The 55351-nt window shown below is 61.5% G+C and carries 54 protein-coding genes and 2 tRNA genes (2 of these 56 only partly in view); 37 read left to right on the top strand and 19 right to left on the bottom strand.

Annotated features, from left to right (window positions below):
• The 3 genes in view from J3P76_RS19355 to J3P76_RS19365 are tightly spaced (each overlapping or abutting the next) and all read left to right on the top strand, a layout consistent with a single transcriptional unit that may run on beyond the window.
• Positions 1-735 carry the 3' portion of a high-affinity branched-chain amino acid ABC transporter permease LivM gene (locus tag J3P76_RS19355; RefSeq protein WP_420764331.1) on the top strand. 522 nt of this gene lie to the left of the window's left edge, so 735 of the gene's 1257 nt are visible here — the last part of the coding sequence; the start codon falls outside the window, past its left edge; its stop codon occupies positions 733-735.
• Entirely contained in the window at positions 732-1499 is a 768-nt protein-coding gene (gene livG, locus J3P76_RS19360; protein ID WP_420764330.1) for a high-affinity branched-chain amino acid ABC transporter ATP-binding protein LivG, read from the top strand. The genes J3P76_RS19355 and livG overlap by 4 nt, the downstream gene beginning before the upstream one ends.
• Positions 1500-2201 carry an ABC transporter ATP-binding protein gene (locus J3P76_RS19365; protein ID WP_072409624.1) on the top strand — a complete coding sequence of 234 codons (702 nt, stop codon included), beginning with the start codon at positions 1500-1502 and terminating at the stop codon, positions 2199-2201.
• A 188-nt stretch (positions 2202-2389) separates the two neighbouring features.
• Here the strand turns inward: J3P76_RS19365 and J3P76_RS19370 are convergent, their stop codons facing one another.
• On the bottom strand, positions 2390-3298 hold the full coding sequence (locus tag J3P76_RS19370) for a LysR family transcriptional regulator (RefSeq protein ID WP_434562640.1): 909 nt from the start codon (positions 3296-3298) through the stop codon (positions 2390-2392).
• 104 nt (positions 3299-3402) lie between these two features.
• Between J3P76_RS19370 and J3P76_RS19375 the strand changes: the two genes are divergently transcribed.
• From J3P76_RS19375 to J3P76_RS19385, 3 genes are all read left to right on the top strand, one after another.
• Positions 3403-4002: a short chain dehydrogenase gene (locus J3P76_RS19375; RefSeq protein ID WP_420764328.1), complete on the top strand. Its 600-nt coding sequence runs from the start codon at positions 3403-3405 to the stop codon at positions 4000-4002.
• Between the two features lie 59 nt (positions 4003-4061).
• The gene (locus J3P76_RS19380) at positions 4062-4736 is read left to right on the top strand and encodes a COG3650 family protein (protein ID WP_434564084.1); all 675 of its coding nucleotides are present in this window, start codon (positions 4062-4064) and stop codon (positions 4734-4736) included.
• 109 nt (positions 4737-4845) lie between these two features.
• Positions 4846-6459, top strand: a complete 1614-nt coding sequence (locus J3P76_RS19385; RefSeq protein WP_434562636.1) for an NAD(P)/FAD-dependent oxidoreductase — start codon at positions 4846-4848, stop codon at positions 6457-6459.
• A gap of 126 nt (positions 6460-6585) precedes the next feature.
• Here the strand turns inward: J3P76_RS19385 and J3P76_RS19390 are convergent, their stop codons facing one another.
• Entirely contained in the window at positions 6586-7680 is a 1095-nt protein-coding gene (locus J3P76_RS19390) for a PLP-dependent cysteine synthase family protein (RefSeq protein ID WP_434701139.1), read from the bottom strand.
• Positions 7681-7943: 263 nt separating this feature from the next.
• Between J3P76_RS19390 and nhaA the strand changes: the two genes are divergently transcribed.
• Positions 7944-9131, top strand: a complete 1188-nt coding sequence (gene nhaA / locus J3P76_RS19395) for a Na+/H+ antiporter NhaA (protein WP_434609931.1) — start codon at positions 7944-7946, stop codon at positions 9129-9131.
• A 201-nt stretch (positions 9132-9332) separates the two neighbouring features.
• Here the strand turns inward: nhaA and J3P76_RS19400 are convergent, their stop codons facing one another.
• Complete coding sequence (locus J3P76_RS19400; RefSeq protein ID WP_024776354.1) at positions 9333-9797, bottom strand: glycine zipper 2TM domain-containing protein; 465 nt, start codon at positions 9795-9797, stop codon at positions 9333-9335.
• A 172-nt stretch (positions 9798-9969) separates the two neighbouring features.
• On the opposite strand from J3P76_RS19400, the gene J3P76_RS19405 reads away from it, so the two are divergent.
• On the top strand, positions 9970-10251 hold the full coding sequence (locus J3P76_RS19405) for a hypothetical protein (protein WP_434701140.1): 282 nt from the start codon (positions 9970-9972) through the stop codon (positions 10249-10251).
• Here the strand turns inward: J3P76_RS19405 and pdxH are convergent.
• The 4 genes from pdxH to dinG form a co-directional block, all read right to left on the bottom strand.
• Entirely contained in the window at positions 10199-10846 is a 648-nt protein-coding gene (pdxH, locus tag J3P76_RS19410) for a pyridoxamine 5'-phosphate oxidase (protein ID WP_434609929.1), read from the bottom strand. The genes J3P76_RS19405 and pdxH overlap by 53 nt on opposite strands.
• Positions 10847-10870: 24 nt before the next feature.
• Entirely contained in the window at positions 10871-11989 is a 1119-nt protein-coding gene (locus J3P76_RS19415) for an OmpA family protein (RefSeq protein ID WP_434701141.1), read from the bottom strand.
• Positions 11990-12107: 118 nt separating this feature from the next.
• Positions 12108-13253, bottom strand: a complete 1146-nt coding sequence (locus J3P76_RS19420; RefSeq protein ID WP_434701143.1) for a serine hydrolase domain-containing protein — start codon at positions 13251-13253, stop codon at positions 12108-12110.
• Positions 13254-13396: 143 nt separating this feature from the next.
• Complete coding sequence (gene dinG / locus J3P76_RS19425; protein ID WP_434701144.1) at positions 13397-15541, bottom strand: ATP-dependent DNA helicase DinG; 2145 nt, start codon at positions 15539-15541, stop codon at positions 13397-13399.
• Positions 15542-15639: 98 nt separating this feature from the next.
• Between dinG and J3P76_RS19430 the strand changes: the two genes are divergently transcribed.
• Entirely contained in the window at positions 15640-16104 is a 465-nt protein-coding gene (locus J3P76_RS19430; protein WP_434675278.1) for a CopD family protein, read from the top strand.
• 51 nt (positions 16105-16155) lie between these two features.
• Here J3P76_RS19430 and J3P76_RS19435 read toward each other — a convergent pair whose 3' ends face one another.
• The 4 genes from J3P76_RS19435 to J3P76_RS19450 form a co-directional block, all read right to left on the bottom strand.
• Entirely contained in the window at positions 16156-16914 is a 759-nt protein-coding gene (locus J3P76_RS19435) for a collagen-like protein (RefSeq protein WP_434701145.1), read from the bottom strand.
• On the bottom strand, positions 16907-17179 hold the full coding sequence (locus J3P76_RS19440; protein ID WP_420764317.1) for a DUF1145 domain-containing protein: 273 nt from the start codon (positions 17177-17179) through the stop codon (positions 16907-16909). Before J3P76_RS19440 ends, J3P76_RS19435 begins: the two co-directional genes overlap by 8 nt.
• Before the next feature lie 122 nt (positions 17180-17301).
• Positions 17302-18027 (bottom strand): OmpA family protein, encoded by a 726-nt coding sequence (locus tag J3P76_RS19445; protein ID WP_434701146.1) that lies wholly within the window; start codon positions 18025-18027, stop codon positions 17302-17304.
• Positions 18028-18117: 90 nt separating this feature from the next.
• Positions 18118-18813 (bottom strand): OmpA family protein, encoded by a 696-nt coding sequence (locus J3P76_RS19450; RefSeq protein ID WP_420764315.1) that lies wholly within the window; start codon positions 18811-18813, stop codon positions 18118-18120.
• Positions 18814-19006: 193 nt separating this feature from the next.
• On the opposite strand from J3P76_RS19450, the gene J3P76_RS19455 reads away from it, so the two are divergent.
• The 4 genes from J3P76_RS19455 (at position 19007) to J3P76_RS19470 (ending at position 20754) form a co-directional block, all read left to right on the top strand.
• Positions 19007-19504 carry a DUF6231 family protein gene (locus J3P76_RS19455; RefSeq protein WP_434701147.1) on the top strand — a complete coding sequence of 166 codons (498 nt, stop codon included), beginning with the start codon at positions 19007-19009 and terminating at the stop codon, positions 19502-19504.
• A gap of 14 nt (positions 19505-19518) precedes the next feature.
• Positions 19519-19995, top strand: a complete 477-nt coding sequence (locus J3P76_RS19460; RefSeq protein WP_420764454.1) for a YchJ family protein — start codon at positions 19519-19521, stop codon at positions 19993-19995.
• 67 nt (positions 19996-20062) lie between these two features.
• Positions 20063-20548 carry an LEA type 2 family protein gene (locus tag J3P76_RS19465; protein WP_434701148.1) on the top strand — a complete coding sequence of 162 codons (486 nt, stop codon included), beginning with the start codon at positions 20063-20065 and terminating at the stop codon, positions 20546-20548.
• 5 nt (positions 20549-20553) lie between these two features.
• On the top strand, positions 20554-20754 hold the full coding sequence (locus tag J3P76_RS19470) for an SEC-C metal-binding domain-containing protein (protein ID WP_434701149.1): 201 nt from the start codon (positions 20554-20556) through the stop codon (positions 20752-20754).
• Positions 20755-20882: 128 nt separating this feature from the next.
• Here the strand turns inward: J3P76_RS19470 and J3P76_RS19475 are convergent, their stop codons facing one another.
• Complete coding sequence (locus J3P76_RS19475) at positions 20883-21440, bottom strand: cysteine hydrolase family protein (RefSeq protein WP_434701150.1); 558 nt, start codon at positions 21438-21440, stop codon at positions 20883-20885.
• Between the two features lie 258 nt (positions 21441-21698).
• On the opposite strand from J3P76_RS19475, the gene J3P76_RS19480 reads away from it, so the two are divergent.
• The 10 genes from J3P76_RS19480 to pdeM all read left to right on the top strand — a co-directional run bounded on the left by J3P76_RS19480 (position 21699) and on the right by pdeM (position 34879).
• Positions 21699-24149 (top strand): penicillin acylase family protein, encoded by a 2451-nt coding sequence (locus J3P76_RS19480; protein ID WP_434650136.1) that lies wholly within the window; start codon positions 21699-21701, stop codon positions 24147-24149.
• 220 nt (positions 24150-24369) lie between these two features.
• Positions 24370-25401, top strand: coding sequence for a ligase-associated DNA damage response exonuclease (locus tag J3P76_RS19485; protein WP_434701152.1), 1032 nt, complete (start codon positions 24370-24372; stop codon positions 25399-25401).
• Entirely contained in the window at positions 25398-27086 is a 1689-nt protein-coding gene (locus tag J3P76_RS19490; RefSeq protein WP_434562622.1) for an ATP-dependent DNA ligase, read from the top strand. Before J3P76_RS19485 ends, J3P76_RS19490 begins: the two co-directional genes overlap by 4 nt.
• A 259-nt stretch (positions 27087-27345) precedes the next feature.
• Positions 27346-28128 carry a transporter substrate-binding domain-containing protein gene (locus J3P76_RS19495; RefSeq protein ID WP_434562620.1) on the top strand — a complete coding sequence of 261 codons (783 nt, stop codon included), beginning with the start codon at positions 27346-27348 and terminating at the stop codon, positions 28126-28128.
• 58 nt (positions 28129-28186) lie between these two features.
• Entirely contained in the window at positions 28187-28915 is a 729-nt protein-coding gene (locus tag J3P76_RS19500; protein ID WP_420764307.1) for an ABC transporter permease, read from the top strand.
• Positions 28912-29622 (top strand): ABC transporter permease, encoded by a 711-nt coding sequence (locus tag J3P76_RS19505; protein ID WP_434701153.1) that lies wholly within the window; start codon positions 28912-28914, stop codon positions 29620-29622. Before J3P76_RS19500 ends, J3P76_RS19505 begins: the two co-directional genes overlap by 4 nt.
• 27 nt (positions 29623-29649) lie before the next feature.
• Entirely contained in the window at positions 29650-30768 is a 1119-nt protein-coding gene (locus J3P76_RS19510; RefSeq protein WP_434701154.1) for a succinylglutamate desuccinylase/aspartoacylase family protein, read from the top strand.
• A gap of 13 nt (positions 30769-30781) precedes the next feature.
• The gene (locus J3P76_RS19515; protein ID WP_420764304.1) at positions 30782-31546 is read left to right on the top strand and encodes an ABC transporter ATP-binding protein; all 765 of its coding nucleotides are present in this window, start codon (positions 30782-30784) and stop codon (positions 31544-31546) included.
• Positions 31547-31736: 190 nt separating this feature from the next.
• A complete protein-coding gene (locus J3P76_RS19520) occupies positions 31737-34223 on the top strand; it encodes a ligase-associated DNA damage response DEXH box helicase (RefSeq protein ID WP_434650129.1) in 2487 nt (828 codons plus the stop codon).
• A complete protein-coding gene (pdeM, locus tag J3P76_RS19525; RefSeq protein WP_434701155.1) occupies positions 34223-34879 on the top strand; it encodes a ligase-associated DNA damage response endonuclease PdeM in 657 nt (218 codons plus the stop codon). The genes J3P76_RS19520 and pdeM overlap by 1 nt, the downstream gene beginning before the upstream one ends.
• Before the next feature lie 34 nt (positions 34880-34913).
• Here the strand turns inward: pdeM and J3P76_RS19530 are convergent, their stop codons facing one another.
• Positions 34914-35120, bottom strand: a complete 207-nt coding sequence (locus J3P76_RS19530; RefSeq protein ID WP_420764301.1) for a hypothetical protein — start codon at positions 35118-35120, stop codon at positions 34914-34916.
• A gap of 102 nt (positions 35121-35222) precedes the next feature.
• Entirely contained in the window at positions 35223-35789 is a 567-nt protein-coding gene (gene dcd / locus J3P76_RS19535) for a dCTP deaminase (protein WP_017126297.1), read from the bottom strand.
• A gap of 353 nt (positions 35790-36142) precedes the next feature.
• Here dcd and J3P76_RS19540 point away from each other — a divergent pair, with 353 nt between their 5' ends.
• Positions 36143-36352, top strand: a complete 210-nt coding sequence (locus J3P76_RS19540; RefSeq protein ID WP_002554837.1) for a cold-shock protein — start codon at positions 36143-36145, stop codon at positions 36350-36352.
• Between the two features lie 176 nt (positions 36353-36528).
• On the opposite strand, the gene J3P76_RS19545 is transcribed toward J3P76_RS19540, so the two are convergent.
• Positions 36529-37536 carry a DUF481 domain-containing protein gene (locus J3P76_RS19545; protein ID WP_420764300.1) on the bottom strand — a complete coding sequence of 336 codons (1008 nt, stop codon included), beginning with the start codon at positions 37534-37536 and terminating at the stop codon, positions 36529-36531.
• Between the two features lie 155 nt (positions 37537-37691).
• Here J3P76_RS19545 and J3P76_RS19550 point away from each other — a divergent pair, with 155 nt between their 5' ends.
• From J3P76_RS19550 to J3P76_RS19565, 4 genes are all read left to right on the top strand, one after another.
• Positions 37692-38045 (top strand): MGMT family protein, encoded by a 354-nt coding sequence (locus tag J3P76_RS19550; protein ID WP_434562610.1) that lies wholly within the window; start codon positions 37692-37694, stop codon positions 38043-38045.
• Between the two features lie 44 nt (positions 38046-38089).
• A complete protein-coding gene (locus J3P76_RS19555; RefSeq protein ID WP_434609902.1) occupies positions 38090-39673 on the top strand; it encodes an AmpG family muropeptide MFS transporter in 1584 nt (527 codons plus the stop codon).
• Positions 39674-39817: 144 nt separating this feature from the next.
• Positions 39818-41533, top strand: coding sequence for a proline--tRNA ligase (locus J3P76_RS19560; protein ID WP_420764297.1), 1716 nt, complete (start codon positions 39818-39820; stop codon positions 41531-41533).
• A 17-nt stretch (positions 41534-41550) separates the two neighbouring features.
• Positions 41551-42504, top strand: coding sequence for a hypothetical protein (locus tag J3P76_RS19565; RefSeq protein ID WP_434562606.1), 954 nt, complete (start codon positions 41551-41553; stop codon positions 42502-42504).
• Between the two features lie 63 nt (positions 42505-42567).
• Here the strand turns inward: J3P76_RS19565 and dinB are convergent, their stop codons facing one another.
• Entirely contained in the window at positions 42568-43629 is a 1062-nt protein-coding gene (gene dinB / locus J3P76_RS19570) for a DNA polymerase IV (RefSeq protein WP_420764295.1), read from the bottom strand.
• A 278-nt stretch (positions 43630-43907) separates the two neighbouring features.
• Here dinB and J3P76_RS19575 point away from each other — a divergent pair.
• From J3P76_RS19575 to J3P76_RS19590, 4 genes are all read left to right on the top strand, one after another.
• Positions 43908-43984 (top strand) — tRNA-Met (locus tag J3P76_RS19575).
• 220 nt (positions 43985-44204) lie between these two features.
• Positions 44205-44281, top strand: a tRNA-Met gene (locus J3P76_RS19580).
• A 224-nt stretch (positions 44282-44505) separates the two neighbouring features.
• Positions 44506-47073: a bifunctional lysylphosphatidylglycerol flippase/synthetase MprF gene (mprF, locus tag J3P76_RS19585; RefSeq protein ID WP_434611528.1), complete on the top strand. Its 2568-nt coding sequence runs from the start codon at positions 44506-44508 to the stop codon at positions 47071-47073.
• The gene (locus J3P76_RS19590; protein WP_434609897.1) at positions 47073-48362 is read left to right on the top strand and encodes a virulence factor family protein; all 1290 of its coding nucleotides are present in this window, start codon (positions 47073-47075) and stop codon (positions 48360-48362) included. Before mprF ends, J3P76_RS19590 begins: the two co-directional genes overlap by 1 nt.
• A 55-nt stretch (positions 48363-48417) precedes the next feature.
• Here the strand turns inward: J3P76_RS19590 and J3P76_RS19595 are convergent, their stop codons facing one another.
• The 3 genes from J3P76_RS19595 to J3P76_RS19605 form a co-directional block, all read right to left on the bottom strand.
• The gene (locus J3P76_RS19595) at positions 48418-48705 is read right to left on the bottom strand and encodes a type II toxin-antitoxin system RelE family toxin (protein WP_434562600.1); all 288 of its coding nucleotides are present in this window, start codon (positions 48703-48705) and stop codon (positions 48418-48420) included.
• Between the two features lie 11 nt (positions 48706-48716).
• Positions 48717-49007, bottom strand: a complete 291-nt coding sequence (locus J3P76_RS19600; protein WP_434562598.1) for a type II toxin-antitoxin system Phd/YefM family antitoxin — start codon at positions 49005-49007, stop codon at positions 48717-48719.
• Between the two features lie 177 nt (positions 49008-49184).
• Positions 49185-51026: a potassium transporter Kup gene (locus tag J3P76_RS19605; RefSeq protein WP_420764452.1), complete on the bottom strand. Its 1842-nt coding sequence runs from the start codon at positions 51024-51026 to the stop codon at positions 49185-49187.
• A gap of 334 nt (positions 51027-51360) precedes the next feature.
• Here J3P76_RS19605 and rimO point away from each other — a divergent pair, with 334 nt between their 5' ends.
• The 5 genes from rimO to tsaA form a co-directional block, all read left to right on the top strand.
• The gene (gene rimO / locus J3P76_RS19610; RefSeq protein ID WP_434701156.1) at positions 51361-52701 is read left to right on the top strand and encodes a 30S ribosomal protein S12 methylthiotransferase RimO; all 1341 of its coding nucleotides are present in this window, start codon (positions 51361-51363) and stop codon (positions 52699-52701) included.
• 251 nt (positions 52702-52952) lie between these two features.
• On the top strand, positions 52953-53426 hold the full coding sequence (locus J3P76_RS19615) for a GNAT family N-acetyltransferase (protein ID WP_420764451.1): 474 nt from the start codon (positions 52953-52955) through the stop codon (positions 53424-53426).
• Positions 53427-53507: 81 nt separating this feature from the next.
• On the top strand, positions 53508-54218 hold the full coding sequence (locus J3P76_RS19620) for an rRNA pseudouridine synthase (RefSeq protein ID WP_434701157.1): 711 nt from the start codon (positions 53508-53510) through the stop codon (positions 54216-54218).
• A 55-nt stretch (positions 54219-54273) separates the two neighbouring features.
• Positions 54274-54735, top strand: a complete 462-nt coding sequence (locus J3P76_RS19625; RefSeq protein WP_420764291.1) for a DUF1456 family protein — start codon at positions 54274-54276, stop codon at positions 54733-54735.
• A gap of 155 nt (positions 54736-54890) precedes the next feature.
• A protein-coding gene (gene tsaA / locus J3P76_RS19630) for a tRNA (N6-threonylcarbamoyladenosine(37)-N6)-methyltransferase TrmO (RefSeq protein ID WP_434562596.1) crosses the window boundary here: on the top strand, positions 54891-55351 show its 5' portion. 238 nt of this gene lie beyond the right edge of the window; only the first 461 of its 699 coding nucleotides appear in the window; the start codon lies at positions 54891-54893; its stop codon lies beyond the right edge, outside the window.

Below are 55351 nucleotides of genomic sequence, written 5' to 3' on the forward strand. Positions count from 1 at the left end.
CTGATGGCTGCCACCTTCGGTTTCCTGCTGGGTTTCCCGGTCCTGCGCTTGCGTGGTGACTATCTGGCGATCGTGACCCTGGGTTTCGGTGAGATCATCCGGCTGTTCCTGCGTAACATGACCGACATCACCGGTGGTCCGAACGGCATCAGCAATATCGAGAAGCCGACGTTCTTCGGCCTGACCTTCGAGCGCAAGGCCGCCGAAGGCTTGCAGACCTTCCACGAGTACTTCGGCCTGCAATACAACTCGATCAACAAGGTGATCTTCCTGTACCTGGTTGCCCTGTTGCTGGCACTGGCGGCACTGTTTGTCATCAATCGCCTGCTGCGCATGCCGATCGGCCGTGCGTGGGAAGCGCTGCGTGAAGACGAAATCGCCTGCCGCGCGCTGGGTCTCAACCCAACCGTGATCAAACTGTCGGCCTTTACCCTCGGTGCTGCGTTCGCCGGTTTCGCCGGTAGCTTCTTCGCGGCTCGCCAGGGCCTGGTGACGCCCGAATCGTTCACCTTCATCGAGTCGGCGATCATCCTCGCCATCGTCGTGCTGGGCGGGATGGGCTCGCAGCTGGGCGTGATCCTGGCTGCGATCGTGATGATCCTGCTGCCTGAAATGATGCGTGAATTCAGTGAATACCGCATGTTGATGTTCGGCGCCTTGATGGTGCTGATGATGATCTGGCGTCCTCAAGGTCTGCTGCCTATGCAACGCCCACACATGGAGCTGCGCAAATGAGCCGCGAGATCCTCAAAGTTGAAAACTTGAGCATGCGCTTCGGCGGCTTGCTTGCGGTCAACGGCGTGGCCCTGACCGTGAAAGAGAAACAGGTGGTTGCCCTGATCGGGCCGAACGGCGCGGGCAAGACCACAGTGTTCAACTGCCTGACCGGCTTCTACCAGCCCACCGGCGGCACCATCCTGCTGGACGGCGAGCCGATCCAGGGCCTGGCCGGCCATCACATCGCTCGCAAGGGCGTGGTGCGGACCTTCCAGAACGTGCGGCTGTTCAAGGACATGACGGCGGTCGAGAACCTGTTGATCGCCCAGCACCGTCACCTGAACACCAACTTCTTCGCGGGCCTGTTCAAGACCCCGGCGTTCCGCAAGAGCGAACGCGAGGCGATGGAGTACGCCGCGTACTGGCTGGACAAGGTCAACCTCACCGAGTTCGCCAACCGTACCGCCGGCACCCTGGCCTACGGTCAGCAACGGCGCCTGGAAATCGCCCGCTGCATGATGACCCGCCCGCGGATCCTCATGCTCGACGAACCGGCCGCCGGCCTGAACCCGAAGGAAACCGAAGACCTGAAGGCGCTCATCAGCGTGTTGCGCGAGGAGCACAACGTCACCGTCCTGCTGATCGAGCACGATATGAAGCTGGTCATGAGCATTTCCGACCACATCGTCGTGATCAACCAGGGCACGCCGCTGGCCGACGGTACGCCGGAACAGATCCGCGATAATCCCGAAGTGATCAAAGCCTACCTGGGGGAAGCGTAAATGCTGCAATTCGAAAACGTTTCCACCTTCTACGGCAAGATCCAGGCGCTTCACAGCGTCAACGTCGAGGTCCGCCAGGGCGAAATCGTCACGCTGATCGGCGCCAACGGTGCTGGCAAATCGACGCTGCTGATGACCCTCTGCGGTTCGCCCCAGGCCCACAGCGGCAGCATCCGCTACATGGGCGAGGAACTGGTGGGCCAGGAGTCGGCGCAGATCATGCGCAAGAGCATCGCTGTGGTGCCTGAAGGCCGTCGGGTATTTGCCCGGCTGACCGTGGAAGAAAACCTCGCCATGGGCGGGTTCTTCACCGACAAGGGCGACTATCAGGAACAGATGGACAAGGTGCTGCACCTTTTCCCACGCCTGAAAGAGCGTTTTACCCAGCGCGGCGGCACCATGTCCGGTGGCGAACAGCAAATGCTCGCCATCGGCCGTGCGCTGATGAGCAAGCCCAAGCTGCTGCTGCTCGACGAGCCTTCCCTGGGCCTGGCACCGATCATCATCCAGCAGATCTTCGACATCATCGAACAGCTGCGCAAGGATGGCGTGACGGTGTTCCTGGTGGAGCAGAACGCCAACCAGGCGCTGAAAATCGCCGACCGGGCGTACGTGTTGGAGAACGGTCGCGTGGTGATGCAAGGCACCGGTGAAGCGCTGCTGACCGACCCGAAAGTGCGCGAGGCGTACCTGGGCGGCTGAGGCTGTCACCAAGAAAAAAACGGCCTTCGGGCCGTTTTTTTTTATCTGGATGCGCACGCCCCCGTGGCGAGGGAGCTTGCTCCCGCTGGGCCGGTCCGACGCCTCGGGCGTAGCGGCCCCCAGTTCTTGCGGTCGCTACGCAACCGAGCGGGAGCAAGCTCCCTCGCCACGGGTATAGCGTCTTCACTCTACAACCGATCCAACGCCTCCCCACTGCGCTTGAACCATTCAATCAAATAATCAGCCAGCACCTGGGTACGCTTGGGCAACCCACCCTGATAAGGATGCACCAGGTACATCGGCATGCGCCGGGTCTGGAAATCGCGCAACAGCCAACGCAGGCGTCCGTCCGCCAGCTCTTCATGGAGCAAATACGATGGCAAACGGGCGATACCCGCGTCGGCCAAGGCGGCTTTTTTCAACAGGCTGTAATGGTTACTGGCGAACGGCCCGGACACTCGCACCCGCAACAATTCGTGCTGCTGGTGATACAGCCACTCTTCCCGACCACTGTAGTGGCTGTTGAGCAGGCACTTGTGCTCCACCAAGGCGTGGGGGGACTCGGGTTCGCCGTAGCGTTCCAGGTAGGCCGGGCTGGCGCAGGTCATTTCATGCCAGGCCAGCAACGGTCGAGCCACCAACCGCTCATCGACCGCCGCATCCGAACGAATCGCCAAATCGAAGCCATCGCGGGTTAAATCGCGGTAACCATTGTTGAGCTCCAGCTCAATCTGCACGTCGGGATAGGCACAGGCAAATTCCGTAAGCAATCCCTCGAAGAACGTTTCGCCCAACGAAACCGGAACCGTCATGCGCACCGGCCCGGAAATTTCGCCCTTCAAGCGCGCCAACGCCTGACGCGCCCTTTCCACCTGGACCAACAATGCCTGGGCCTGGGGCAACAGCGCAGCGCCCGCCGCCGTCAGGCTAAGGCGTCGTGTCGTGCGCTGGAGCAGCAGCACCGAAAACCGCTCTTCCAACAGACTGATGCGCTTGGACAGTTGCCCCTTGCTGCACCCCAACTGCTGCGCCGCCAAGGTGAAACTCCCAGCCTCCACCAGCACGGCGAACGCTGCGAGGTCATCTATCTCGCTCACTGGATTGTTTCCAATTGAAAACCAAAGGTTTCCTATTAGCACGATTATCCCGAAGAAAATCCAGCCTAGACTGCAACCTCGTTCAAACCAATGAGGAACAGCCCATGAAAATCCTGTTGATCGGCGCCAACGGCACCATCGGTTCGGCCATCGATAATGAATTATCGCCCCGCCACGAAATCGTACGCATCGGCCGCCATAGCGGTGACGTACAAGTCGATATCAGCGACAGCGCCTCGATCCGCGCCTTGTTTGAAAAGACCGGCCGCTTCGACGCGCTGGTCTGTGCCGCGGGCAATGTCACCTTCGCACCTCTGGGCGACATGACCGAAGACAGCTTTGCCCTAGGCCTGAAGGACAAACTGATGGGCCAGGTCAATCTGCTGCTGATCGGCCGCGAGTTCGCCAACGACGGTGCATCCTTTACCTTCACCACTGGCGTACTTAGCCACGACCCCATCAAGAGCGGCGCTTCGGCGGCACTGGTGAACGGCGCCCTCGACAGTTTCGTGCGCGCGGCGGCAATCGAATTGCCGCGCGGGCTACGGGTCAATTCGGTAAGCCCGAACGTGCTTCTGGAAGCCATGGACAAATATGCGCCGTACTTCCGTGGCTATAAGCCCGTTCCTGCGGCGGAAGTGGCGCTGGCCTACGCGAAGAGTGTCGAAGGCCTGCAAACCGGCCAGACCTTTCACGTGGGCTGACCCCTTGTGATAGAGGGACAGTCTGAGTAACGTGGCGGCACTTGTCTGGAGACCCAATGATGCGTGCCGCTCGTTCCCTGCTGTTTGTCGCCCTCCTCCCGCTTTTCGCCGGCTGCCAGCTGCTCGAAGCCCCGCGCCAGAGTGCGCCCCATGCGGGGCAAACACGTATGCAAGGCGAACTGACAGCCGCGGACGGCAAGTTGATGTTCCAGCCGTGCCAGGAACAGCGCCGCTACATGGTCAATGACGCCGGCGGCACCAGCGTCCTGCAACAAGCCGCCACCCTGGCGGATGATAGCGGCAAGTTGTTCGCCGACCTGCGCGGCCGCATCGTTTCCAGCGCATCGGCCGGTGCCGACAGCCAGCTGGACGTTGGCCAGCTCTATCGCCTGGAACCTTCGGGGACCGCGTGCGGCGACGCAGACTTCAAGCGCGTGATTCTGCGTGCAACGGGCCACAGCCCTGAATGGACCCTCACGGCCAGCGGCAAGGGCCTGGTGCTGGATCGGGTAGGTCAGCCGCCACTGGCGGTGCCCTATGTCGAGGAGCAATTGGGTGATGGCAGGTTCAACCTCGGTACCGAAGCCAATGGCCAGAAAGTCGAGCTATGGGTCACCCCGGCTCGCTGTGTCGACAGCGCCAGCGGCAGCGTGCAACACATGAGCGCCGAATTGCGGGTCAACGGCCAGGTCCAGCGCGGATGTGCCTATTTCGGTGGCGCACGGGACGACTGACTTGTCGCCAGTCTGTTTTAACCTCACGGGTAGCAGGGAATGCAGCTTATAATCGCCGGTTTGAAGCACGCCCTGGCGCAGTTGTGCGCCCCGCGAACCGGATCCTGTCATGTTACGAATCACCGAACTCAAGCTGCCGATCGACCATCCCGAAGAAGACCTGCGTCCCGCCATCGTGCAACGCCTGGGCATCGCCAGCGATGACCTGCTCGACTTCACCTTGTTCAAGCGCAGCTATGACGCACGCAAGAAATCTTCCGAGCTGTGCTTCATTTACACCATCGACCTGACGGTGCGCGATGAAGCCAGCGTGCTGCGCAAGTTCGCTGATGACCGTAACGTCAACGAAGCGCCGGACGTCAGCTACAAAGTGGTTGGCCAGGCGCCGGCCGACCTGGGCGAACGGCCGATCGTGGTCGGCTTCGGCCCGTGCGGCATTTTCGCCGCCATGTTGCTCGCGCAGATGGGCTTCAAGCCGATCATCCTCGAGCGCGGCCCGGAGGTGCGCCAGCGCACCAAGGACACTTGGGGCCTGTGGCGCAAAAGCGTGCTCAACCCTGAATCCAACGTGCAATTCGGCGAGGGCGGTGCGGGGACATTCTCCGACGGCAAGCTCTACAGCCAGATCAAGGACCCTAAATTCCTTGGGCGCAAGGTCCTGCACGAGTTCGTCAAGGCCGGGGCGCCCGAAGAAATCCTCTACGTCAGCAAGCCACACATCGGTACGTTCCGCCTGACAGGCGTCGTGGAAAACATGCGTGAGCAGATTCGCGCGCTGGGCGGCGAAGTGCGCTTCGGGCAGCGAGTCACCGATGTGCTGATCGAAGACGGCCAATTGGTCGGTGTCGAGTTGGCCAGCGGTGAACAGATCCATTCCAAACACGTGATCCTTGCCCTGGGCCACAGCGCCCGGGACACGTTCCGCATGCTCCACAGCCGTGGCGTGTACATGGAAGCGAAGCCGTTTTCGGTGGGTTTCCGCATCGAACACCCGCAATCACTGATCGACAGTGCACGCCTGGGCAAGTACGCCGGCCATCCGAAGCTCGGCGCGGCCGACTACAAACTGGTGCACCACGCCAAGAACGGCCGTTCGGTGTACAGCTTCTGCATGTGCCCGGGCGGTACAGTGGTGGCGGCGACTTCCGAGCCGAACCGGGTCGTGACCAACGGCATGAGCCAGTATTCACGTAACGAGCGCAACGCCAACTCCGGCATCGTTGTCGGCATTACCCCGGAAGTGGATTACCCGGGGGGCCCGCTGGCGGGAATCGAGTTGCAGGAGCGTCTGGAGTCCCACGCCTTCGTACTTGGCGGCAGCAACTATGAGGCCCCCGCGCAACTGGTGGGCGATTTCATCGCCGGCAAGCCTTCGACGGCGCTGGGCAGCGTTGAACCGTCCTACAAACCGGGGGTTGCCTTGGGCGACCTGGCCCTGGCCCTGCCGGATTTCGCCATCGAAGCCATTCGTGAAGCGTTACCGGCGTTCGAGAAACAGATCCGTGGCTATTCGCTGCACGATGCAGTGCTCACCGGCATCGAGACGCGCACCTCGTCACCGCTGCGCATCACGCGAAACGAAACGCTGCAAAGCCTGAATGTGAAGGGCTTGTTCCCCGCAGGTGAAGGCGCCGGTTACGCAGGCGGCATCCTGTCGGCGGGCGTGGATGGAATCCGGATTGCCGAGGCGGTGGCGCGGGATATGCTCGGCCTCGAGGCCTGACATTCATCCCGGTGTGTGAGCGAGCTTGCTCGCGGTGGCGGTGGATCAGCCAGCATTTGTGTTGAATGTTGATCCGCTATCGCGAACAGGCTCGCTCCCACAAGGGATCTCAGCGTGTTCAAGAACTCAGATGTTAGCCCGCAACACACTCTCCGGCAGCGCTTCTCCGCGTTCCGCACACGCAACCACCGCATCGATCAACCCACTCAACTCATACCCCTGCTGCTTGAGCCACGCCGGATCATAATAAGTCGTGGCATAACGCTCCCCGCCGTCGCAAAGAATGGCCACGATCGACCCTGACTCACCAGCATCCACCATCCCCTTCGCGGCGATCAGCGCGCCGATCAGGTTGGTACCGCTGGACCCACCTACCCGTCGCCCCAACCGCTGGGCCAGGTAATGCATGGCCGCGAGAGACAAGGCGTCCGGGACCTTGACCATCGCATCGATGACCGTGGGCAGGAACGACGCTTCGACCCGTGGTCGGCCGATGCCTTCGATCCGCGAGCCGCAATCCAGGCGCAGGCTGGCGTCGCCGCTGCGGTAGTAATCGAAGAATACCGAGCGCTCGGCGTCGGCACACAGCACACGGGTACAGTGCTGGCGGTAACGCACATAACGTCCCAGGGTGGCGGTCGTGCCACCGGTTCCGGGGCTGGAAATCAGCCAGGTCGGTTCCGGATGCTGCTCAAAACGCATCTGCTGGAAGATCGACTCGGCGATGTTGTTGTTGGCGCGCCAGTCCGTAGCGCGCTCGGCGTAGGTGAATTGGTCGATGAAATGGCCGTCATGCTCCCGCGCCAGGCGTTCGGACTCGGCGTAGATCTGCGTAGGATCATCCACCAAATGGCTCTGGCCGCCATAAAAGGCGATCTGTGCGATTTTTTCCCGAGAGGTCGTCGCCGGCATCACCGCAATGAATGGCAGGCCCAGCAACCGGGCGAAGTAGGCCTCGGAAATTGCCGTCGATCCGCTGGAGGCTTCGATCACCGGCGCCCCCGGCTTGAGCCAGCCGTTGCACAACGCATAGAGGAAAAGCGAACGAGCCAATCGATGCTTGAGGCTTCCAGTGGGATGGCTGGACTCATCCTTGAAGTACAGCTCAATGCCCGGCAACCCCGGCAACGGCAGTGGGATCAAGTGCGTATCGGCGCTGCGCTGGAAGTCCGCCTCGATGATACGGATGGCTTCACGCGCCCACGGGCGGTGGTCGTTCATGGTGTTTTCTCGCTGGATCGGTACGACGCAGGCAGACCGATAGCCACGGGGCACGATCTGGTTCGGAAATACGAGACGCAAGCTTAGGAAAAAACCGACATCGCGCACAGGTACAGCTAAGGTCCAATATGCCCGTCAACTGCCCGACGGCAATACAGGCGCTGTAACAGCATATAACAAAAAAGAATATAACTTTTGTTTTAACAACTAAGGGTACGGGTTAGGGTGTCCCTATCTTTGGATCCGATGAATGGAGAGCAGTCTTGGCTCTACGTAGCTCTATGACACGTTTTTTCCAACTGGAAGCGGCAAGCGGCCTTTTGTTGATCGCGGCCGCTGTGCTGGCCCTGGTGATCAACAATTCGCCGCTGGACTGGCTTTATAACGGCTTGCTGGAGACTCCGGTGGTGGCTCAGGTCGGCGCCTTGCAGATCGCCAAGCCCTTGCTGCTGTGGATCAACGACGGCCTGATGGCTATGTTCTTCCTGCTCATCGGCCTTGAGGTCAAGCGGGAGGTCCTCGACGGGCAATTGTCCAAACCATCGCAGATTGTCCTGCCGGGCGCTGCAGCCGTCGGCGGCATGCTGGTGCCGGCGCTCATCTACTGGTTCCTCAACCGCGACAACCCAGCCGCACTGGCCGGCTGGGCGATCCCGACGGCCACCGATATTGCCTTCGCCCTGGGCGTGCTGGCCTTGCTGGGCAAGCGAGTGCCGGTGTCGCTCAAGCTGTTCCTGATGACGCTGGCGATCATTGATGACCTGGGCGCCATTATCATCATTGCGATCTTCTACTCTGGCGACCTGTCGACCCTGTCATTGGGGCTGGCTGCGGCCTGCATCGCGGCATTGGTGGCAATGAACCGCATGGGCGTGGTCAAACTCGGCCCCTACATGGTGGTCGGGCTGATTCTGTGGGTTTGCGTGCTCAAGAGCGGTGTCCATGCCACCCTGGCGGGTGTCACCCTGGCCTTCTGCATTCCACTGCGCACGAAAAACGCTGAAACGTCGCCATTACTGACCCTCGAACATGCGCTTCATCCCTGGGTGGCGTATGGCATCCTGCCGCTGTTCGCCTTCGCCAACGCGGGTCTGTCGTTGAGCGGCGTCACCGTCGAAAGTTTTACTCACCACGTGCCGATGGGCATCGCGGTCGGGCTGTTGCTGGGCAAGGCAGTCGGTGTGTTCGGCCTGACCTGGCTCGCGGTGAAAGTCGGCATTGCCAGCCTTCCCGCCGGGGCGAACTGGGGGCAGATACTGGGGGTGGCGATTCTCTGCGGGATCGGTTTCACGATGAGCCTGTTCGTGGGTTCCCTGGCGTTCGCACCGGGTGCAAGTGAGTATGCAGGAATGGACCGGATGGGGATTCTTACCGGGTCGATCCTGGCGGCGGTAATTGGGTATGGGGTTACGGCGATGGCTAGTCGCAAGCCCGTTTCGCAGCATTCATGACGTGTTGAGCGGGCCGTACAGCGGGGCACTCATCCAGCGTTTTCATAGCTGAACCAGCGCCTATCGCGAGCAAGCTCGCTCCCACGGTTTTTTCGGCGGACGCACCATTCGGTGTATACCCCGATCCACTGTGGGAGCGAGCTTGCTCGCGAAGAGGCCAGTTCATTCAACGTTATCAGCGGCGTTCGCGATCAAAGCCACTTAGTGGGAAACGCGACTGGTTCCACCGACAGTAGAAATCCGCACCCGCTCGCCCACGCGGAACACTTCATTCTCCTGAACCTGTTGAACATAGGCACGCATGCTGCCGTCGTCTTCACGAACCGTGATTTCAACACCCTGGGTACGGGTCAGGCCTTCTTCAGTGGCCGAACCGATCAAGCCGCCAGCCACCGCGCCGATTACGGCGGCAACGATGCTGCCACGGCCACCACCGATCGCGCTGCCACCCACGCCGCCTACTACAGCACCCGCCGCACCGCCGATAGGCGTCTTGGTGCCTTCGATCTTGACCGGACGCAGGGATTCAATAGTGCCCATGCGAATCGTCTGAACGCGACGCGCTTCGTCACGGGAGTAGGAGTCACCGGTCAGGCTCGACTGACAGCCAGTGAGCAACATCGCCATCGTGGAAAAGGAAGCAACCAGCAAAACAGACTTACGCATAGCATCAAACTCCAAAAGACAGGGATCCATTAAACTCCCCGGCTTGACACCTGTCACGGCCTCGCCGGGATAAAATTGTTTTCATTCAGGTGGGATACAGGCGCACCCGAGAAAATTCATCAAACATCAGCGCCAAATTCAGTCAGCAGCGTTACCGCTCCTAGGACTCTCCATGGATTACTTCATCATAGTCGCTACCACCCTAGCCGGCCTGTACTTCCACTGGTGGCTGTACGTACGCATCAAACGCTGGATGGACCGAGACCTGGCGCTGTCATTGGCGGGGCAGGATGAACCGAAAAAACACTACATGCTGCAACAACTGGCTCGCGCCCGCGGACAAGGCGTCAAGCGACGGGACCTGCCGCAATGGCTCCAGGCGGCAGCGGCAGGTTACCCCATCAAGGCGCCAGGCGCTCGCGAGTCCAATCCGCCCCTTGCAGGCGGTAGTTGAGACGATCATGCAGGCGACTGGGGCGCCCCTGCCAGAACTCGATGCGCTCGGGCAGCAAGCGGTAGCCGCCCCAGTGCTCGGGACAATGGGGTTGGCTGTCGCTGAAACGCTGCTCAGTGGCCTTGAGCAAGTCTTCCAGCTCGCCGCGCCCGGCAATCACCCGGCTCTGGGGAGAGGCCCAGGCACCAAGGCGGCTGCCCAGCGGTCGGACCTGGTAATAAGCGTCCGACTCCTGCGAAGTGACTTTCACTACCTTGCCTTCGATACGCACCTGACGCTCCAGTGTCGGCCAGAAAAACGTCATGGCCGCGTACGGATTCGCAGCCAGTTGCTGGCCTTTGGCGCTGTCGTAGTTGGTGAAGAAAGTAAAGCCCTGGGCATCCAGGCCCTTCAGTAGCAGGATCCGGCAGTGAGGCCGGCCGTCAGCGTCCACTGTTGCCAGGGTCATGGCATTGGCTTCCACCGGAGCCTGTTCGGTTTTCACCGCGTCGGCGAACCATTGGTGGAACAACGCGAACGGCTCGGCCGGGGCTTGCGCCTCGGTCAGGCCATCGCGGGTGTAGTCACGGCGCATATCAGCCAGCGCTTGGGTCATGGCGCGTTCCTTGTGATCAGCCAATCACTGTTTTTTGGAGGAGTCGGCGGCAGCAACTTTTTTTCCGTCAGCCGCGGCCTTGGCCGGTTCAGGTTTTTTCGCCGGAGTCGCCTTCTTGGCCGGGGCTTTTTTTGCCGGGGCCTTTGCAGGAGCCTTCTTGGCTGCGGCTTTCTTGGTTGCCGGCGCGGCGGATTTTTTCGCCGCCGGGGCCGGGGCAGGTGCCGCGGGCTTGACGTCCTGGGCAGCCACCATGGTCACCGGCGCAGGGGTCGGCATGTTGTACTTGCTCAACAACGCGACCATGGTATTGGCGGGCGTGACCAGCAATTCGACACGACGGTTCAAAGCCCGACCCTCGACGCTATCGTTGGCCGCACGTGGCGCCACCGAGCCCATCCCGCGCAGCATCAGGCGATCACGCTGCAAGCCACTGAGCCGGAAGATCGCCGCGACGGATTGGGCGCGTTCCTGGCTGAGCTTCAGATTCGCCGGCGCCGCGCCCGACGTATCGGCGTGACCGAGGATCAGCACCGCGGTTTTCGGATCGGCCTCTAGAATCTTGGCGACGCGAGTGAACGGGCCGAGTGTCACCGGCAGCAGCATGGCCGGACGGTCCGGGTTGAACGAGCCGTCCACGGGAGCGGTAACCACCAGCACATTATCGCGGCGCTCCAGCTCAAGCTTGCTGTCCTTGATGGCGGTACGCAGCTTTGGCTCATAGTCGTCGAGCCAGGCCTGAGTGACTTTCGGGTCGGGCATCGGCATTGCCTTCGCGGTCTCCTGCTCTTTGCCGCCGAACGGCCACCACCACTTGCCACTGCTCTCGGCTTGGGCCTTGGCGACGGTAGCCGGCGCCTTGGTTTCAGGCTTGGCGACAGGTTTCGCTTCTTCTTTCTTGGCGACATCGGCGCCATCGTCGGAGGAGAACGGCCACCACCAATGCGTGGCCCCCTCTGCCTTGGCTTGCGGCGCCACGGCGGCGGGTTTCAGGGGAGCCGGCGGGACCGGCTCCTTGGCCGCGACCTTGTCGGAGGACCCGAACGGCCACCAGCCACCGCCGCCCTCGGCATCATTTTGTGGGTTTTGTGCGCAACCGGTGATAGCGAAGCACAGCGCCAGAGCGAGGGTTTTGTTCGATGACATTGGATATCCACAAAATGATCTGAAGTAAAAAACGAAGGCCATGTTCCGGCCGCATAAACAGTCGCTTGGAAAGCGAAAACAACACCTTGTTCCTTTACCCACTACCGCCAATGGCGTTTTATAGACAAGTGGCAAGCACCCGCGCAAGGTTCTGGGCACGTGGGTCCATCAAGACATAGGGCCCGAGGGTATTGGTCACGAACCCGAACGCAACGTCATGCTCAGGATCGGCGAAACCGATGGAGCCCCCTGCTCCGGGATGACCAAACGCCCGCGGCCCCAGGCCGTAGGTCGCATTGGGCACATCCGGTTGATCCAGCATGCAACCCAGGCCGAAACGGGTCTGGGTCAACAATGTCTTGTCCTCGCCGAAACTGTGCTGGCGAGTCAGTTCGTCGAGCATTTCACCTTCCAGCAAGCTTCCGTCCAGCAGGCCGGCGTAGAACCCGGCGAGACTGCGGGCGTTGCCGTGACCGTTGGCAGCCGGTTGCTGCATCCGCCGCCATTCCGGCTTGTTGGTGCTGGTCATGATCGATGGAGGGTTGGTGAAGGCCCGGGTGGTCATGGCCGTCGGTTCGCGCATCGTGACCTGCAACAGACGCTGGGCCGCTGCGTCGCCAACGTTGCCTTTGCCGCGGGCAATATGCGCCACGCGATGAAACTCTTCGTCGGCCAGGCCAACGTGGAAATCCAGTCCCAGGGGTTTGGCAACCCGGGCCACGATGGACTCGCCTGGCCCACGGCCATCGACCCTGCGCAACAATTCGCCCACCAACCAGCCGTACGTGATCGCGGCATAGCCGTGGCCCTCGCCGGGGGTCCACCAAGGCGTCTCGGCAGCCAGTGCATCGACCATGGTCTGCCAATCGTAAAGTGCCGCGGGGGCCATCAACTCCCTCAATGCGGGAAGTCCGGCCTGATGGCAGAGCAACTGGCGCAGGGTGACGGATTGCTTGCCCGCCGCCGCAAACTCAGGCCAATAGCGAGCGACCGGCGCGTCCAGTTGCAACTTGCCTTCGGCGACCAATTGCAAGGCGGTAACGGCGGTGAATGTCTTGGTGCAAGAAAACAGATTGGCGATGGTGTCGCAGTGCCAAGCCTCATGGCCATCCTTGTCGGCTGTGCCGGCCCAGAGGTCGATGACCGTGCGGCCCCCGACCTGGATGCACAACGCCGCGCCGCGCTCCTGCGGATCGTCAAACAGTGCCGCGAACGCTTCACGCACTGCTTCGAACTGAAGTTCGTAATGGCCTTGAATTTGCACCCGCAACTCCTTTGAAACACACGCTTTTTTTCAGCTGGCTGGCATTGTTTCAGTCATTGATGTTTTTGTGAACCTTCGCGAGACGGCTGGTTAAGCGCAGTCTTGTTTGGCGAGGGAGCAAGCCCCCTCGCCTCACAAGACCGTCAGGAAATCTCCCGCCGAAACGGTGGCAGCGCGTTGAGGATGGCCTTGCCATAACGTTGGGTCACCAGCCTGCGGTCGAGCAAAGTGATGGTGCCGCGGTCTTCCTCGGTGCGCAGCAAGCGACCGCAGGCCTGGACCAGTTTCAGCGAGGCGTCCGGCACGGAGATTTCCATGAACGGATTGCCACCCCGGGCTTCGATCCATTCGGCCAGCGCGGCTTCAACCGGGTCGTCCGGGACCGAAAACGGTATCTTTGCGATCACCACGTGCTCGCAATAGGCGCCGGGCAAGTCGACGCCTTCGGCAAAACTTGCCAGGCCGAACAGTACGCTGGAGTCGCCGCCATCGACCCGCGCCTTGTGTTTGTTCAGGGTCTCCTGCTTCGACAGATTGCCCTGGATGAACACTTGCTTGCGCCAGTCACGGTCGAGACCGTCGAACACGTCCTGCATCTGCTTGCGTGAAGAAAAAAGCACGAGGGTGCCACGGGAACCTTCCACCAGGTCCGGCAAGTCACGGATGATCGCCGCGGTGTGGGCCGCGGCGTCCCGTGGGTCGGCCTTGAGGTCGGGGACTCGCAACACGCCGGCGTCGGCATGGTGGAATGGGCTCGGGACCACGGCCGTCACGGCGATTTTCGGCAAGCCGGCGCGCATACGGAAACGGTCGAACGTACCCAGGGCGGTCAGTGTGGCGGACGTCACCAGCGCGCCGTAGGCAACGTTCCACAGGTTGCGCCGCAGCATGTCCGCCGCCAGGATCGGGCTGGCATTGACCTCGATGTCGAACAGCGAACCGCTCTCGGCCAGGGTCAACCAGCGCGCCATCGGAGGGTTGTCTTCCGGGTCTTCGGTGGTGAAAGCCGTCCACAGCTCCCAATTGCCTTGCGAGCGGGACAGCAAGCTGCCGAACAGCGGATACCATTCCTCGGCCTGGTTGCTGGCGATCCCGATGTTCACCTCGCCATCCATGCCTTCCTTGAGCAAGTCGGTCAGGCGTGTGAACAAATCCGTCAGGCGCGCGAAGCCCTTCTTGAGCTCGATGCCCATCTCGCGCATATGCTCGGGGATGATCCCGCCGACAAACCGATGGCGAGGCCGCTCGCGGCCCTCTACATCTTCGCCTGGCTTGAAATCAGCCGCCTGTTCGCATGCGGTGAACATGAACTGCTGGTTCGTCTTGATCTCACGCGCGAGCTCGGGCACCTGTTCGATGAATTTGCCCAGGTCACCCGGCAGTGGGTGCTGAGCCAACAGCTTGGTCAGGTTCTTCGCCGTGGTTTCCAGCCAGTCGGCGGTGGAGCGCAGCCGCGTGTAATGGGCGAAATGGCCGATGGCCTTGTCCGGCAGATGATGGCCTTCGTCGAACACGTAGATGGTGTCGCGCGGGTCCGGCAACACCGCACCACCGCCCAGGGCCAGGTCGGCCAGGACCATGTCGTGGTTGGTGACGATCACGTCGACCTTGCCCATGCCTTCGCGCGCCTTGTAGAAAGCACACTGGCCGAAGTTAGGGCAGTGACGATTGGTGCACTGGCTGTGATCCGTGGTCAGGCGCGACCAGTCGGCGTCTTCCAGGGCCGTTGACCAGCTGTCGCGGTCACCGTCCCACTTATTGCCGGCCAGTTTTTCAATCATGCTGGTAAACAGCTTCTGGCTCGCCTCGTCGACTTCGATCTTGAAGCCTTCCTCTTCGAACAACTGCGCGGTGGCGGTCTGGGCGTGGCCTTCCTGCAGCAACATGTCGAGCTTGGACAGGCACATATAGCGCCCGCGGCCCTTGGCCAGGGCGAAGGTAAAATTCAGCCCGCTGTTGCGCATCAGGTCGGGCAGGTCCTTGTAGACGATCTGCTCCTGCAGGGCGACGGTGGCTGTGGCGATCACCAGCCGCTTGCCGGCAGCCTTGGCGCTCGGAATCGCCGCCAGGCTGTAGGCCACGGTCTTGCCGGTACCGGTGCCGGCCTCGACCGCCACGACGGCCGGCTCGCCACTGCGCCGACCTTCGTCATCGGTGTCGATGTCGCCCAGGACTTTTGCCACTTCGGCAATCATCAGGCGCTGGCCATATCGCGGCTTGAGGCTCTTGGCTTCGAGAAAACGCGAGTAGGCGCCCTGGATCGTGGTTTTGAGTTCGGTGCTGATCATGAATGTCGGGCGCAAAAAACGCTGGATAAATTTTCAGTGGTTCGGATCGGCGGCTATCATACCCCGCTAATGAATCTCGCGCAGAACGGAGTGACCCAATGACACCCTTTGCCCTCGTCTACACCCTGCATTTACTGGCGGCCCTGATCTGGGTCGGCGGCATGTTTTTCGCCTGGATGATCCTGCGTCCCGCCGCAATGACGGCGCTTGAAGGCCCCGCCCGGCTAAAACTATGGGTAGAAGTGTTTCAGCGTTTTTTTGTCTGGGTCTGGGTGGCGGTGGTGCTTTTGCCGATCAGCGGCGTGGGCCTGATCCACATGCGCTTCACCGGCTTCGAAACCGCGCCACGTTATGTGCAGGTGATGATGGGGCTGTATATCGTGATGACGGCACTGTTCATCCGTATTCAGGGCCTGCAACTGCCTGCATTGCGCACCGCCGTGACGGCCCAGGACTGGCCGACTGGCGCAGCGATGCTGGGCAAGATACGCCGCTTGGTGGGCATCAATCTGTTGATCGGGTTGCTGGTGGTGGCGATAGGCGCGGCGCGGCCGATGTTTTGATATCGCATCAAACCCAGTGGGAACCCGCTCCCACTGGGTCATGAATGTTATTCAGAACCGCTGCACCGTCACCGCGCCCGCCGTTCCGGCAGGCCCTGGCTGGCCATCGGCGCCTGGCCGGCCGCTCTTGCCACCGTCGGCGGTATAGACCAGGCATCCCTTGGCCTTGCCGCCTGCTCCGGGTTTGCCACCGTGCCCAGGTTTGCCGCCGGCGCCGCCGTCCACCGTGACCTTTATCTGTTCATCGGGGTAGGCGCGAGGCAACTCGAGCCGCACCAGCGCACCGGCCGCGCCCGGCTGGCCGTCGCCGCCATTGCTGCCGTCGGCGCCGCGACCGGCCGAACCCCAGGTACACCCCGGAGCTTGTCCGTTGGCGCCGTCGAGCCCCACATAACCTGGCGCACCGCTGCCGCCACGGGCATCGACTGACAGTAGCGGTGCGTTCAACGCATTGAAGCGCAGGTTGAGATTGCGCCCCGGCCGCGCCGCCTTCATGTAGGTTCCCGGCGCGCCGCGAGCCGTGATCTGGCTGCCCTCGTCCAGTTCGGCCTGGGCCACCTTCATCTCCAATGCCTGTTGCGCCGGCACGATCGCAATGCGTGCCTCGCGCCCCAGGTGCAGCTCTGCGATGGACAGTTGCGTGACGTTCGAAGGCACCAACAGCGTGCCGTAATCGGCCACATCCAAGCGCTCCAGGGCCAGCACGCTGGTGGTGTTCGGCAGGCGCATCAAGGAATTGCTTTCGACCTGGACCACTTGGGCACAGGCCAACGGGCACACGAATGCCGCGAGTAGACACAATTTACGCATGGGAAGCCTCTGGCGCGGTCGGAAGGGTTTGCAAGTGGAAGATGCCGAACAGCAGCACTCGGAGGCGATCACGGCCCGGAGCGGGACGCCCGCGAAACTGTGCCCTGAACAACAACAGCTCAAGCAAATGGACCGCCAGTAACAGCGCCCCGGCGAGATTGACCAAGACATGCAGCGGGTGGACAAACGGCAAGAGCAGATTGACCAGCACCACCAGCCAGAACAGCAGGGTCAACAAGCGCCCCAGCCCCCAAAACACCTTCATACGCCCCCCGTTCGAAATTATTCTTTGCGTGAACAGTAACGGCTCGCGCAAAGGATAAGCCAGAGGGCCGGGCAAATTTAATTTTGCGATCCGACGGCTCTGGCCCGTTGTCGCAACGGTTATCAACGCTGGATGCGCAACTCAACCCGACGGTTCTGGGCGCGGCCTTCGTCGGTCTCGTTGTCGGCCACCGGTTCGCTTTCGCCCTTGCCTTCACTGGTGACTTTTGCCGGCGCCACGCCCTGGGTCAGCAAATACTCCACGACGCTGCCGGCCCGGCGCTCGGAAAGGCCTTCGTTATAAGCGTCGGTACCGACACTGTCGGTATGGCCGACCACGCGAATGCTCGCGACGTTGGCGTGGCTCAGCTTGCCCATCAGCTCGTCGAGCTGGCTTCGAGCCGCCGGGGTGAGATCGGATTTATCGAATTCGAACAGCACCTTGCCGGTGTCATTGAGGGTGATGACTTCACTGGTCGGCGTTTGCGGCTCGTCCGGTGGTGCGCTGGCCGGATACTGCGGCAGCGGGCAACCGTGATGTTCAACGGCCGTACCGGCCGGCGTGTCGGGGCAACGGTCGCGACGACCGAACACGCCATCGTCATCTTCGTCGCCATCCTGGGCATAACAGATCAAGCCACCGCCGAGCAGCCCCAACGCGGCGCCACCGGCCGCCCAGCCAGTGCTTTCGATGGCACCCAGACCGCCGCCGACGAGCCCGCCGATCAGGCTGCAGATCGGCCAGGTGCGTTGATTGAGTGATGCGCTGCCGTCGCTGTGAGTGGCGCAACCGGATAACAGACTGCTCGCGAGCAGCACCGGCATGGCAACCCTGATGAGAACCTTCATGATGAATGCTCCTGTGTCACCGGCCCATACCGGTCACACAGGAGTAAAGACCCGCATCCGCGACTGTACAAGCCGCGGATGACAAGGGTTTCAACGGTTTATCTTGATTTCGGTACGACGGTTCATCGCCCGGCCATCAGCAGTTTTGTTGTCCGCCACCGGCTGGCCTTCCCCGGCGCCTTCCACCGAGACGAAACTGGCGCGAGGCACGCCGCTTTCCACCAGGTACTGCACCACGGAATTGGCGCGTTTTTCCGACAGTCTCTGGTTGTAGGCATCACTGCCGACACTGTCGGTGTGGCCCGTCACCCGCAGTTGCGCGGTGGAGGTTTCCTGTTTCAACCGGGTCGCGATGGTGCTCAGTACTTCCTTGTCGGTTGGTGTCAGCGTGGCCTTGTTGAATTCGAAATGCACATCGCGCACCACGATCGTTTCTTCCTTGACCACTACCGGCTCTTCGGCCATTGGCGCCGGGGCGGGAGGTGGGCAGCCGTCGGCGTCGACCTGCACGCCTTTCGGTGTGCCCGGGCACTTATCGCGGCTGTCCGGGACGCCATCGCCGTCTTCGTCGCCATCGCCATGGGCCCAGCACCAACCTGCCGCCACGGTGCCGGCCACCAACGCGCCCGGCCCAATCCAGGAACTGCTCTCGATGGCGCCCAATCCCGCGCCCACGACACCACCGGTGGCCGCACAGATCGGCCAGTCGGTTTTCTGCAAACCTGCGCAACCAGTCAACACACTCGTTAGCAGAACCAGGGGTAACGCTGTCCGAACTATGCTCATCGGGTTTTCTCCTTGAAGGATCGGCTTCGCCGCCGATTCAGGGGAGTAAAGACCGGACTTCGGATCTGCGCCAGCCCCAACGATTACAGGTTTTCGCCACGTGTTTGCGCAGGTTCCATACGTTCGTGGACAAACCGCTCTAGGCCATGATGTCCGGGCAGGCTATCTTGGCGGTTCTGATTGAGGAACTTCGATGACCGTTGCCATTTCTTCGCGTACGCCCCAGCAAGCCCTGGCCGCCGTGCTTGACCGTTACGCCCCGCAAAGGCTGCTGCTGATCGGCGCCAGCAGCTTTCCTGCGCTGGAGGCGTTCCAGCAGGCCCATCCCGCCACCGAAGTGGTCCACGCGGGCCCCGGCGCGCTGCCGGCAAACGTGGCGGCGCGGCGTTTCGACCTGGCCCTTGCGCTCGATTGCCTGGAGCATTTGCCCAAGCGCGACGGTCTGAACCTGTTGGGCGGCATCCGCAATCTCAACGCCAGCCGGATTGCGGTGCTGGCCGACCTCAACGCCTGCGGCTGGCAGGAAACGGACTTCTTTTCCCTGGCCTTGCAAGCCAGCGAGCGGTTCCAGCGCGAGGACCAGGTGCTGACCCTGTTTACCTACGATCTGCTTGAATACAAGCAGGTCCCCGACTGGCTCAACTCACGGTTTTGGGCTAACCCCGAAAACTTTGGAAAATATTGGTGGTAGCTGTGGACACAAGCCTGCACACGACCATTTGCCCTTGTGGCAGTGGCAACCCATTGGATGCCTGCTGCGGCCGTTACCATGACGGCCATCCCGCGCCCTGTGCCGAAGCCTTGATGCGCTCGCGCTACAGCGCTTATGTACTGGGCCTTGTGGACTACCTCGTCAGCACCACTCTGCCGGCCCAGCAGGATGGCCTCGATCGCCAGTCCATCAGCGAATGGAGCGCCAGGAGCACCTGGCTGGGGCTGGAAGTGGAAAGCAGCGAAGTGTTCGGCGGCCAACCGGAACACGCTTTCGTTACGTTCACCGCGCGCTGGCACGACGGCCAAGGTGAGCACAGCCATCGCGAACAGTCATCGTTCGTGCAGAACGGCGGGCGTTGGTACTTCATCGACCCCACCGTGCCGGTGAAGATCGGCCGCAACGACAGTTGCCCTTGTGGCAGCGGGCATAAATTCAAAAAATGCTGCGCCGGGTATTTCAATCGCTGATTTTGCAAACGTCTGACGCTCGTCCACCACCCGAGGGCTAAACTGGGGACAAACCAGAGGCACGGACATGACCTTCAAACTCCAATGGCTATGCGTCACCTGCCTGCTACTGATCGTAGGGCTCGGCGGTTGCGCGTCCTGGCAAGCTGAAGAGGCACCCGAGCCGCGAATCCACCTGGTCAAGGTCGAGGTGGTGCGGGCGCGCCTGGTGGAGCAAAGGTTCATGCTGCACTTTCGCGTCGACAACCCCGGTGATAGCGACCTCACCGTGCGCGGCCTGACCTACCGGGTTCATTTGGGCGACCTCTTGCTGACCGAAGGCGAGCATGAGCACTGGTTCACGGTTCGCCCCGGACGCAGCGGGTATTTCAAGCTGCCGGTTCGCACCAACCTGTGGCCCCAGGTGCGGGAGCTGGTAAAGCTGTTGGAGAAACCTCGTGAGCAGATCCCCTATCGCCTGGAAGGTGAGCTGGAAACCGGTTTATTCATCGCCCACTACGTGCACCTGGAGCGCAATGGCGTGATAATCGCCGCCGATTTAATTGCGGAGTAACCCCGATGACACAGCAACCCCATGTCCATGGCCCTGATTGCAACCACGATCATGACCACCACGACCATGATCACGGCCACGTCCATGGCCCGAACTGCGGCCACGCCCACCCAGAGCCCGTGCGCAATGCCTTGAAGGATGTGGGCCGCAACGATCCATGCCCTTGCGGCAATGGCAAGAAATTCAAGAAGTGCCACGGGGCTTGATGGCTAAAAAGTTTTTTGCCTGTTAGACCGTCATCGCGAGCAAGCTAGCTCCCACAGGATTCAAAGTCCGCCTAAGAATGTTGTGGGAGCGAGCCTGCTCGCGATGCGGCCGCCCTGTACCCCATCCATTACCCCGCCTGCAGAATCTGCATCACACTGACCACCGTCGCATATTCCCCGTGCAGGTTAGCCAGGGACATCCCATGCACCTCGGCAGCCGAACGGGCATTGCCGAAGTAATCGGCCTTGTCGAAGGTGAAACAGGCGTCTTCGGCCACACATGTATCGAATCCCAGGTTGCCGGCCGTCCGCGCGGTGGACTCCACCGAATTGTTCGTCGCGACGCCGACGATCACCAGTTGCCCGATTCCCGCACCGCGCAAATCCGCCTCCAGGGAGGTGCCGCAGAACGCATCCGGCACCTGCTTTTGAACCAACCGCTCCCCGGCCATCGGCTCGAACCGTTCCTGGACTTGCACGCCTGATTGCCCGGGCCAGAACACCGAGTCTTCAGAGCGGGACAGATGGTGGACATGGATGACAGGCCGCGCCGAATTCCGCCAGCGGGCAAGCAGCTCAAGCATGCGCAGCTCCGCCTCGGGGTTGTTGCGGGGGCCGAGCTTGGGATGGAGGATGCCTTTTTGTTGATCGATAAGAATCAGCGCCGCGTTTTTCTGTAGATCCATGTCGGATTTCCCATGATCGATCGTTGGATTTTGCACCACTTGAACATCACCGTTCCCTACGAGCAAGTCGTCGATCGGCCCGTGGCGAGGGGCCGCTTCATCGCCACGTGTTCAGCGGATTGCGGGCTTCGCCGCAGGCTTCGCCGCGGGCTTTCATCGCCAAATCAACAAATAACCCCACCGCCCGCTTGCGCGGCCCCTTCCTGCTCACTAACGTAGCGCCTTTATTGGTGCCACCCCTCCCGCAGGAGCTTTGCCATGGCCTCGCCAGCCTTTATTTCCCTCATTCCCAAGCTCGGCGTAGCCGCAGCAGCGGCCAGTGTGCTCGGTTTGAGCGGTTGCCAGGCCTGGAATACCCAGGACACTGTCCCGCCTACCACCGGCGTGCAACCGCTCAAGGGGCTGGCGCAGAATGTCTCGGTCCGGCGCAACGCCATGGGCATGCCGTTGATCGAAAGCAACAGTTTCCACGACGCCCTGTTCGCCCTCGGCTATGTCCACGCCAGTGATCGGATCACGCAGATGGCGACCCTGCGCCTGCTTGCCCAAGGTCGGCTTGCGGAAATGTCCGGGGCCGAACGGCTCGATATCGACCGCTACATGCGGGCGGTGAACCTGAAGAAAAACGCCGACGAGCTTTATAAAGCGTCATCGCCGCGCCTCAAGCGATTCTTTGAAGTCTATGCCCGGGGCGTCAATGCCTACCTGTTCCGCTATCGCGACAAGTTGCCGGCGGACTTGGCTGCCACCGGCTACAAGCCCGAATACTGGAAGCCGGAAGACTCGGCGCTGCTGTTCTGCCTGCTGAATTTCAGCCAGTCGGCCAACTTGCCGGAAGAGCTGGCCACCCTGGTGCTGGCCCAGACCGTCACAAACGACAAACTGGCCTGGCTGAGCCCGTCCTACCCCGATGAACCGCTGCCTCTGGCGGAAGCCGATAAACTTCAGGGCGTCCGCCTCAATGGCCAGGTGCCCGGCCTGGACCAAATCAGCAAGGCTGGCGCCCAGTTGTCCGACCTGAATCTGTTGGGCGCAGCGTTTTCGAGCAACTGGGCCATCGCCCCGCAACGCAGCCGCAACGGTAAAAGCCTGTTGGCCAGCGACAGCCATGGCCCGCTGGGCGTGCCGTCGCTCTGGAGCCCGGTGCAGATCCGCGCGCCCAAGTACCAGGCGGCCGGGCTTTCCGTGGCGGGTATTCCGATGATCCTGGCCGGCTTCAACGGCCACGTGGCGTGGAGCATGACCAGCGTCCTTGGTGACAACCAAGACCTGTTCCTGGAAAAGATCCGACGCCAGGGCAACGGGCTGTCCTACGAAGTGAACGGCAAATGGCAGCCGGCGACCGTGCGCAACGAAACCTATTTCATCAAGGGTCAACGGTCTATTCGTGAAGCCGTGTACGAGACCCGCCACGGCCCCCTGCTCAACAGCGCCCAAGGCCCGGCCATGGCCAACGGTCTGGGGCTGGCCTTGCAATTGCCGAGCTTCACCGACGACAAGACCCTGGATGCGTTCTTCGATCTGTCACGCTCGCGAAATATCGAGAAAGCCTCGGATGCGAGCCGGGAGATTCGCGCCCTGGCGGTGAACATGGTGTTTGCCGACGCGCGCAACATCGGCTGGCAAGTGACCGGCCGCTACCCCAACCGCCGTGAAGGCGAAGGATTGCTGCCATCGCCCGGCTGGGAGGGTCGCTATGACTGGGACGGTTATGCCGACCCGATGCTGCACCCCTACGACCAGGACCCGGTCCAGGGTTGGCTCGGCACTACCAACCAGCGGGTCATTCCCCATGGCTACGGCATGCAATTGTCTAACTCCTGGGCGGCGCCGGAGCGTGGCGAGCGCCTGGCCGAACTGGCCGGCGCCGGCAAGCACGACGCCCGCAGCCTGAGCGCCATGCAATATGACCAGACCACGACGTTCGCGGCCAAACTCAAGAAAGTCTTCGAAGCCCCAGGCATGGCCCAGCCGCTGAAACAGGCGATCGAAGCCCTGCCGGTGGCGGACCGGGCCAAGGCTCGCGAGGCCTACACCCGCCTGATGGCGTTCGACGGCAGGCTCAGCCCGGTGTCCACCGACGCGGCGCTCTACGAGCTGTTCCTGCAGGAAAGCATGAAGCAGACGTTCCTCGATGAACTGGGTCCGGAAAGCAGCCCGGCTTGGAAAGCACTGGTCGCGAACGGCCAACGATCCTACTCGGCCCAGGCCGATCACCTGCTCGGCCGCGAGGACAGCCCGTTCTGGGACGACGTGCGCACCCCGCAGAAAGAAGACAAGGCCGTGATCCTGGCTCGCAGCCTGGCAGCGGCAATCACTGTCGGCGAGAGCCAACTGGGCAGCGATCACACCACTTGGCAGTGGGGGAAACTGCACCGCTACGAGTGGAAAAACACCAGCGGCCAGGTCGTACGTGGGCCGTTGGCGGCTGGCGGTGATGGCACCACGCTCAATGCCGCCGCATTCGCCTGGGGCCAGGATTTCAACACCGCCCTGGCGCCGGCCCTGCGCTTGATCGTCGATTTCAGCCAGCCCGAGCCGTTGACGATCCAGGGCGGCGCCGGTCAATCGGGGAACCCGGCCAGCCCGAACTATGTGAACGGCATCGATCCGTGGATCAAAGCGCAGTATCAAAGCCTGCCGATGCAACCGCAGAACTTTGATCGCGGGTATGGCAAGGCGCGGTTGACGTTGGTGCCTGGAAAATAACCTGGAACGGCCTTTGAGATTTGCGGTGAGTTGAAAATTGCCATCGCGAGCAAGCTCGCTCCCACAATGACGCGGTGTTGAGTTCCGTATTTCCGCATCACACCAAGCCACTGTGGGAGCGAGCTTGCTCGCGATGGCGTCAGTCCGTCCTCTGAAAACCGATCGAACTTCTCCCCCCGCCCCCGCCTCTACCTGACAAGCCCATCGCCCCGGTGACCGCATGGATCTTGTCATTGCCCGCCCCGAAGGCCTGTACTGTCCGCCCGGAGATTTCTACATCGACCCCTGGCGCCCGGTAGAACGCTCAGTGATTACCCACGCCCACGGCGATCATGCCCGCGGCGGCAACCAGCACTACCTCGCAGCGGCCCCCGGCGAAGGCATTCTCCGTTCCCGGCTGGGCCAGGACATCAATCTGCAAACCCTGCCCTATGGCGAACGCCTGCGGCATCACGGCGTGACGCTGAGCTTTCATCCCGCCGGGCATGTGCTGGGCTCGGCCCAGGTCAGGTTGGAATACGAAGGCGAAGTGTGGGTCGCCTCCGGCGATTACAAAGTCGAGCCCGACGGCACCTGCGCACCGTTCGAGCCGGTGAAATGTCACACGTTCATCACCGAATCCACCTTCGGCCTGCCGATCTATCGCTGGCAACCCCAGGCGCAAGTCTTTGATGAGATCAACCAGTGGTGGCGCGGGAACATTGCCGCCGGCCGGGCCAGCGTGTTGTTCTGCTATTCCTTCGGCAAGGCCCAGCGGATTCTCCACGGCATCGATGAAAGCCTCGGGCCGATCCTCGCCCACGGCGCGGTGGAACCGTTGAACCGGGTGTACCGAGAAGCAGGTATTCACCTGCCGCCGACACTTTATGCGGGCGATTTCAAAAAGAACGACCCGATCATGAGCCAGGCGCTGATCATTGCTCCACCTTCCGCCGGCGGTAGCAGCTGGATGCGTCGTTTCGGCGACTACAGCGACGCCTTCGCCAGTGGCTGGATGCGCCTGCGCGGCACCCGTCGGCGCCGCGGCGTGGACCGCGGATTCGTGTTGTCCGACCACGCCGACTGGCCTGGCCTGCTCTGGGCCGTCGAGCAGACCGGCGCCGAGCGGGTCATGGTCACCCATGGTTCGGTCGCCGTGCTGGTGCGCCACCTTTGCGAACAAGGTCTCGACGCCCAGGGTTTCACCACCGAGTACGGCGACGATGAAGAAGACCTCGCCCAGGCACCCGTCAGCGGCGAGGAGGCACCATGAAAGCCTTCGCCGAGCTGTATGCCGAACTGGACGCCACCACCTCCAGCAACGCCAAGCTGGCCGCCATGCAGGATTATTTCGGCAAGGCACCGCCGGAAGATGCCGCCTGGGCCGTGTACTTCCTCTCCGGTGGCCGTCCACGGCAACTGGTGCCGGTGAAAATCCTGCGGGAGCTGGCGGTCCGGGTGTCCGGGTTGTCGCTCTGGCTGTTCGAGGAAAGTTATCAGGCCGTGGGCGACCTGGCCGAAACCATTTCTCTGGTCCTTCCCGAATCGACCCACAACAGCGACGAGGGCCTGGCGCTTTGGATCGAAGAGAAACTGTTGCCGCTGCGCGGTGAGTCGCCCGAGGTCCTGGCTCAACGGCTTCCGGCGCTGTGGGCGCAGCTCGACCGGTCGAGCCTGATGCTCTGCATCAAGCTGATCACCGGCAGTTTCCGCGTCGGTGTGTCCAAGCTATTGGTGACCCGTGCCCTGGCGACCATGGCCGGGCTGGACAGCAAACGGGTGGCCCAACGACTGGTGGGCTACACCGATCTGTCCCATCGTCCCACGGCGGCCAGCTACCTCAAGCTGATCGCCGCCGAGTCCGACGATGAACATGCCCAGCGCGGCGGCCAGCCATATCCGTTCTTCCTGGCACACGCCCTGTCGCAACCGGCGGAGCAATTCGACACCCTGCTGGGGCCAGCCAGTGACTGGCAGGTTGAGTGGAAATGGGACGGGATCCGCGCCCAGGTGATCAAGCGCGACGGCCACTTGTGGATCTGGTCCCGAGGCGAGGACCTGGTCACGGAACGATTCCCGGAACTGCACCCACTGGCCCAGGCGTTGCCCGACGGCACGGTAATCGACGGCGAGATCGTCGTCTGGAAAGCGCCGCAGTCAGTCACCGACGACGCTTTCGACCCGCAGGCGCCACTGCAACCTGCGGTGCAACCCTTCGCCTTGTTGCAACAACGCATTGGTCGCAAGACCCTGGGCAAGAAAATCCTCGAAGACGCCCCCGTGGTGGTGATGGCCTATGACCTGCTGGAATGGCAAGGCGAGGACTGGCGCAGCCGGCCCCAGGCCGAGCGTCGCGAACAGCTGGAAACGTTGGTCGCCCGTTGCCACAGCCCCGTGCTGTTGCCGTCGCCCGTCGTGACCGGCCGGGACTGGCTCGACCTCGCCCGCCAGCGCGAAGCCTCACGCAGCCTCGGCGTCGAAGGCATGATGCTCAAGGCCCGCAATGCGCTGTACGGCGTCGGGCGGACCAAGGACATGGGCGTTTGGTGGAAATGGAAAATCGACCCGTTCAGCGTCGATGCCGTGTTGATCTACGCCCAACGCGGCCATGGCCGACGCGCCAGCCTGTACAGCGACTACACCTTCGCGGTGTGGGACAACCCGCCGGGCAGTCGCGAACGCACGCTGGTGCCGTTCGCCAAGGCTTATTCAGGCCTGACCGATGCACAAATGCGCCAGGTCGACAGCATCGTGCGCAAGACCACCGTGGAAAAGTTCGGCCCGGTAAGCAGCGTCACCCCCACCTTGGTGTTCGAATTGGGCTTCGAAGGCATCGCCCTGTCCAAGCGCCACAAGAGTGGGATCGCGGTGCGGTTTCCGCGAATGTTGCGCTGGCGCCAGGATAAGAGCGTCGATGAGGCCGACACACTGGCAACCCTTCAGGACTTGCTGAAATAACACCCCTCGCCACAAAAAACCGTTCGTCTTTTGCCATAGCGTTTTTCCAAACAGCGCACGCTCCATCCCGGTGCGCTTTTTGATGTACGCTCATCCCCGCGCACCATCGCGTTCCGTCACCTGCCGCGAGTGCTTTTAAAACACTTGTTCGGCACTATGGTTCGGAAATTGCTACCTTTATGCCGTCATACCGTTCAGACCTTCACCGGTAACAATCCAACGCGCCACAAGCGCTCAAATTGGTTTTAGGGACTCAATAATGAAAAAAGCACTGCTGACCCTTTCTGCACTGGCATTGTGCGTGGCTGCTGGCGCTGCCACGGCCAAGGAATACAAGGAACTGCGTTTTGGTGTCGACCCGTCCTACGCCCCGTTCGAATCCAAGGCCGCCGACGGCAATCTGGTGGGTTTCGACATCGACCTGGGCAATGCGATCTGCGCAGAACTGAAGGTCAAATGCAAATGGGTCGAAAGCGATTTCGACGGCATGATCCCAGGCCTCAAGGCCAATAAATTCGACGGCGTGATCTCGTCCATGACCGTGACCCCGGCCCGCGAAAAAGTCATCGACTTTTCCAACGAGCTGTTCTCCGGCCCAACGGCTTATGTATTCAAGAAAGGTTCGGGTCTGAGCGAAGACGTTGCCTCGCTCAAAGGCAAGACCGTTGGCTACGAGCAAGGCACCATCCAGGAAACCTACGCCAAGACCGTGCTGGACAAGGCTGGCGTCAAGACCCAGGCCTACCAGAACCAGGACCAGGTCTATTCCGACCTGACCTCCGGCCGCCTCGATGCCGCGATCCAGGACATGCTCCAGGCTGAGCTGGGCTTCCTGAAGTCGCCAAAAGGCGCAGACTATGAAGTCAGCAAGCCAGTGGACAGCGAACTGCTGCCCTCCAAGACCGCTATCGGTATCAAGAAAGGTAACAAAGAGCTGAAGGCGCTTTTGGATAAAGGTATCAAAGCGTTACACGACGACGGCAAGTACGCCGAAATCCAGAAAAAACACTTTGGCGATCTGAATCTGTACAGCGGCAAATAATGCGCAGTGCCCACCCGGTTTCGGGTGGGCACTTTTTTTCTGCCCAAGGCAATCTTCCATGTTCGAACAACTCCTACAAAATCTGGGGCTCTCGGCCTTCAGCCTGCAGGGCTTTGGCCCGCTCCTGATGCAAGGCACCTGGATGACGATCAAGCTCTCTGCCCTGTCCCTGTTGTTAAGCGTTCTGCTCGGCCTGCTGGGCGCCAGCGCCAAGCTGTCCAGCGTCAAGCTGCTGCGTGTTCCAGCCCAGCTCTACACCACGCTGATTCGCGGTGTACCCGACCTGGTGCTGATGCTGCTGATCTTCTACAGCCTGCAAACCTGGCTGACGTCTTTTACCGATTTCATGGAATGGGAATACATCGAGATCAACCCATTCGGCGCCGGGGTCATCACCCTGGGCTTCATTTATGGCGCGTACTTCACCGAAACCTTTCGCGGCGCGATCCTCGCGGTGCCTCGCGGGCAGGTCGAAGCGGCCACGGCCTATGGCCTCAAGCGTGGCCAGCGTTTCCGCTACGTGGTGTTCCCGCAAATGATGCGCTTTGCCCTGCCGGGCATTGGCAACAACTGGATGGTGATGCTCAAGGCCACCGCGCTGGTGTCGATCATCGGCCTGGCTGACCTGGTCAAGGCGGCCCAGGACGCGGGCAAGAGCACCTACCAGCTGTTCTACTTTCTGGTGCTCGCGGCGCTGATCTATCTGATGATCACCAGCGCGTCCAATATCATCCTGCGCTGGCTTGAACGGCGCTACGCCGCCGGAGCCCGGGAGGCGGTGCGATGATCGAACTCCTGCAGGAATACTGGCGACCGTTTCTCTACAGCGACGGCGTCAACATCACGGGCCTGGCGATGACTCTGTGGCTGCTCAGCGCTTCGTTGCTGATCGGCTTCGTGGTATCGATCCCGCTGTCCATTGCCCGGGTTTCACCCAGGTTCTACGTCCGCTGGCCGGTGCAGTTCTACACCTACCTGTTCCGTGGCACGCCGCTCTACATTCAGTTGCTGATCTGCTACACCGGCATCTACAGCCTCGAGGCGGTGCGCGCCCAACCCATGCTCGACAGTTTCTTTCGCGACGCGATGAACTGCACGATCCTGGCATTCGCCTTGAACACCTGCGCCTACACCACGGAGATTTTCGCCGGGGCCATTCGCAGCATGAACCACGGCGAGGTCGAGGCGGCCAAGGCTTACGGCCTGACCGGCTGGAAACTCTACACCTACGTGATCATGCCGTCGGCCCTGCGTCGTTCGCTGCCGTATTACAGCAACGAAGTGATTCTGATGCTGCACTCGACGACCGTGGCGTTCACCGCTACCGTTCCAGACGTGCTGAAGGTCGCGCGGGATGCAAACTCGGCCACGTTCCTGACGTTCCAGTCGTTCGGGATCGCCGCCTTGATCTACCTGACCATAACGTTTGCACTGGTGGGCCTCTTCCGCCTCGCCGAACGCCGCTGGCTGGCCTTCCTCGGGCCAACCCACTAAGGCTTCCGTTCCAGGACATACACGCACATGCGCCACCAGATACATGACCTGCTGGCCCCGCTGCCGGGGACCGCACGCAAGATCCACAGCTTTCACTTCGGCCCGGAAAAGGCCGATGGCAAAATCTACATCCAGTCGTCCCTGCACGCCGATGAGCTGCCCGGCATGCTCGTGGCCTGGCACCTCAAGCAGCGCCTGGCCGAGTTGGAGGCCTCCGGCCATTTGCGACACGAGATCGTGCTGGTGCCGATCGCCAACCCCATCGGCCTTGAACAAGTGCTGATGGACGTGCCGCTGGGCCGCTATGAGTTGGAGAGCGGGCAGAATTTCAACCGCCGGTTCGTCGACTTGAGCGAAGAGATCGGCAACGAAATCGAAGGCTTGCTGACCGACGACCCGCGGCACAACCTGAGGCTGATCCGTACCAGCCTGCGCGATGCCCTGAGCCGCCAGAGCGCCAGCACGCAATTGCAATCCCAGCGCCTGGTCCTGCAGCGGCTGGCCTGCGACGCCGACATGGTGCTCGACCTGCATTGCGATTTCGAAGCCGTGGCCCACCTCTACACCACCCCCGAAGCCTGGCCGCAGGTCGAGCCGCTGGCGCGCTACATCGGCGCCGAGGCCAGCCTGTTGGCCACCGACTCGGGCGGCCAGTCGTTCGATGAGTGTTTCACGCTGCTGTGGTGGCAACTCAAGGAACGTTTTGGCGAACGATTCGAGATTCCCCTGGGAAGCTTTTCCGTCACCGTCGAACTGCGCGGCCAGGGTGACGTCAACCACGGCCTGGCGAGCCTCGACTGCCAGGCATTGATCGAGTACCTGATCCACTTCGGTGCCATCGACGGCGAACCGGTGCCATTGCCCGACCTGCCCTACCCGGCCACGCCGCTGGCGGCCGTCGAACCGGTGGCGACGCCGGTTGGCGGGCTGCTGGTGTACAACGCTCTGCCCGGCGAGTACATGGAGGCGGGGCAACTGATCGCCGAAATCATCGACCCGGTCAACGACACCGTCACGCCCGTTCATTGCCGCAACGCCGGGCTGCTTTATGCCCGCTCGCTGCGCCGCATGGCCACCGCCGGCATGGTCATCGCCCATGTCGCCGGAACCGAAGCCTACCGCAGCGGCTACTTACTTTCGCCTTGAGGATGCCTGTTCCATGTACAAACTGACCATCGAAGGCCTGCACAAGAGCTATGGCCAGCACGAGGTGCTCAAAGGGGTTTCACTCAAGGCCAGGACCGGCGACGTGATCAGCCTGATCGGCGCCAGCGGCTCGGGCAAAAGCACCTTCTTGCGCTGCATCAACTTCCTCGAACAACCCAACGACGGCGCCATGACCCTGGACGGCCAGTCGATCCAGATGATCAAGGATCATCACGGCATGCGCGTGGCCGATGCCGACGAGCTGCAACGCATCCGTACGCGCCTGGCCATGGTGTTCCAGCACTTCAACCTATGGAGCCACATGACCGTGCTGGAAAACATCACCATGGCGCCACGCCGGGTGCTGGGCGTCAGCAAGCAGGAAGCCGACGAGCGCGCCCGTCGTTATCTCGACAAGGTCGGCCTGCCGGCCCGCGTCGCCGAGCAATACCCGGCGTTCCTGTCTGGCGGGCAGCAACAGCGCGTGGCGATTGCCCGCGCCTTGGCGATGGAGCCGGAAGTCATGCTGTTCGACGAACCGACTTCCGCCCTTGACCCGGAGCTGGTGGGAGAAGTGTTGAAGGTGATCCAAGGCCTGGCGGAAGAGGGCCGCACCATGATCATGGTGACTCACGAAATGAGCTTCGCCCGCAAGGTTTCCAACCAGGTGCTGTTCCTGCACCAGGGCCTGGTGGAAGAAGAAGGCGCGCCGCAAGACGTGCTGGGCAACCCCAGGAGCGAGCGACTCAAGCAGTTCCTCAGCGGCAATCTGAAATAACTCCCCGCCTCCGTGGGCAGCGAGCTTGCTCGCGAAGGCGATAGACCAGACGCCATCGATGCTGCCTGAGCTGGCCCTATCGCGAGCAAGCTCGCTCCCACAAAGGTCCGTGCCCGACCAGTCGATCAAATAAACCTTCATCTCCTGCCGTGGTCACTGAAGAAGGACCTTCAGGGCGCACACGGCACGCATGGCGACATCCAGCAACTTCGCAAAAAAGTGGTTCGACGCCCGGGGCTGGAAGCCGTTCGCTTTTCAAAAAAATGTGTGGGCCGCGGTCAAGCGCGGCGAGTCGGGGCTGCTGCACGCCAGCACCGGCGCCGGCAAGACCTACGCCGTGTGGTTTGCCGCTCTCAACCGTTTCGCCCGCGCCGTGCCGCCGCCGGACAAACCCCGAAAACGCAAACCTGCGGCCGAGCCGTTGACAGTCTTGTGGATAACGCCGATGCGCGCGCTGGCCGCTGATACTGGCAAGGCACTTCAAGCGCCCCTCGACCCGTTGCAGATCCCCTGGACCGTCGGCCTGCGCACCGGTGACACCAGCGCGAACGAACGCGCCCGCCAAGGCCGACGCCTGCCCACGGCGCTGATCACCACCCCGGAAAGCCTGACCCTGATGCTGGCCCGCGCCGACGCGCAAACCGCCGTTTCGACCTTGCGCATGGTCGTGGTGGATGAATGGCACGAATTGCTCGGCAACAAGCGTGGCGTGCAGCTGCAACTGGCCCTGGCCCGCTTGCGGCGCTGGCATCCGGGGCTGATTGTGTGGGGAGTCTCCGCGACCCTGGGTAACCAGGCCCACGCCGAACAGGTGCTTATCCCACAAGGCAATGGTGCCAGCGTGCAGGGCGCCAACGCCAAGGCCCTACAGGTCGATACGCTGTTGCCGCCGACCCTTGAACGTTTCCCCTGGGCCGGGCACATCGGCTTGAAAATGCTGCCCCAGGTCGTCGCCGAAATCGACGCCAGCAGCAGCTGCCTGGTCTTTACCAACACCCGTGCGCAGTCGGAAATCTGGTACCAGGCGATCCTCGAGGCACGTCCGGACTGGGCCGGGCTGATCGCGCTGCATCACAGCTCGTTGTCCCGCGAGACCAGGGATTGGGTGGAACAAGCCCTCAAGGATGGCCAGCTCAAAGCGGTGGTGTGCACCTCAAGCCTGGACCTGGGGGTGGATTTTCTGCCGGTAGAACGGGTGTTGCAGATCGGCTCGGCCAAGGGTGTGGCGCGGCTGATGCAGCGCGCCGGACGCTCCGGCCACGCGCCGGGACGGACCTCGCGAATCACACTCGTGCCGACCCATAGCCTGGAACTGATCGAGTCCGCCGCCGCGCAGGACGCCGTGGCGCAGCGGCGCATCGAGCCCCGGGAATCGCCGCACAAACCCCTGGACGTGCTGGTCCAGCATTTGGTCAGCATGGCCCTGGGCGGCGGTTTCAGGCCCGACGAACTGTTCGACGAGGTCCGTGGCGCCTGGGCTTACCGCGATTTGAACCCTGCCGAATGGGCATGGGCCCTGGCGTTCGTGCGCCACGGTGGACTCTCGTTGACGGCCTACCCTGACTATCGACGGGTCGAGCCGGACGAGCACGGCGTATGGCGCGTGCCTGACGCACGCCTGGCCCGGCGCCACCGCATGAGCATCGGCACCATCGTCAGCGACGCCAGCCTGCAGCTGAAGTTCTGGAGCAAGGGCGGGGGCGGCAAAACCTTGGGCAGCGTGGAAGAAGGTTTTATCGCGCGGCTGCGTCCCGGCGACGGGTTTCTCTTCGCCGGGCGGTTATTGGAACTGGTCCGGGTCGAAGACATGACGGCCTACGTGCGGCGCAGCCAGGCGAAAAAAGCTGCCGTGCCACGCTGGAACGGCGGCCGCATGCCACTTTCCAGCGAACTTGCCGCCGCGGTCGTAGCACGCCTGAGCGAGGCCGCCGCAGGCCATTTCGACGGCCCGGAGATGCGCGCCGTGCAACCATTGCTATCGACGCAACTGCGCTGGTCCGGCCTCCCCACGCAGGGCACGTTGCTGGCCGAAGCGCTCAAGTCCCGGGAGGGCTGGCACCTGTTCCTCTATCCGTTCGCCGGGCGCCAGGTTCACCTCGGGCTTGCCAGCCTGCTGGCCTGGCGCGTCAGCCAGCGACAACCGGTGACATTTTCCATCGCGGTCAACGACTACGGACTGGAACTGCTCAGCGCCACCCAAGTGGACTGGTCAGCGCACCTGAACCCGGGGCTCTTGCGCACCGATAATCTGCTGGTGGACGTGCTCGCCAGCCTGAATGCCGGAGAACTGGCGCTGCGGCGCTTTCGCGAGATCGCCCGAATCGCCGGGCTGGTATTCGCCGGCTATCCCGGCGCGCCGAAGAGCACACGGCAAGTCCAGGCCTCCAGCGGACTGTTTTTTCAAGTGTTCAAGCAATACGACGCCGATAACCTGCTGCTGGCCCAGGCCGGCGAGGAGGTCCTGCGCGAAGAATTGGATATACGCCGACTGGAGCAGACCTTGGAACGCCTCGATACGTTGAAGCTGGACCTGCACATCATTAAACGCCCCACCCCGCTGGGCTTCCCGTTATTGGTGGAACGGTTCCGCGAAAGCATGAGCTCGGAAAAACTTGCCGATCGCATCCGCCGGATGGTCAGCGAACTGGAACGAACCGCCGATAAAGGTACCGTCTGATGCCCGCGCCCTACCCCATCAACCTCGCCGGTGAAGAACTCTGGCTGCTGCCGCACAAAGCCCTGTACTGGCCGGCCCAGGAAACCCTGATGGTGGCCGACGCACATTTCGGCAAGGCCGCTGCCTATCGCAGCCTCGGCCAACCGGTGCCCCACGGCACGACGGCGAGCAATATCGCCATGCTGGATCAACTGCTGGCAAGCGTGCCGTGTCGATTGCTGATTTTCCTTGGGGATTTCCTTCACGGGCCTGGTTCCCATGCCCCCGGCACACTGAACGCTCTCGCCGGTTGGCGTGAACGGCATCAAGCACTTCCCATCACACTCATACGTGGCAATCACGACAAGAGCGCTGGCGATCCACCGCCCTCGATGAATATCCGCGTCGTACCCGAGCCACTGCTGCTGGGCCCGTTCGCCGTGCAACACGAACCCACGCCGCACCCAAGCCGACATGTGCTGGCCGGGCATGTGCACCCGGTCTATCACTTGACAGGCAAAGGCCGGCAACGGCTTCGGCTTCCGTGTTTCCGCCTTGGTAGTGATGTCAGCCTGCTGCCGGCCTTCGGTGCGTTCACCGGAGGCTATCGGGTCGAGCAGGACAACGACTGCAAGATCTTCGTGATTGGCGACAACGAAATATGGCCCGTCAGCTGAAGCGCATTCGCTTCAACTGACGGGCCATATTTGATCAGGCTACGGGCGCAGGAGGCGGCTCGTCGGGAAGTGTCGGTTCGCCGGGTTCGGTTGGCTGCTCGTTGGGGGTATCGGGATCTGGCTGGCCGGGGATGCCGCCTGCCGCTTCAGCAGGATGGGCCAGCAGTGACCAAGCCAGGACGCCGATCTGATTGGGCTCAAGACTTGCCAGTTCGGCACTGATTCGCGGATCGATCTTCATAGAGCTACTCCTGAGCGAAGGCCCATTGGGCTGACGCAAAAAAACGGGCAGTACACTTCATAGAGTGCCTGCCCGCCCAGGAATTCCAACAGCTCGTCAGAATCAGGTACGCGGCAGTGTCACGCCGCGCTGGCCCTGGTATTTGCCACCCCGGTCCTTATAGGACACTTCGCACTCTTCATCGGATTCGAGGAACAGCATCTGCGCCACGCCTTCGTTGGCGTATATCTTGGCCGGGAGGGTCGTGGTGTTGGAAAACTCCAGGGTCACATGGCCTTCCCATTCCGGTTCCAGGGGCGTGACGTTGACGATGATGCCGCAACGGGCATAGGTGCTTTTACCCAGGCAAATGGTCAGCACGTTGCGCGGAATACGGAAATACTCGACGGTGCGGGCCAGGGCGAAGGAGTTCGGCGGAATGATGCAGACATCGCTCTTGATGTCGACGAAGCTCTTCTCGTCGAAGTTCTTCGGGTCGACTGTGGCCGAGTTGATGTTGGTGAACACCTTGAATTCATCGGCGCAGCGCACATCGTAGCCGTAGCTGGAAACACCGAAGGAAATCAGCCGGTCGGCGCCTTCGCCACGCATCTGGCGCTCTACGAAGGGCTCGATCATGCCGTGCTCTTGCGCCATGCGGCGAATCCACTTGTCCGATTTGATGCTCATGGCGGGTTTCCTGAAATAGCGAGGTGGAAAAAACTGTCCGGCATCTTACCGGGGCGCGGGGCGGGTTCAAAGTGCGGGACGCAATTCTCGCCGATCCACCTTGATTTCCGGGCCCTGGCGGCAACCGTCAGCGCCGTCAGTCATTAAAACCGAGAAACCTTCGCAAAGACCATTGGCACGTTCCGGAAAAAGGGTTAAGGTGGCGTCACTGTGCTGCTTGTGTCACTGAGAATCTCTACACGATATGTTGAATTTCGATCCAACCATCTACAAGAATTTTTCCTGCTCTTTGCACTCAGTCTCGGCCAGGGTTCTTCCTGAGTCGCAGTTATCTTTGTTCAAGGAGTTACACCATGTCTAATCGCCAAACCGGTACCGTTAAGTGGTTCAACGATGAAAAAGGCTTCGGCTTCATCACTCCACAATCCGGTGACGATCTGTTCGTTCACTTCAAAGCTATCCAATCCGACGGCTTCAAAAGCCTGAAAGAAGGCCAACAGGTTTCTTTCATCGCTACCCGCGGTCAGAAAGGCATGCAAGCTGAAGAAGTTCAAGTTATCTAACTTGTACTTGCTTTAGTAAGAAGCCCCGCCCTTAAAAGCGGGGCTTTTTTGTGTCTGTTGATTTTTCAGGCACAAAAAACTGTGGGAGCGAGCTTGCTCGCGATAGCGGTCTGTCTGATCCACCACTATCGCGAGCAAGCTCGCTCCCACAGGAGGGTTCGTTGATTAGCCTGGGATTACCAGGTCACACCGAACCCAGCCGTGTAGCGCGTCTTACTGATGTCGCTGTCTTCCGTCCCTTCGATGACATCTTTCTCGGCCTTGAGATTGAGTGACGCCCAGTCGGTCACTTTATAGCGCAACCCCAACTCTGCGTCGTAGGCATAATCCGCCACGCCAGACAGCGGCTTGCCGACTTCGCCATTGGTGAAAAACTCAACCCGTTTGCCGATCAGGTAACGGTTGTAGTCCCATTTCATGGCGACGGAATAGAAGTTGTCCTTGCCGCCATCGCTGTACTCGTAATCGGTGCGGTTGAGCAGCGAACCCAGGGAGAACGCACCCAGTTCGTCGTCCCAGAACTGGTAGCCCGGACCGGTACCCACGACACGCTGGCGGGCCAGGTCCTCGACTTTGTCGCGCTTGTAATTGAGCCGACCTTGCCAGAACCATTTATCGGTGATGAACCGGTCGAGGGAGTACTCCAGTCGCCAGTTATCAGCCGAGACTATGTCGTCCTGGAATTCGCGGTTGTATTCGCCTTCGGCGGTGTGCCGCCACCTGCCGTGGCGCGCCGAGGTCTTGAAGTCGATGTCGTAGTCGTCGGTGTCGTTTTCCGCCCGCTGGTAATCCAGTGCGGCGTCGATATTGCCCTTCCACACCAAATCCTCGACCACCGGCTTGGGCTTGAGAATCTGCTGGATGCTCGCCAGCTCGACGGTCTTGGGCACATCACCATTGGCCAAGGTCACCTTGCCATCCTCGGCCGCCTGCAACGCCTTGGCTTTCTCGCCACTGTAAGCGTCCTGCTTGACCAACAACTGCTGGTCGCTTTCAAGGGTCTTGACCTGTTTCCAATCGATAGGGACCGCGCCGGCATAATCGGTCTGGATCAGCAACTTGCCGCCGTCGAAAACGGTGATCTTGCCGCTGAGCTTGTCGCCGTTCTTCAACCAGACGGTATCGGCAAGCAAAGGCATGGAGGCGCTCGTAACAGCTAGGCAAAGCAGGGTTCTGGACAACATAAGCGATAATGGGCTCAAGTTTGCGATGAAAAGGCGGCATTATCCCCCAGGATGACACCTCAGCAACGACTGACCCACGTATGGAAGATGAGTTCATTTATCAACCCGCCCTGTAGGAATTAATCTACAGACGGACACTTTCAGGAACCGCGCTTGTGACTGACGCCACTTCGGCCACCGAGAACGCCGCCCAGATCCGCCGCACCACGCTTTACCTCACCCTGGCACAGGTGCCTGCCGGCAAAGTCGTAACCTACGGCCAACTCGCCGAAATGGCCGGGCTGGGCCGCGCCGCGCGCTGGGTCGGACGAACCCTCAGCCAATTGCCCGGCGACACGAAGCTGCCGTGGCATCGCGTGCTCGGTGCCGGCGGTCGGATCAGCCTGCCGGTGGGAAGCCCCTCAGGGGACGAACAACGCGCGCGCTTGCGCACGGAGGGGATCAGTGTCCTGAATAATCGTGTTGATATTCAGCGCCATGGCTGGCGCCCGGTAGAGCACAGCGGTTAGAGTGCGCGCTTTGTTTTCGCAATTTTTGAGGCAGACTCCAGCCCATGCCCCGTAAAACCTGGCGCGCCGCCCTCGCCGCCTATGCCAGTCCTTCGACGCTCGTGCTGTTGCTGCTTGGCTTCGCCGCCGGCTTGCCGTACATGCTGGTGTTTTCCACGCTCTCGGTCTGGTTGCGCGAAGCCGGCGTGGCTCGCGAGACCATCGGTTACGCCAGCCTGATCGGCCTCGCCTACGCCTTCAAGTGGGTCTGGTCGCCATTGCTGGACCAATGGCGCCTGCCACTGCTGGGCAAGCTGGGACGCCGCCGATCCTGGTTGGTGCTGTCCCAAGGGCTGGTCATCCTGGGCCTGGTGGGCATGGGTTTCTGCGATCCGCAAAAGCACCTGTCCTGGCTGATCGCAATCGCGGTGATAGTGGCCTTCGCCTCCGCGACTCAGGACATCGCCGTCGATGCCTATCGACTGGAAATCGTGGACGACACCCGCCAGGCCGCATTGGCCGCCAGCTACATGTCCGGCTACCGGGTCGCCGCCCTGCTGGCCACGGCCGGCGCGCTGTTTTTCGCCGAGGGCTTCGGCTCCACCGGGTTCAGCTACAAACATTCGGCCTGGGCGGGCACGTACCTATTGTTCGGCGTGCTGATGGTGCCCGCCTTGCTGACCTCACTGTTCATGCGCGAGCCTCCGGTGCCACTGCGCACACAGTTGCAGGCCGGGCGCTATACCTTCGTCCATCAGCTCGCATCGGTGTTCGTCCTGATCGTGCTCCTGGTGTCGGTCCCGGCCATGTTCACCCAACTCTATAACACCGACTTTGCCAGCGTGCTGTTCGAGGGCGTCAGCCTGCTCGACCTGCTGCTCGAGGACCGGGCGTTCCTGCGCGCCATCCTCTATATCCTCCTGACTGTCATGTGCCTGTCGTCGATGGGCCGTCGCGGCCTGGCGCCGGTGCTCACCCCCGTCAACGACTTCATCCTGCGCTACCGCTGGCAGGCGCTGCTGCTGCTCGGCCTGATCGCCACCTACCGGATGTCCGACACGGTCATGGGCGTCATGGCCAACGTGTTCTACATCGACCAAGGATTTACCAAGGACCAGATCGCCAGCGTCAGCAAGATATTCGGGCTGATCATGACGCTGGTGGGCGCCGGCATGGGCGGCCTGCTCATCGTGCGATTCGGCATCTTGCCGATCCTGTTCATTGGCGGCGTGTCCTCGGCGGCCACCAATATCCTGTTCTTGATGCTCACGGGGATGGGCGCCGACCTGGAGATGCTGATTGTCACCATCTCCCTGGACAATTTCAGCTCCGGCCTGGCGACCTCGGCATTCGTCGCGTACCTGTCCAGCCTGACCAACCTGAAATTCTCCGCAACCCAGTACGCCCTGCTCAGCTCGATCATGCTCTTGCTGCCGCGCCTGATCGGTGGGTATTCCGGGGTCATGGTGGAAAAGTTCGGCTATCACGATTTCTTCCTGATCACCGCCCTGCTCGGCGTTCCAACCTTGCTGCTGATCGCGCTCCACTGGTACCAGGAAAATCGCCGCCAGGACTCGACGCACGGAACGGAGTCAGAGTCAGAGCCGGAGTCGAAATCGACGCCGACCCGGCCCGCCCAAGAGTCGTAGGCCCAAGAATCGTAGGAAAGCTCAGCAGGCGCCGAAGAAAGCGGCGCCTGGATCCGGCAACAGGCCACGCGCCTGTACGCCAGGGCATCTCGCCCGTACAATGCTGCGTCACTTCTCGTCATCAGCAACCGACAACGGCCAACCATGCGCACCAGTCAATTTTTGCTCGCCACACAGAAAGAAACGCCTTCCGACGCCGTCGTGATCAGCCACCAGCTGATGCTGCGTGCCGGCATGATCCGCAAACTCGCCTCCGGCCTGTACACCTGGCTGCCGATGGGCCTGCGGGTCATGCGCAAGGTCGAAGCCATCGTCCGTGAAGAAATGGACGCCGCCGGCTCTCTGGAAGTGTTGATGCCGAGCACCCAACCGGCCGAGCTGTGGCAGGAGTCGGGACGCTGGGAGGAGTACGGCCCCGAGCTGCTGCGCATCAAGGACCGTCACGGTCGCGACTTCTGCGCAGGCCCGACCCACGAAGAAGTGATCACCGACCTGATGCGCAACGAGTTGAGCAGCTACAAGCAGCTGCCCATCAACCTGTATCAGATCCAGACCAAGTTCCGTGACGAGATCCGTCCGCGCTTCGGCCTGATGCGCGGTCGCGAGTTCATCATGAAGGACGCCTACTCGTTCCACGCCGACCTGGCGTCGCTGCAGGTTACTTACGACCGCATGCACCAGGCGTACTGCAACGTGTTCACCCGCCTGGGCCTGAAATACCGCCCGGTTGAAGCCGACAACGGCTCCATTGGCGGTGCCGGCTCCCACGAATTCCACGTACTGGCCGAGTCCGGCGAAGACGACATCGTCTTCAGCAACGGCTCCGACTACGCCGCGAACATCGAGAAAGCCGAAGCCGTCCCACGGGAAACGTCCCGCGCCGCGCCGACCGAAGAATTGCGCCTGGTGGATACACCCAACACCAAGACCATCGCCCAGTTGGTGGAAGGCTACAACCTGCCGATCGAACGCACCATCAAGACCCTGATCGTGCGCGCGGAAGAAGAAGGCAAGCTGATCGCCCTGATCGTCCGCGGCGATCACGAGCTCAATGAAATCAAGGCGGCCAACCAGCCTGGCGTCGCAAGCCCATTGGTCATGGCCACCGACGCCGAGCTGCGCGACGCCATCGGCGCCGGCGCCGGCTCCCTCGGCCCGCTGAACCTGCCGCTGCCGATCATCATCGATCGCTCGGTGGAGCTAATGAGCGATTTCGCCATCGGCGCCAACATCGACGACAAGCATTATTTCGGCGTGAACTGGGAGCGCGACCTGCCGGTTCCAGCCGTCGCGGACCTGCGCAACGTGGTGGCCGGCGATCCAAGCCCGGACGGCAAGGGCACTCTGGAAATCAAGCGCGGTATCGAAGTCGGACACATCTTCCAGCTGGGTGACAAGTACAGCAAGGCGATGAAATGCGAGGTGCTGGGCGACAACGGCAAGCCAGTCACCCTGCAGATGGGCTGCTACGGCATCGGTGTATCCCGCGTGGTGGCCGCTGCCATCGAGCAGAACAACGACGAGAACGGGATCATCTGGAGCGACACACTGGCGCCCTTCCAGGTCGCGCTGGTGCCGCTGCGCTATGAAACCGAACAGGTTCGCGAAGCGACCGACAAGCTCTACGCCGAATTGACGGCCGCTGGCTTCGAGGTGCTGCTGGACGACCGCGACAAGAAAACCAGCCCCGGTATCAAGTTCGCCGACATGGAACTGATCGGTATCCCGCACCGGATCGTAGTCAGTGATCGCGGCCTGGCCGAAGGCAACCTGGAATACAAGAGCCGCACCGAGGCCGAGCCGCAAGCGCTACCGGTCGCCGAAGTGCTGTCCTTCCTCCAGGCTCGTATCCGCCGCTGAGACCAGATAGAGACGTCATGTTCAAGCGAAACACCTTAGGCCTCGGGGGCGCCGCACTGTGCGGCGCCCTGCTGGTCAGCGGCTGCGCCAACCAGATGTCGCAACGCAACGAGCACGAAGAACGGATCGAGCGCAAGCTGCTCGACCATAGTCTGCAGATCGATGTGGGCGAGCCCAAGGTGCTCGACTTACCGCAGCGTCGGGTTCGGATCAACGAGCAAAAAACTTTCGAGGTCACTGAATTCGAAGTCACCCGGCACTACGATCGCTACACGCCCTACCAGCCATGGCGCGAGGTCTATGAGATCCCGCTGGGCGCGGTGGCGGTGGTGGCCGGTGTCGGCGCGAACGTGGTCAATGTGTTCGCCCTGGGCACCTTGCCTGACACCGCGACCCGTGACTGGATCAGCTACGGTTTCGCCGGCCTGAACCCATTCATGAACGTCCCGTCCAACGGTCGAGCGCAACAAAACCTGGCCGGTATCGACGAAATCCAGCGCGACAAGCGCACCGAACACTCGAGCCTGCCCTGGAGCGAACGCCCGGTACAGGTGAAGGCCGCCCGCCAGACATTCGAGATGAGCACCGACCGCAACGGGGTGCTGCGCTTGAACCTGCTGGAAAGCCCGTTCGCCGAACATGACCTGAGCCAGTTCGGCAAATTGCAGATCAGCGTGACGGATGCCCAGGACGAGGTGCATACCGACTCGTCGCTGAGCATCAGCAGCACCCTGCGCAGCAAATTGGTCGAAGCCCACGCATTGATCTACGACGACCTGGAAGATGACGAAGTGAGCCAGTGGGTTCACCGGGTCAAACGCCTGTCGGAACTGGGCCTTGAAGAAGAAGCCAGTGAGCTGGAGCAAAGCCTGATCGAACTGACCCGCAACGATCCGGAACTGCAGACCGAGTTCCTGAAGGCGTTGACCAAGGATGGCGGACGGTTGGTGGCGGACCCAGGGGCGAGTTGAACCTGGCTGAACGAGGGATGTTTCCCCTGTGGTGAGGGGATTATCCCTCACCACAACGAGCGCTTACCGATCAAACAGCTCCAACTGTTCATACCCTCCCCGCAAATCCTCCAACCGTACCCCGATCCCCAACAACCGCACCGGCTTGCCGCCACGGTTGAAGGCCTGGGTCAACAAAAGCTGGTAACTGCCCAGATCCCGCCCGGCCCCGGACTGCTCCAGGGTGGTCTGGGTGAAATCATGGAATTTGACTTTGACGAATGGCTTGCCCGGGCGGTAACTGCTGTCGATCCGCGCCATGCGCCCGCTGAGGGTTTCCATCAGCTCCGGCAACTTATCCAGGCAGCTTTTCAGATCGGGCAGATCAACGTCGTAGGTGTTTTCCACGCTGATGGACTGACGACGGCTGTCGTTGTGCACCAGACGCTCATCGATCCCACGGGCAAGGCTCCAGAGGCGCTCGCCAAAACTGCCGAATTCACGCACCAGGGCGAGCTTGTCCCACTGACGCAACTGTGAACAATCGGTGATCCCGAGCCTGTTCAACTTGTCGGCGGTGACCTTGCCAACACCGTGGAGTTTATTCACCGGTAATGCCGAGACGAAATCTTCCACTTGGTCGGGGGTGATGACAAACAAGCCATTGGGCTTCTTCCAATCACTGGCGATCTTGGCGAGAAACTTGTTCGGCGCAACGCCAGCGGACACGGTGATGTGCAGCTGATTGGAGACACGCCGGCGAATGTCTTGGGCAATACGCGTGGCGCTGCCGCCAAAATGCGCGCTGGCGGAGACATCCAGGTAAGCCTCGTCGAGGGACAGCGGCTCGATCAGATCGGTGTAATCGCTGAAGATCGTGTGGATTTCCTTCGACGCCTCTCGGTAGGCGTCCATCCTCGGCTTGACGATGGTCAGGTCAGGGCAGAGCTTCAGCGCATGGCCGGAAGACATGGCAGAGCGCACGCCATAGGCTCGGGCCTCATAGTTGCAGGTCGCGATTACGCCGCGCCGGTCCGCCGAGCCGCCGACCGCCAATGGCTTGCCGGCCAGCTGCGGATCATCACGCATCTCGATAGCGGCATAGAAGCAGTCGCAGTCGACGTGGATGATTTTGCGTTGCGTCATGAGAGAAGCGGCACACGGATTGATTCGGGGCGCCAGTATCTCATTCGAACCTGTATATAGCACCAGTGCTTTGAAAGATCCTTCGTTGAACCTTGAAAATTCCTACATGGATTTCCTCAATCACCCAGAGCCCGCCAATAGGGCGCCAGCCCTTGCCCGGCTTGCGTCACAGCGCGAAACCTAGCCCTGCCCCTGGGCTAACCGCTTGAAGCGGAACATGTTTTTCCTAAGCAAGGGTTGACAGCCCGTCGATCTTCTGTAGAATGCCGCCTCACAGACGCGGGATGGAGCAGCCTGGTAGCTCGTCGGGCTCATAACCCGAAGGTCGTCGGTTCAAATCCGGCTCCCGCAACCAAACATCAAGAAAGGCTACTCGAAAGAGTGGCCTTTTTTGTGCACGCCTGATTTATGCGCCTGCGCCCCATGGCGCTTCTATCAACCTAAGCCCTTGCTGATGGTTGTAGGACAATTTTCTTTTGTTTTCGTGTATTTAGGTGAACTCGTCGTTTATTTCACCCAGCCCCTTATTAACGGTTGACACTCTGGCGTTCGCCTGTAGAATGCCGCCACACAGACGCGGGATGGAGCAGTCTGGTAGCTCGTCGGGCTCATAACCCGAAGGTCGTCGGTTCAAATCCGGCTCCCGCAACCAAACATCAAGAAAGGCTACTCGAAAGAGTGGCCTTTTTTGTGCGTGTCGAAAAAACTCCATGACAAATATTTTGTAATATTTTCCACCGCAGGGATTGGTAACTTGGCTGGATACCCCCATCCTGTCGCGCATAGCTCAAGAGGTGATTGATGCGCGCCCACTCGTCTGACCCACAAGACACTGTTTCTGCGACACAACCGATCAAGGCCGAGCGATTGCGCTGGATGGAGCGGATCAGCCAGTACCGGCAACCGATCGGCCTCGCTGTCACGCTGCTCCTGTTTGCAATTGCCTTGATCGCCTGCCGCCATCTGTTGAGCGAGCTCGACCTTTACGCCCTTCACGACTCGATCCTCGAGGTGCCGAGGCCGGCGCTGCTCGGCGCGATCGCCGCGACCGTGGCCGGTTTTGTCATTCTGCTGGGCTATGAGTGGTCCGCCACCCGCTACGCGGGGGTGAAGCTGCCGCCGCAAACCCTGGTGCTAGGGGGCTTCAGCGCTTTCGCCATTGGCAACGCCATCGGCCTGTCGCTGCTGTCGGGCGGCTCGGTTCGTTATCGCCTGTATGCTCGCCATGGCCTGGGAGCGACGGATGTCGCCCATATGACGTTGTTCGCCAGCCTGTCGCTGGGCTGCGCCCTGCCGCCCTTGGCCGCCCTGGCGACACTGAGCAATCTGCCTGCGGCATCCGCCGCCTTGCATCTTCCAGCCACGTTGCTGGGATCGATCGCCGTCGCGGTGCTGCTGCTGACTGGCGTGCTGGCGGTGGGTATCTATCGCCGTCGCCTGCCGGACCAACCCTACCGCGACAGCCTGCTGGTCAGGGCCGGTCGCCGGACCTTGCGGCTGCCCGGCCGACGCCTGACGCTCCTGCAATTGGTGATTACCGCGCTGGACGTCGCAGCTGCCGCGACGGTGCTCTATCTGTTGCTGCCCGAGGCGCCCCCGTTCGGTCCATTCCTGTTGGTGTACTTGCTCGCGCTGGCCGCCGGTGTACTCAGCCACGTGCCGGGCGGGGTCGGGGTGTTCGAGGCGATCCTGCTGGCCGCGTTTGCCGACAAGCTGGGTGCCGCGCCGCTGGCCGCCGCCTTGCTGCTGTATCGCTTGATCTACGTGCTGCTGCCGATGCTGGTAGCGTGCGTGCTGCTGCTGATCAATGAGGCGCAACGACTCTTCCAGACACGCCAGTCCTTGCGGGCGGCGTCAGGTTTCGCGGCACCGATCCTGGCCGTGCTGGTGTTTTTGTCGGGCGTGGTGCTGCTGTTTTCCGGGGTGACACCCGAAATCGACACCCGCCTGGAGCACATCGGCTTTCTGATTCCTCACCGACTGGTGGATGCCTCGCACTTTGGCGCCAGCCTGATTGGCGTGCTGTGCCTGTTGCTGGCCCAAGGCTTGCGCCGTCGCCTGTCCGCCGCCTGGATGCTCACCACCGTGTTATTGCTGGTGGGTGCCCTGCTCTCGCTGCTCAAGGGCTTTGATTGGGAAGAAGCCACGCTGCTGACCTTGACTGCTGCCCTGCTGTCGATCTTCCGGCGTTCGTTCTACAGGCCGAGTCGCCTGACCGAGTTGCCGTTTTCGCCATTGTTCTTGATCGCTAGCCTGTGCGTCCTGGGGGCGTCGATCTGGCTGTTGCTGTTCGCCTATCAGGACGTGCCCTACAGTCATCAACTGTGGTGGCAATTCACCCTGGATGCCGACGCTCCCCGCGGCCTGCGCTCATTGCTCGGTGCCGCGGTGCTGCTGGTGGTGGTGTCGCTGACCTGGTTGCTGCGCACCGCGCGGCCGGTGATTCACTTGCCTACGGCACAAGAGCTGGAACGCGCCAAGACCATTCTCATGGCGTCGTCTCAACCCGACGGCGGCTTGGCCCTGACCGGCGACAAGGCGCTGCTGTTTCACCCCAACGACGAGGCATTTTTGATGTACGCCCGTCGCGGCCGCAGCCTTGTCGCGCTGTACGACCCGATCGGGCCGACCCAGCAACGGGCGGAAATGATCTGGCAGTTCCGTGACCTGTGCGACATCTATCACGCCCGGCCAGTGTTCTACCAGGTACGCGCCGAGAACCTGCCTTACTACATGGACATCGGCCTGACCGCGATCAAGCTGGGCGAAGAGGCGCGAGTCGACCTCAAACGTTTCGATCTCGAAGCCAAGGGCAAAGAGATGAAGGACCTGCGCTACACCTGGAATCGCGGCACCCGCGATGGCCTGTCGCTGGAAATCCACGAGCCGGGCCAGGCGCCCATGGAGGAACTGAAAGTCATCTCCGACGCCTGGCTGACCGGCAAGAACGTCCGGGAAAAAGGCTTCTCCCTCGGACGATTCAGCGATGACTACCTCAAGCATTTCCGCATCGCGGTGATTCGTTTCGAAGGCCGGCCGGTGGCATTCGCCAACCTGCTGGAAACCCACAACCACGAATTGGCCAGCCTCGACCTGATGCGCGCCCACCCCGAGGCGCCGAAGCTGACCATGGAATTCATGATGGTCGGCCTGATTCAGCATTACAAAAACCATGGCTACGCTCGCTTCAGTCTCGGCATGGTCCCTTTGTCGGGCTTGCAGCCGCGTCGCGGCGCACCGCTGACCCAGCGCCTGGGGTCGATGGTGTTTCGCCGTGGCGAGCAGCTTTACAATTTCCAGGGGCTGCGCCGCTTCAAAGACAAATTCCAGCCTGACTGGGAACCTCGTTACATGGCCGTGCCCGCCGGACTCGATCCGTTGGTTGCACTGGCTGATACCGCCGCCCTGATTGCAGGCGGCCTGACTGGATTGGTGAAACGCTGATGATGCAACGCTCGTGGCGATACGTAGTGGCCGCCCTGCTGGTGCTGGCTGTGATTCTCGGTGGCGGCTACTGGTATTGGAACCGCCCTGCCCCGCAACCGACCCTGGAACAACTGGAACCCGCCGACGGCGTGCCAATGACGCGCATCATCCCCGGCACCAAGCCCCGCGCCCAGGTGCTGGTGGCCGTGAATGAGGACCAAAAGCTCAGCGACACCCAGTTGACGACCCTCAGCCGCAGCGGCTCGGCACAGATCGTCCAAGTGATCCTGCCCAAGGACTGCATGTTGCAAGGCCGTGCTCTACAGGCCGGCCTGAGACAACTCCACGGCCCGGCCACGCTGGTCAGCGGCATCGGCCCCGGCGCCGTGCTGGCCTGGCGCTGGTTGGCCGAGCAGAAGGACGACAATGCCCGGGCCGTCTCGGTGGACCTGGCCCTGGAAAAACCGGGCTGCACGCACCTGCTGCCCAAGAGCGCCGCACACGGTCACTGGCTGGTCGCCTGGAACGATAACCCCGACGACACCAGCGCCGGGTTCGTTCGTGATCAACACAATGCCGAAACCAGCATCAGCGACTACGACATCAACCTGCCGCAAGTGCTGAACAATGAACTGCGCAAGATCCTGGTAGGTGCCGAAAAGGGCAAGGGCGGCCTGAGCATCCCGGTGGTGGAGGTGCCCGCCAGCCAGGCCCGGGATACCGTGACGCTGTTTCTCTCTGGCGACGGTGGCTGGCGTGACCTGGACCGCGACGTGGCCGATGAAATGGCCAAGGTCGGCTACCCGGTCGTCGGCATCGACACCCTGCGTTACTACTGGCAGCACAAGAGCCCCGAACAGAGCGCCGCCGACCTGACCGAGCTGATGCAGCACTACCGCCAGATCTGGGGCACCAAGCGCTTCATCCTGACCGGCTACTCCTTCGGCGCCGATGTGCTGCCGGCGATCTACAACCGTCTACCGGCGACAGAGCAACAGCGGGTCGATGCAATCATCCTGCTCGCCTTCGCTCGCACCGGCAGCTTCGAAATCGAAGTCGAGGGCTGGCTCGGCAACGCCGGCACCGAAGCCGCCACCGGCCCGGAGATGGCCAAGCTGCCCGCCGAAAAAGTGGTGTGCATCTACGGCGCCGAAGAGGCCAACGAAAGCGGCTGCACCGACAAGACTGCCGTGGGCGAAGTCATCAAGTTGCCGGGCGGCCACCACTTCGATGAAAACTACCCGGCCCTGGCCAAGCGCCTGATCGGCGAGATCGACAAGCGCCAAACCAAGCCTGCCGTGCAGTAAGCGGGGGCAAGCCAGACAAAAGCCCCCACCGCCGCAAGGCACTTGGGGGCTTTTGTTAACGGCGACGTTCTGCCGCGTCGTATACTTCTTTATCTCGCCGCGCGCCAACGGCGACTATCAGCACCTGAATCGCTTTTCCGTCGACCCTGTAAACAATGCGGGTATCACCCGTTCGGATCCTTCGGCACCCGGCCAGGCTGGCTCTGAGCGGCTTGCCGATCTTGTCCGGCTCGCCATTGATGATCCGCTCTTCGATGACATCAAGGATACGGTTCGCAGCCGCAGCACCCAACTGATCCAGATCGTCTTGAACCTCCGGATGGTAAACAACGTTCCAAGCCATTCACCGCCCCTTCAGTCGTTTTTGGCATACCGCGCCCGCATATCCTCATGACTGACGGCCTTGGCCCGATCGAAATTGATCAAGCGTTCACGAGCCGTCGCCTCGACGCGAAGATTTTCCAGCTCATCGAGCATTTCCTGATAAGCGTCGACGTTGATGATCACCGCTGCGGGTTCATTGTCCTTGAAGATCACCAGCCTTTCGGTTGCACGACTCGATACTTCCTTGAGCTTCGCGCTGAACCCCCTGACCATTGCCGTAACGGATATCGCTTGATCCGCCCGCTCCAGTAGTGCTGCCATACCCCACCTCCTTCCACCTGATTCCGCATACTTTAAAACACATCTTTAACTGTAAAATATTACGTCATATTAGACGCAAATCAAGGTAAGGAAAGACCAACCGACCAAATGCCCAAGAGGCTCCCACAAAAAAGCCCCCACCGCCGCAAGGCAATGGGGGCTTTTTGTTTCCCGGTGCTACATCTCCACCTGCGTCCCCAATTCAATCACCCGATTCAACGGCAGATTGAAAAAGCGCAGGTTGCCGTTGGCATTTTTCAACATGAAAGCAAACAACGACTCACGCCAACGCGCCATGCCCTCCAGCTTGGAGGCGATAACAGTCTCGCGACTGAGAAAGTAGGTGGTGCGCATCGGACTGAAATCCAGGTCGTCCAAATGACAGAGCTTGAGCGCCTCGGGCACGTCCGGCTCGTCGGTAAAACCGAAATGCAGGATCACCCGGAAGAAGCCCTCGCCATAGGCATCGACCTCGAAACGCCGTTGTGGCGGCACGCGGGGAATGTCTTCGTAGACCACTGTCAGCAACACCACCTGCTCATGCAGCACCTGGTTGTGCAGCAGATTGTGCAATAGCGCATGGGGCACCGCATCCGAGCGCGCCGTCAGGAACACCGCCGTGCCCTGGACCCGGTGCGGCGGCTGCACGCGGATGCTGCTGATGAAGACCGGCAGCGGCAACGCCCCTTCGTCCAGCCGCTCCACCAACAGCTGCTTGCCGCGTTTCCAGGTGGTCATCAATACGAACAAGGCGATGCCGGCTATGACCGGGAATGCGCCGCCCTGGATGATTTTCGGCACGTTGGCGGCGAAGTACAGCCCATCTACCAGCAAGAAACCGAACAGCACCGGCACCGCCAGCAGCGGCGGCCATTTCCATAGCAACAGGATCACGGCGGAGACCAGGATCGTGGTCATCAACATCGTACCGGTCACCGCCACGCCGTAGGCCGATGCCAGCGCTCCGGACGACTCGAAGCCCAGCACCAGCAAGACCACGCCGACCATCAAAGACCAGTTCACCGCGCCGATGTAGATCTGGCCCTGTTCGGCGCTGGAGGTGTGCTGGATGTACATGCGCGGGATGTAGCCGAGCTGGATTGCCTGGCGCGTCAGGGAGAACGCGCCGGAGATCACCGCTTGCGAGGCAATCACCGTCGCCAGCGTCGCCAGGCCCACCAAGGGCAGCAATGCCCAGCTCGGCGCCAGCAGATAGAACGGGTTGCGCGCCGCTTCAGGATCACCGAGCAGCAAGGCGCCCTGGCCGAAATAGTTGAGCATCAGGCCCGGCAGCACGAGGATGAACCAGGCACGGGCGATGGGTTTACGGCCGAAGTGGCCCATGTCGGCGTACAGCGCTTCGGCCCCGGTCAGCGCCAGCACCACCGCGCCAAGGATCGCTACGCCCATGCCCGGGTGGACGACAAAGAAACGCACGGCCCAGGCCGGGTTCACTGCGTTCAATACTTCCGGGTGCTGGCTGATGCCATACACGCCCAAGGCGCCGAGGACGAGGAACCAGGTCACCATGATCGGACCAAAGAGGATGCCAATGCGCGCGGTGCCGTGGCGCTGGATCAGGAACAACGCCACCAGCACCACCACCGATAGCGGCACCACCCAGTGATCGATGCCTTCGAATGCGAGGCCCAGGCCTTCGACCGCCGACAATACCGAGATCGCCGGGGTGATCATGCTGTCGCCATAGAACAGCGCCGCACCGATCAAACCGCAGATCACCAACAACGTACGCAGCCGCGCCCTGCCGGCCGCCGCGCGCCGCGCCAGGGCAGTCAAGGCCATGATTCCGCCTTCGCCCTGGTTGTCCGCGCGAAGGACGAACATCATGTACTTGATGGACACGACCCAGATGAGAGACCAGAAAATCAGCGACAGGATCCCCAGCACCCCGTCATGGTTGACGGGCACGCCATAACCACCGGAAAACACTTCTTTAAGGGTGTACAGCGGGCTCGTGCCAATGTCGCCATAAACCACCCCGACCGCCGCGACCAGCATGCTCAGCGGTTTGGCCGCCGAATGCTCGGCGCCCGCCGCCTGACTACCTGCATGACCCATCCAACACTCCTGATTTCCAGACCTGCCTTCTTGAAAGAAGCCGTACGCTCTTGTGACGCAGCATGGGCGGTTTTACGCTTTGTTACAGATGTTCTGTTGACTGCAGCGTTCGCCAGAAGGCAAAGGCGCGAAGCATAGCGCAGCACTCGTCGTATTTCCCGGTATAAAGCTGGTCAAGTGCGGCGACCACGGATAGAATTGCGCACTTTTTGATCAGAGGCGCGTCAGGCGCCCTGTCTCCGCAAGAGACGATCCCCCTACACCGAGGTTAGACATGTCCACCACTACCGCGCCAGCCAATCCCAAGGTTGGCTTCGTATCCCTGGGTTGCCCGAAAGCGCTGGTCGACTCCGAGCGCATCCTGACCCAGCTGCGCATGGAAGGTTATGACGTTGTGTCCACCTACCAGGACGCCGACGTGGTGGTGGTCAACACCTGTGGCTTCATCGACTCGGCCAAGGCCGAATCCCTTGAAGTGATCGGCGAAGCCATCAAGGAAAACGGCAAGGTCATCGTGACAGGCTGCATGGGCGTGGAAGAAGGCAATATCCGCGACGTGCACCCGAGCGTGCTGTCCGTGACCGGGCCGCAGCAGTACGAACAAGTGGTCAACGCCGTGCATGAAGTCGTGCCGCCGCGCCAGGACCACAATCCGCTGATCGACCTGGTGCCGCCACAAGGCATCAAGCTGACCCCGCGTCACTACGCCTACCTGAAGATTTCCGAAGGCTGCAACCACAGCTGCAGCTTCTGCATCATCCCCTCGATGCGCGGCAAACTGGTGAGCCGTCCGGTGGGTGACGTGCTCGACGAAGCCCAGCGCCTGGTCAAGGCCGGCGTCAAGGAATTGCTGGTGATTTCCCAGGACACCAGCGCCTACGGCGTCGACGTCAAGTACCGCACCGGCTTCTGGAACGGCGCGCCGGTGAAAACCCGCATGACCGAACTGTGCGAAGCCCTCAGCACCCTCGGTGTCTGGGTCCGCCTGCATTACGTCTACCCGTACCCGCACGTCGACGAGCTGATCCCGCTGATGGCCGCCGGCAAGATCCTGCCGTACCTGGACATCCCGTTCCAGCACGCCAGCCCGAAAGTTCTCAAGGCCATGAAACGCCCGGCTTTCGAAGACAAGACCCTAGCGCGCATCAAGAACTGGCGTGAAATCTGCCCCGAGCTGATCATCCGCTCGACCTTCATCGTCGGCTTCCCGGGGGAAACCGAAGAAGACTTCCAGTACCTGCTGGACTGGCTGACCGAAGCCCAGCTCGACCGCGTCGGCTGCTTCCAGTACTCGCCCGTCGAAGGCGCACCGGCCAACGACCTGAACCTGGACGTGGTGCCGGATGACGTCAAGCAGGACCGTTGGGAGCGCTTCATGGCGCACCAGCAGGCCATCAGCTCGGCGCGCCTGCAAATGCGCATCGGCCGTGAGATCGAAGTGCTGGTGGACGAAGTCAACGAACAAGGTGCCGTCGGCCGCTGCTTCTTCGATGCTCCGGAAATCGACGGCAACGTGTTCATCGACAACGGCAGCAATCTCAAGCCGGGCGACAAGGTCTGGTGCAAGGTCACCGACGCCGACGAGTATGACTTGTGGGCTGAGCAGATCGGTTGATCCAGGCCTGGACTCAAGCCGAATAGGCTTTTGTGGCGAGGGAGCTTGCTCCCGCTGGGCTACGAAGTAGCCCTATCCTTGCGATTGCTACGCAATCGAGCGGGAGCAAGCTCCCTCGCCACAGGTTGTTTGCCAGCCACTCGCCGCCTCTAAAAAAAACTTTCTGAAGCCCTGCTCTGTAACAAGAAGCAGGGCTTTTTTACGGCTATCGTATGCAGACAAGAAAACTCCACCACAAGGAACAGGCGGACATGCGCCAGCATTCGGTCATCCACACACCGAAACCGAGCGATTATCAGGAACTGACCCGGGTCTGGGAGGCATCGGTACGGGCCACCCATGATTTCCTGCCCGACAGTTATATCGAACTGCTCAGAAACCTGGTGCTCACCCGTTACCTGGACGCGGTGATGCTCATCTGCACCCGTGATTCACGCCAGCGCATCACAGGGTTCGCCGGGGTCGCGGCTGGCAAGATCGAAATGCTCTTCATCGACCCCGAGCATCGCGGCCAAGGCCTGGGCAAACAACTGCTGCGCTATGCCATTGAACACCTGAACGCCGATGAACTGGACGTCAACGAACAGAACCCGCAAGCCCTTGGCTTTTATCTCAAGCAAGGGTTCGAAGTTATCGGTCGCTCGGCAAAGGATGGCATGGACCAGCCCTACCCGCTGCTGCATATGCGCTACAAGCAGCCCGATCTGAAAGCGGGGCGCGGCTAAAAACGGCATGAGGCAAATGGACCCGCGATTAACCGGCGCCAGACAGGTACAATGCCCACCCCTTTTTGTTACGGCCCCGTCATGACTGACCCGATTCGTCTCTCCAAGCGTCTCATCGAACTCGTCGGCTGTTCCCGTCGGGAGGCTGAGCTGTTCATCGAGGGCGGCTGGGTCACCGTGGACGGCGAAGTCATCGATGAACCGCAGTTCAAGGTCACCACCCAAAAGGTCGAACTCGACCCCCAAGCCAAGGCCACCGCGCCAGAGCCTGTGACCCTCCTGCTGAACGTCCCGGCTGGCATGGATGTCGACGCGGCAATGGCAACCCTGGGGCCACAGACCTTGAGCGAAGAACATCGCTTCGGCAAGCGCCCGCTCAAGGGCCACTTCCTGCGCCTGACCGCCAGCGCCGATTTGCAGGCTGGCGCCAGCGGCCTTTTGGTATTCACCCAGGACTGGAAGATCCTGCGCAAGCTCACCGCCGACGCGGCCAAGATCGAGCAGGAGTATGTGGCGGAAGTCGAGGGCGAGATGGTCGCCCACGGTCTCAATCGCTTGAACCACGGCCTGACCTACAAAGGCAAGGAATTGCCGGCGGTCAAGGCCAGCTGGCAGAACGAGAACCGCCTGCGCTTCGCCATGAAGAACCCGCAACCGGGCGTTATCGCGCTGTTTTGCCAGGCCGTCGGGCTCAAGGTCGTTGCCATCCGCCGCATCCGCATAGGCGGCGTGTCGATCGGCAAGGTGCCGTTGGGCCAATGGCGCTACCTGTCCGCCAAAGAGAAATTCTAATTTTCCGGCGCCGCACCGAACCGGGGCGCCCACTGCCTTCATCAGGATTGCACACATGATTCACAACGACGTACTGCGCAGCGTGCGCTACATGCTCGACATCAGCGACAAGAAAGTCGTCGAGATCATCAAGCTGGGCGGCTTGGAAATCTCCCTGGAAGATTTGGCCGGCTACCTCAAGAAAGATGAAGAAGAAGGCTTTGTGTTCTGCCCCGACCTGGTCATGGCGCATTTCCTCGACGGGCTGGTGATCTTCAAGCGCGGCAAGGACGAAAGCCGTCCGCCGCAGCCGATCGAAGTGCCGGTCACCAACAACATCATCCTGAAAAAGCTGCGGGTGGCCTTCGAGCTGAAGGAAGACGACATGCACGCCATCCTCAAGGCCGCCGACTTCCCGGTGTCCAAGCCGGAACTGAGCGCATTGTTCCGCAAGTTCGGCCATACCAACTACCGGCCGTGTGGCGACCAGCTGCTGCGCAACTTCCTCAAGGGCCTGACGCTGCGCGTTCGCGGCTAATGCCGAAGGGCTGTCATTTCTTGAAGCGCTGCTGATGGTGGCAGAGCTTTTGTGGCGAGGGAGCTTGCTCCCTCGCCACAAAAGCCCCCGCCATAAACGGCAAGACCAGCCGCCCGCGCTATGATGCCCTTTCAACCCTGCCTTGATCCCAGCCCATGACCTACAACGTCTCCCCCATCGGCTTCGTACGCTCCTGCTTCAAGGAGAAGTTCGCCATTCCGCGCCAACCACAACTGGCCCCGGCCGCGCGCGGTGTGTTGGAGCTGGTGGCGCCATTCGACCAGGGCGAGGCCGTGCAGGGTCTGGAGCAGGTCAGCCATGTCTGGTTGCTGTTCCTGTTCCATCAAGCCCTGGAAGACAAGCCACGATTGAAAGTACGGCCGCCGCGCCTGGGTGGCAATAAATCCATGGGCGTCTTCGCCACCCGAGCCACCCATCGCCCCAACGGCATCGGCCAGTCGGTGGTAAAGCTGGAACGGGTGGAGGCCGCTCGACTGTGGATCTCGGGCATCGACCTGTTGGACGGCACACCCGTGCTCGATATCAAGCCCTACGTCCCCTACGCGGACATCATCGACTTGGCCTCCAACAGGATCGCCAGCGCCGCGCCTGAGTT

It is taken from the genome of Pseudomonas sp. D1-36, assembly GCF_051132205.1.
Lineage (GTDB): Bacteria > Pseudomonadota > Gammaproteobacteria > Pseudomonadales > Pseudomonadaceae > Aquipseudomonas.

Excerpts from the sequence above, each read along its gene's own strand:
- livG (WP_420764330.1), top strand. The coding sequence starts at position 732 with ATGAGCCGCGAGATCCTCAAAGTTGAAAACTTGAGCATGCGCTTCGGC.
- J3P76_RS19365 (WP_072409624.1), top strand. The coding sequence starts at position 1,500 with ATGCTGCAATTCGAAAACGTTTCCACCTTCTACGGCAAGATCCAGGCG.
- J3P76_RS19375 (WP_420764328.1), top strand. The coding sequence starts at position 3,403 with ATGAAAATCCTGTTGATCGGCGCCAACGGCACCATCGGTTCGGCCATC.
- J3P76_RS19380 (WP_434564084.1), top strand. The coding sequence starts at position 4,062 with ATGCGTGCCGCTCGTTCCCTGCTGTTTGTCGCCCTCCTCCCGCTTTTC.
- J3P76_RS19385 (WP_434562636.1), top strand. The coding sequence starts at position 4,846 with ATGTTACGAATCACCGAACTCAAGCTGCCGATCGACCATCCCGAAGAA.
- J3P76_RS19390 (WP_434701139.1), bottom strand. The coding sequence starts at position 7,680 with ATGAACGACCACCGCCCGTGGGCGCGTGAAGCCATCCGTATCATCGAG.
- J3P76_RS19400 (WP_024776354.1), bottom strand. The coding sequence starts at position 9,797 with ATGCGTAAGTCTGTTTTGCTGGTTGCTTCCTTTTCCACGATGGCGATG.
- J3P76_RS19405 (WP_434701140.1), top strand. The coding sequence starts at position 9,970 with ATGGATTACTTCATCATAGTCGCTACCACCCTAGCCGGCCTGTACTTC.
- pdxH (WP_434609929.1), bottom strand. The coding sequence starts at position 10,846 with ATGACCCAAGCGCTGGCTGATATGCGCCGTGACTACACCCGCGATGGC.
- J3P76_RS19415 (WP_434701141.1), bottom strand. The coding sequence starts at position 11,989 with ATGTCATCGAACAAAACCCTCGCTCTGGCGCTGTGCTTCGCTATCACC.
- dinG (WP_434701144.1), bottom strand. The coding sequence starts at position 15,541 with ATGATCAGCACCGAACTCAAAACCACGATCCAGGGCGCCTACTCGCGT.
- J3P76_RS19430 (WP_434675278.1), top strand. The coding sequence starts at position 15,640 with ATGACACCCTTTGCCCTCGTCTACACCCTGCATTTACTGGCGGCCCTG.
- J3P76_RS19435 (WP_434701145.1), bottom strand. The coding sequence starts at position 16,914 with ATGCGTAAATTGTGTCTACTCGCGGCATTCGTGTGCCCGTTGGCCTGT.
- J3P76_RS19440 (WP_420764317.1), bottom strand. The coding sequence starts at position 17,179 with ATGAAGGTGTTTTGGGGGCTGGGGCGCTTGTTGACCCTGCTGTTCTGG.
- J3P76_RS19445 (WP_434701146.1), bottom strand. The coding sequence starts at position 18,027 with ATGAAGGTTCTCATCAGGGTTGCCATGCCGGTGCTGCTCGCGAGCAGT.
- J3P76_RS19450 (WP_420764315.1), bottom strand. The coding sequence starts at position 18,813 with ATGAGCATAGTTCGGACAGCGTTACCCCTGGTTCTGCTAACGAGTGTG.
- J3P76_RS19455 (WP_434701147.1), top strand. The coding sequence starts at position 19,007 with ATGACCGTTGCCATTTCTTCGCGTACGCCCCAGCAAGCCCTGGCCGCC.
- J3P76_RS19465 (WP_434701148.1), top strand. The coding sequence starts at position 20,063 with ATGACCTTCAAACTCCAATGGCTATGCGTCACCTGCCTGCTACTGATC.
- J3P76_RS19470 (WP_434701149.1), top strand. The coding sequence starts at position 20,554 with ATGACACAGCAACCCCATGTCCATGGCCCTGATTGCAACCACGATCAT.
- J3P76_RS19475 (WP_434701150.1), bottom strand. The coding sequence starts at position 21,440 with ATGGATCTACAGAAAAACGCGGCGCTGATTCTTATCGATCAACAAAAA.
- J3P76_RS19480 (WP_434650136.1), top strand. The coding sequence starts at position 21,699 with ATGGCCTCGCCAGCCTTTATTTCCCTCATTCCCAAGCTCGGCGTAGCC.
- J3P76_RS19485 (WP_434701152.1), top strand. The coding sequence starts at position 24,370 with ATGGATCTTGTCATTGCCCGCCCCGAAGGCCTGTACTGTCCGCCCGGA.
- J3P76_RS19490 (WP_434562622.1), top strand. The coding sequence starts at position 25,398 with ATGAAAGCCTTCGCCGAGCTGTATGCCGAACTGGACGCCACCACCTCC.
- J3P76_RS19495 (WP_434562620.1), top strand. The coding sequence starts at position 27,346 with ATGAAAAAAGCACTGCTGACCCTTTCTGCACTGGCATTGTGCGTGGCT.
- J3P76_RS19500 (WP_420764307.1), top strand. The coding sequence starts at position 28,187 with ATGTTCGAACAACTCCTACAAAATCTGGGGCTCTCGGCCTTCAGCCTG.
- J3P76_RS19505 (WP_434701153.1), top strand. The coding sequence starts at position 28,912 with ATGATCGAACTCCTGCAGGAATACTGGCGACCGTTTCTCTACAGCGAC.
- J3P76_RS19510 (WP_434701154.1), top strand. The coding sequence starts at position 29,650 with ATGCGCCACCAGATACATGACCTGCTGGCCCCGCTGCCGGGGACCGCA.
- J3P76_RS19515 (WP_420764304.1), top strand. The coding sequence starts at position 30,782 with ATGTACAAACTGACCATCGAAGGCCTGCACAAGAGCTATGGCCAGCAC.
- J3P76_RS19520 (WP_434650129.1), top strand. The coding sequence starts at position 31,737 with ATGGCGACATCCAGCAACTTCGCAAAAAAGTGGTTCGACGCCCGGGGC.
- pdeM (WP_434701155.1), top strand. The coding sequence starts at position 34,223 with ATGCCCGCGCCCTACCCCATCAACCTCGCCGGTGAAGAACTCTGGCTG.
- J3P76_RS19530 (WP_420764301.1), bottom strand. The coding sequence starts at position 35,120 with ATGAAGATCGATCCGCGAATCAGTGCCGAACTGGCAAGTCTTGAGCCC.
- dcd (WP_017126297.1), bottom strand. The coding sequence starts at position 35,789 with ATGAGCATCAAATCGGACAAGTGGATTCGCCGCATGGCGCAAGAGCAC.
- J3P76_RS19540 (WP_002554837.1), top strand. The coding sequence starts at position 36,143 with ATGTCTAATCGCCAAACCGGTACCGTTAAGTGGTTCAACGATGAAAAA.
- J3P76_RS19545 (WP_420764300.1), bottom strand. The coding sequence starts at position 37,536 with ATGTTGTCCAGAACCCTGCTTTGCCTAGCTGTTACGAGCGCCTCCATG.
- J3P76_RS19555 (WP_434609902.1), top strand. The coding sequence starts at position 38,090 with ATGCCCCGTAAAACCTGGCGCGCCGCCCTCGCCGCCTATGCCAGTCCT.
- J3P76_RS19560 (WP_420764297.1), top strand. The coding sequence starts at position 39,818 with ATGCGCACCAGTCAATTTTTGCTCGCCACACAGAAAGAAACGCCTTCC.
- J3P76_RS19565 (WP_434562606.1), top strand. The coding sequence starts at position 41,551 with ATGTTCAAGCGAAACACCTTAGGCCTCGGGGGCGCCGCACTGTGCGGC.
- dinB (WP_420764295.1), bottom strand. The coding sequence starts at position 43,629 with ATGACGCAACGCAAAATCATCCACGTCGACTGCGACTGCTTCTATGCC.
- mprF (WP_434611528.1), top strand. The coding sequence starts at position 44,506 with ATGGAGCGGATCAGCCAGTACCGGCAACCGATCGGCCTCGCTGTCACG.
- J3P76_RS19590 (WP_434609897.1), top strand. The coding sequence starts at position 47,073 with ATGATGCAACGCTCGTGGCGATACGTAGTGGCCGCCCTGCTGGTGCTG.
- J3P76_RS19595 (WP_434562600.1), bottom strand. The coding sequence starts at position 48,705 with ATGGCTTGGAACGTTGTTTACCATCCGGAGGTTCAAGACGATCTGGAT.
- J3P76_RS19600 (WP_434562598.1), bottom strand. The coding sequence starts at position 49,007 with ATGGCAGCACTACTGGAGCGGGCGGATCAAGCGATATCCGTTACGGCA.
- J3P76_RS19605 (WP_420764452.1), bottom strand. The coding sequence starts at position 51,026 with ATGCTGGTCGCGGCGGTCGGGGTGGTTTATGGCGACATTGGCACGAGC.
- rimO (WP_434701156.1), top strand. The coding sequence starts at position 51,361 with ATGTCCACCACTACCGCGCCAGCCAATCCCAAGGTTGGCTTCGTATCC.
- J3P76_RS19615 (WP_420764451.1), top strand. The coding sequence starts at position 52,953 with ATGCGCCAGCATTCGGTCATCCACACACCGAAACCGAGCGATTATCAG.
- J3P76_RS19620 (WP_434701157.1), top strand. The coding sequence starts at position 53,508 with ATGACTGACCCGATTCGTCTCTCCAAGCGTCTCATCGAACTCGTCGGC.
- J3P76_RS19625 (WP_420764291.1), top strand. The coding sequence starts at position 54,274 with ATGATTCACAACGACGTACTGCGCAGCGTGCGCTACATGCTCGACATC.